The sequence below is a fragment of the Frankia umida genome (assembly GCF_023242945.1).
Taxonomy (GTDB): Bacteria; Actinomycetota; Actinomycetes; order Frankiales; family Frankiaceae; genus Frankia; species Frankia umida.
This window is the reverse complement of record NZ_JALKFT010000006.1, coordinates 115,344-173,014: the sequence shown is the minus strand read 5'-3', so window position 1 is coordinate 173,014 and position 57,671 is coordinate 115,344. Positions and strand designations below refer to the sequence as shown.

At 71.7% G+C, this 57,671-nt stretch carries 48 protein-coding genes, 1 tRNA gene and 1 pseudogene (1 of these 50 only partly in view); 28 read left to right on the top strand and 22 right to left on the bottom strand.

Translation table 11 applies throughout. The features are described from left to right. Positions 1-782 precede the first annotated feature (782 nt). The gene (locus MXD59_RS08455) at positions 783-4,631 is read left to right on the top strand and encodes a multifunctional oxoglutarate decarboxylase/oxoglutarate dehydrogenase thiamine pyrophosphate-binding subunit/dihydrolipoyllysine-residue succinyltransferase subunit (RefSeq protein ID WP_248824193.1); all 3,849 of its coding nucleotides are present in this window, start codon (positions 783-785) and stop codon (positions 4,629-4,631) included. A gap of 221 nt (positions 4,632-4,852) precedes the next feature. Then, complete coding sequence (locus MXD59_RS08450) at positions 4,853-5,032, top strand: DUF6104 family protein (RefSeq protein ID WP_163547123.1); 180 nt, start codon at positions 4,853-4,855, stop codon at positions 5,030-5,032. Between the two features lie 40 nt (positions 5,033-5,072). Here MXD59_RS08450 and MXD59_RS08445 read toward each other — a convergent pair whose 3' ends face one another. Beyond that, positions 5,073-6,050, bottom strand: a complete 978-nt coding sequence (locus tag MXD59_RS08445) for a zinc-binding dehydrogenase (RefSeq protein ID WP_248824192.1) — start codon at positions 6,048-6,050, stop codon at positions 5,073-5,075. 239 nt (positions 6,051-6,289) lie between these two features. Between MXD59_RS08445 and MXD59_RS08440 the strand changes: the two genes are divergently transcribed. Further along, entirely contained in the window at positions 6,290-6,634 is a 345-nt protein-coding gene (locus MXD59_RS08440) for a hypothetical protein (protein ID WP_248824191.1), read from the top strand. A 190-nt stretch (positions 6,635-6,824) separates the two neighbouring features. Here the strand turns inward: MXD59_RS08440 and MXD59_RS08435 are convergent, their stop codons facing one another. Further along, positions 6,825-8,054: an NAD(P)-dependent malic enzyme gene (locus tag MXD59_RS08435; RefSeq protein ID WP_308301672.1), complete on the bottom strand. Its 1,230-nt coding sequence runs from the start codon at positions 8,052-8,054 to the stop codon at positions 6,825-6,827. Positions 8,055-9,183: 1,129 nt separating this feature from the next. Between MXD59_RS08435 and rfbC the strand changes: the two genes are divergently transcribed. From rfbC to MXD59_RS08415, 4 genes are all read left to right on the top strand, one after another. After that, on the top strand, positions 9,184-9,879 hold the full coding sequence (gene rfbC / locus MXD59_RS08430) for a dTDP-4-dehydrorhamnose 3,5-epimerase (protein WP_248824190.1): 696 nt from the start codon (positions 9,184-9,186) through the stop codon (positions 9,877-9,879). Beyond that, positions 9,876-10,382 (top strand): GNAT family N-acetyltransferase, encoded by a 507-nt coding sequence (locus tag MXD59_RS08425; RefSeq protein ID WP_248824189.1) that lies wholly within the window; start codon positions 9,876-9,878, stop codon positions 10,380-10,382. Before rfbC ends, MXD59_RS08425 begins: the two co-directional genes overlap by 4 nt. Positions 10,383-10,686: 304 nt before the next feature. Continuing rightward, entirely contained in the window at positions 10,687-11,223 is a 537-nt protein-coding gene (locus MXD59_RS08420; protein WP_248824188.1) for an anti-sigma factor, read from the top strand. Next, positions 11,220-12,473, top strand: a complete 1,254-nt coding sequence (locus MXD59_RS08415; protein WP_248824187.1) for an RNA polymerase sigma factor SigF — start codon at positions 11,220-11,222, stop codon at positions 12,471-12,473. The genes MXD59_RS08420 and MXD59_RS08415 overlap by 4 nt, the downstream gene beginning before the upstream one ends. A 42-nt stretch (positions 12,474-12,515) precedes the next feature. Here MXD59_RS08415 and MXD59_RS08410 read toward each other — a convergent pair whose 3' ends face one another. Then, positions 12,516-13,022, bottom strand: a complete 507-nt coding sequence (locus tag MXD59_RS08410; RefSeq protein ID WP_248824186.1) for a hypothetical protein — start codon at positions 13,020-13,022, stop codon at positions 12,516-12,518. A 142-nt stretch (positions 13,023-13,164) separates the two neighbouring features. Between MXD59_RS08410 and MXD59_RS08405 the strand changes: the two genes are divergently transcribed. After that, entirely contained in the window at positions 13,165-14,169 is a 1,005-nt protein-coding gene (locus MXD59_RS08405; protein WP_248824185.1) for a diacylglycerol/lipid kinase family protein, read from the top strand. An 86-nt stretch (positions 14,170-14,255) separates the two neighbouring features. On the opposite strand, the gene MXD59_RS08400 is transcribed toward MXD59_RS08405, so the two are convergent. After that, on the bottom strand, positions 14,256-15,011 hold the full coding sequence (locus tag MXD59_RS08400) for a glycerophosphodiester phosphodiesterase (protein ID WP_248824184.1): 756 nt from the start codon (positions 15,009-15,011) through the stop codon (positions 14,256-14,258). Between the two features lie 526 nt (positions 15,012-15,537). Between MXD59_RS08400 and MXD59_RS08395 the strand changes: the two genes are divergently transcribed. Further along, positions 15,538-15,786: a WhiB family transcriptional regulator gene (locus MXD59_RS08395; protein WP_163547139.1), complete on the top strand. Its 249-nt coding sequence runs from the start codon at positions 15,538-15,540 to the stop codon at positions 15,784-15,786. 557 nt (positions 15,787-16,343) lie between these two features. Here the strand turns inward: MXD59_RS08395 and MXD59_RS08390 are convergent. Continuing rightward, positions 16,344-17,807, bottom strand: coding sequence for a sensor histidine kinase (locus MXD59_RS08390; protein ID WP_175084378.1), 1,464 nt, complete (start codon positions 17,805-17,807; stop codon positions 16,344-16,346). Positions 17,808-17,907: 100 nt separating this feature from the next. On the opposite strand from MXD59_RS08390, the gene MXD59_RS08385 reads away from it, so the two are divergent. The 3 genes from MXD59_RS08385 (at position 17,908) to bioB (ending at position 21,369) form a co-directional block, all read left to right on the top strand. Further along, the gene (locus MXD59_RS08385) at positions 17,908-19,107 is read left to right on the top strand and encodes an 8-amino-7-oxononanoate synthase (protein ID WP_248824183.1); all 1,200 of its coding nucleotides are present in this window, start codon (positions 17,908-17,910) and stop codon (positions 19,105-19,107) included. Then, positions 19,104-19,820: a dethiobiotin synthase gene (gene bioD / locus MXD59_RS08380; protein WP_248824182.1), complete on the top strand. Its 717-nt coding sequence runs from the start codon at positions 19,104-19,106 to the stop codon at positions 19,818-19,820. The genes MXD59_RS08385 and bioD overlap by 4 nt, the downstream gene beginning before the upstream one ends. Positions 19,821-20,331: 511 nt before the next feature. Beyond that, positions 20,332-21,369 (top strand): biotin synthase BioB, encoded by a 1,038-nt coding sequence (gene bioB / locus MXD59_RS08375; protein ID WP_248824268.1) that lies wholly within the window; start codon positions 20,332-20,334, stop codon positions 21,367-21,369. Positions 21,370-22,133: 764 nt separating this feature from the next. Here bioB and bsaP read toward each other — a convergent pair. Beyond that, on the bottom strand, positions 22,134-22,328 hold the full coding sequence (gene bsaP / locus MXD59_RS27305) for a biotin synthase auxiliary protein BsaP (protein ID WP_251734189.1): 195 nt from the start codon (positions 22,326-22,328) through the stop codon (positions 22,134-22,136). A 308-nt stretch (positions 22,329-22,636) separates the two neighbouring features. Then, positions 22,637-22,867, bottom strand: coding sequence for a biotin/lipoyl-binding carrier protein (locus tag MXD59_RS08370; RefSeq protein ID WP_248814956.1), 231 nt, complete (start codon positions 22,865-22,867; stop codon positions 22,637-22,639). A gap of 235 nt (positions 22,868-23,102) precedes the next feature. Between MXD59_RS08370 and MXD59_RS08365 the strand changes: the two genes are divergently transcribed. Both MXD59_RS08365 and MXD59_RS27300 read left to right on the top strand, forming a co-directional pair. After that, positions 23,103-24,569 carry a DUF5317 domain-containing protein gene (locus MXD59_RS08365; protein ID WP_248824181.1) on the top strand — a complete coding sequence of 489 codons (1,467 nt, stop codon included), beginning with the start codon at positions 23,103-23,105 and terminating at the stop codon, positions 24,567-24,569. A gap of 61 nt (positions 24,570-24,630) precedes the next feature. Further along, on the top strand, positions 24,631-24,705 hold the full coding sequence (locus MXD59_RS27300; protein ID WP_369809780.1) for a 50S ribosomal protein bL37: 75 nt from the start codon (positions 24,631-24,633) through the stop codon (positions 24,703-24,705). A 100-nt stretch (positions 24,706-24,805) separates the two neighbouring features. Here the strand turns inward: MXD59_RS27300 and rsrA are convergent, their stop codons facing one another. The 3 genes from rsrA to MXD59_RS08350 form a co-directional block, all read right to left on the bottom strand. Further along, positions 24,806-25,090: a mycothiol system anti-sigma-R factor gene (rsrA, locus tag MXD59_RS08360; protein WP_163547149.1), complete on the bottom strand. Its 285-nt coding sequence runs from the start codon at positions 25,088-25,090 to the stop codon at positions 24,806-24,808. Continuing rightward, positions 25,087-25,698: a sigma-70 family RNA polymerase sigma factor gene (locus tag MXD59_RS08355; protein WP_163547150.1), complete on the bottom strand. Its 612-nt coding sequence runs from the start codon at positions 25,696-25,698 to the stop codon at positions 25,087-25,089. Before MXD59_RS08355 ends, rsrA begins: the two co-directional genes overlap by 4 nt. Before the next feature lie 325 nt (positions 25,699-26,023). Next, on the bottom strand, positions 26,024-26,641 hold the full coding sequence (locus MXD59_RS08350) for an alpha/beta hydrolase family protein (RefSeq protein WP_372511992.1): 618 nt from the start codon (positions 26,639-26,641) through the stop codon (positions 26,024-26,026). Positions 26,642-26,887: 246 nt separating this feature from the next. Between MXD59_RS08350 and MXD59_RS08345 the strand changes: the two genes are divergently transcribed. The 6 genes from MXD59_RS08345 (at position 26,888) to MXD59_RS08320 (ending at position 32,255) form a co-directional block, all read left to right on the top strand. After that, the gene (locus MXD59_RS08345) at positions 26,888-27,703 is read left to right on the top strand and encodes a class I SAM-dependent methyltransferase (protein ID WP_248824179.1); all 816 of its coding nucleotides are present in this window, start codon (positions 26,888-26,890) and stop codon (positions 27,701-27,703) included. A gap of 146 nt (positions 27,704-27,849) precedes the next feature. Then, positions 27,850-29,190 carry a 3-phosphoshikimate 1-carboxyvinyltransferase gene (gene aroA / locus MXD59_RS08340; RefSeq protein ID WP_248824267.1) on the top strand — a complete coding sequence of 447 codons (1,341 nt, stop codon included), beginning with the start codon at positions 27,850-27,852 and terminating at the stop codon, positions 29,188-29,190. A gap of 50 nt (positions 29,191-29,240) precedes the next feature. Further along, entirely contained in the window at positions 29,241-30,227 is a 987-nt protein-coding gene (gene rsgA / locus MXD59_RS08335) for a ribosome small subunit-dependent GTPase A (RefSeq protein WP_163547156.1), read from the top strand. A 97-nt stretch (positions 30,228-30,324) separates the two neighbouring features. After that, on the top strand, positions 30,325-31,170 hold the full coding sequence (gene hisN / locus MXD59_RS08330; protein WP_372511983.1) for a histidinol-phosphatase: 846 nt from the start codon (positions 30,325-30,327) through the stop codon (positions 31,168-31,170). Between the two features lie 100 nt (positions 31,171-31,270). After that, positions 31,271-32,041, top strand: a complete 771-nt coding sequence (locus tag MXD59_RS08325; RefSeq protein ID WP_248824178.1) for a glycerophosphodiester phosphodiesterase — start codon at positions 31,271-31,273, stop codon at positions 32,039-32,041. Positions 32,042-32,114: 73 nt separating this feature from the next. Next, positions 32,115-32,255: a hypothetical protein gene (locus MXD59_RS08320; protein WP_248824177.1), complete on the top strand. Its 141-nt coding sequence runs from the start codon at positions 32,115-32,117 to the stop codon at positions 32,253-32,255. A 672-nt stretch (positions 32,256-32,927) separates the two neighbouring features. On the opposite strand, the gene MXD59_RS08315 is transcribed toward MXD59_RS08320, so the two are convergent. Both MXD59_RS08315 and MXD59_RS08310 read right to left on the bottom strand, forming a co-directional pair. Further along, complete coding sequence (locus tag MXD59_RS08315) at positions 32,928-34,358, bottom strand: gamma-aminobutyraldehyde dehydrogenase (RefSeq protein WP_248824176.1); 1,431 nt, start codon at positions 34,356-34,358, stop codon at positions 32,928-32,930. Between the two features lie 74 nt (positions 34,359-34,432). After that, entirely contained in the window at positions 34,433-35,902 is a 1,470-nt protein-coding gene (locus tag MXD59_RS08310) for an aspartate aminotransferase family protein (protein ID WP_248824175.1), read from the bottom strand. A 177-nt stretch (positions 35,903-36,079) separates the two neighbouring features. Here MXD59_RS08310 and MXD59_RS08305 point away from each other — a divergent pair. Together MXD59_RS08305 and MXD59_RS08300 are read left to right on the top strand one after the other, a co-directional pair. Further along, positions 36,080-36,565, top strand: a pseudogene (locus MXD59_RS08305) (Lrp/AsnC family transcriptional regulator); the annotation flags it as partial. Between the two features lie 291 nt (positions 36,566-36,856). Then, positions 36,857-37,135 carry a hypothetical protein gene (locus MXD59_RS08300; protein ID WP_163547168.1) on the top strand — a complete coding sequence of 93 codons (279 nt, stop codon included), beginning with the start codon at positions 36,857-36,859 and terminating at the stop codon, positions 37,133-37,135. Positions 37,136-37,491: 356 nt separating this feature from the next. On the opposite strand, the gene MXD59_RS08295 is transcribed toward MXD59_RS08300, so the two are convergent. Together MXD59_RS08295 and MXD59_RS08290 are read right to left on the bottom strand one after the other, a co-directional pair. Next, positions 37,492-37,568: transfer RNA gene (locus MXD59_RS08295), tRNA-Met, on the bottom strand. Positions 37,569-37,884: 316 nt separating this feature from the next. After that, a complete protein-coding gene (locus MXD59_RS08290) occupies positions 37,885-40,932 on the bottom strand; it encodes a UPF0182 family membrane protein (RefSeq protein ID WP_248824173.1) in 3,048 nt (1,015 codons plus the stop codon). A gap of 159 nt (positions 40,933-41,091) precedes the next feature. On the opposite strand from MXD59_RS08290, the gene MXD59_RS08285 reads away from it, so the two are divergent. Further along, positions 41,092-41,598, top strand: a complete 507-nt coding sequence (locus MXD59_RS08285; protein WP_248824172.1) for a PPA1309 family protein — start codon at positions 41,092-41,094, stop codon at positions 41,596-41,598. A gap of 21 nt (positions 41,599-41,619) precedes the next feature. Here the strand turns inward: MXD59_RS08285 and MXD59_RS08280 are convergent, their stop codons facing one another. The 3 genes from MXD59_RS08280 to MXD59_RS08270 all read right to left on the bottom strand — a co-directional run bounded on the left by MXD59_RS08280 (position 41,620) and on the right by MXD59_RS08270 (position 44,090). Beyond that, positions 41,620-42,660, bottom strand: coding sequence for a YlbL family protein (locus MXD59_RS08280; RefSeq protein WP_248824171.1), 1,041 nt, complete (start codon positions 42,658-42,660; stop codon positions 41,620-41,622). A gap of 125 nt (positions 42,661-42,785) precedes the next feature. Continuing rightward, positions 42,786-43,433, bottom strand: coding sequence for a hypothetical protein (locus MXD59_RS08275; protein ID WP_248824170.1), 648 nt, complete (start codon positions 43,431-43,433; stop codon positions 42,786-42,788). A 60-nt stretch (positions 43,434-43,493) separates the two neighbouring features. After that, positions 43,494-44,090 (bottom strand): molybdenum cofactor biosynthesis protein MoaE, encoded by a 597-nt coding sequence (locus MXD59_RS08270; RefSeq protein WP_504858344.1) that lies wholly within the window; start codon positions 44,088-44,090, stop codon positions 43,494-43,496. Positions 44,091-44,210: 120 nt separating this feature from the next. On the opposite strand from MXD59_RS08270, the gene MXD59_RS08265 reads away from it, so the two are divergent. The 3 genes from MXD59_RS08265 to MXD59_RS08255 all read left to right on the top strand — a co-directional run bounded on the left by MXD59_RS08265 (position 44,211) and on the right by MXD59_RS08255 (position 49,318). Next, positions 44,211-45,719, top strand: a complete 1,509-nt coding sequence (locus MXD59_RS08265; protein ID WP_248824169.1) for a zinc-dependent metalloprotease — start codon at positions 44,211-44,213, stop codon at positions 45,717-45,719. Between the two features lie 182 nt (positions 45,720-45,901). Then, complete coding sequence (locus tag MXD59_RS08260; protein ID WP_248824168.1) at positions 45,902-47,302, top strand: ThiF family adenylyltransferase; 1,401 nt, start codon at positions 45,902-45,904, stop codon at positions 47,300-47,302. Between the two features lie 60 nt (positions 47,303-47,362). Then, positions 47,363-49,318 (top strand): AarF/UbiB family protein, encoded by a 1,956-nt coding sequence (locus MXD59_RS08255; protein WP_248824167.1) that lies wholly within the window; start codon positions 47,363-47,365, stop codon positions 49,316-49,318. A gap of 149 nt (positions 49,319-49,467) precedes the next feature. Here the strand turns inward: MXD59_RS08255 and MXD59_RS08250 are convergent, their stop codons facing one another. The 4 genes from MXD59_RS08250 to MXD59_RS08235 form a co-directional block, all read right to left on the bottom strand. Next, positions 49,468-51,138 (bottom strand): alkaline phosphatase family protein, encoded by a 1,671-nt coding sequence (locus MXD59_RS08250; RefSeq protein ID WP_248824166.1) that lies wholly within the window; start codon positions 51,136-51,138, stop codon positions 49,468-49,470. Positions 51,139-51,304: 166 nt separating this feature from the next. Continuing rightward, a complete protein-coding gene (locus tag MXD59_RS08245) occupies positions 51,305-51,592 on the bottom strand; it encodes a WhiB family transcriptional regulator (protein WP_372511981.1) in 288 nt (95 codons plus the stop codon). A 110-nt stretch (positions 51,593-51,702) separates the two neighbouring features. Then, a complete protein-coding gene (locus MXD59_RS08240; protein ID WP_248824165.1) occupies positions 51,703-52,110 on the bottom strand; it encodes a hypothetical protein in 408 nt (135 codons plus the stop codon). Between the two features lie 157 nt (positions 52,111-52,267). After that, on the bottom strand, positions 52,268-54,580 hold the full coding sequence (locus MXD59_RS08235) for an ATP-dependent DNA helicase UvrD2 (protein ID WP_248824164.1): 2,313 nt from the start codon (positions 54,578-54,580) through the stop codon (positions 52,268-52,270). Between the two features lie 94 nt (positions 54,581-54,674). Here MXD59_RS08235 and MXD59_RS08230 point away from each other — a divergent pair, with 94 nt between their 5' ends. Both MXD59_RS08230 and MXD59_RS08225 read left to right on the top strand, forming a co-directional pair. Then, complete coding sequence (locus MXD59_RS08230; RefSeq protein WP_163547188.1) at positions 54,675-54,914, top strand: mycoredoxin; 240 nt, start codon at positions 54,675-54,677, stop codon at positions 54,912-54,914. 113 nt (positions 54,915-55,027) lie between these two features. Beyond that, complete coding sequence (locus MXD59_RS08225) at positions 55,028-56,821, top strand: ANTAR domain-containing protein (RefSeq protein WP_248824163.1); 1,794 nt, start codon at positions 55,028-55,030, stop codon at positions 56,819-56,821. 56 nt (positions 56,822-56,877) lie between these two features. Here MXD59_RS08225 and MXD59_RS08220 read toward each other — a convergent pair whose 3' ends face one another. After that, positions 56,878-57,671 carry the 3' portion of a M16 family metallopeptidase gene (locus MXD59_RS08220; protein ID WP_248824162.1) on the bottom strand. 526 nt of this gene lie beyond the right edge of the window, so the window shows 794 of its 1,320 coding nt (coding positions 527-1,320); its start codon lies off the right edge, out of view; the stop codon is at positions 56,878-56,880.

The following is a 57,671-nucleotide window of genomic DNA, read 5'->3' as shown; positions in this document are numbered from 1 at the left end:
CGGATAGTCGCGCCACCGTGTTCCCACCCGCATGACCTGGTCCGATGACCCGCGACCCGTCCGTCCCGCCTGGCCTGGAGACCGCCCGCCCCCGTTGCTCCGCCCGCTCCGTCCACCCGGGGTTCACCCCGCCCCGTCCGTCGGACATCGCCGTGCGGATCCGAGCACTCGGACCACCGTAGGACATACCGGACAGGGATTCCTCCACAGGCCCGCGTGGAGCTCCACTCCGTCGCGGACGACCTGGGCACCCTCCATGGATCCGAGGCCGGCGTGGTCGGGGTCGAGGCATGCTCGCCGGGCACGGTGATAGCCGGGACAGGCGAGCCCGAATCGGGGATGGCGTCGCGTCTGGAGACGAGCGCACCGCCATGAGCGCGTTTGGTGGTTTCGCGATGACGCTTCGTGGGAGACCATCTCCTCGCGAGGGCGCACGGTCGCGGGTCGGGGTCGAAGCCGGTGCGATCAGGCCTTCACGCGGTAGGGGCGGGGTGGCGGAAGCGGGCTTGTGGAAGCGAGGCACGGAAGCCGGACCGAGAGGGACAGGAAAGGGACGAGATCAGGACGAGATCAGGACGAGATGATGGCCGGATCGGGGCGGACACAGGGCAGGAACCGGGTGGTGTCGGGACGGCGCCGGGTGGGTACCGAGGGTCCGTGTGACCGGACCGGGCAGGTCCGGTCGTACCAGCTCTGGCCGCAGCGGGTAGCCTGAGCAGACGGTGACAGAAGGGCCTTTCGGAGGCCGTGAAGTGAGACCGTGGATAGAGGCGAATGGCCCCGTGACAGCACCGACGGTTCCTGCGTCCGGACCTGACTTCGGACCCAACGAATGGCTGGTCTTCGAGATCTACCAACAGTTTCTCGAAGATCCGGAGAGTGTCTCGCCGGAGTGGCGTGAGTTTCTCTCCGACTATCGCCCGACCGTGCCGCCGACGACTCCCGGCGCCACCGGAGCGCCGGCCGACGTCGCGTCGAACGGGGCACCTTCGGGCGGTGAGTCAGCCCACGACATACCCGCCGCCGCGCCGGCACCCGTGAGCACCGCCGGCCCAGCCGCGGCGCCGGCACCCCCGGCCCCCTCGGCCGTCAGCGCGGCTCCGGCCGTCAGCGCGACCGGGGCGCCGACGGCGCCCGCGGCGCCCGCGGCCGCCGCACCGCGCTCGGAGCCGGCGCCCGCCGCGCGGGCCAAGCCCGCGACGAAGCCGGCCGCACCGGCCGCGGCCGCGAAGCCAGCGGCGTCGTCGGGGTCGGTCAGCACCCCGCTCAAGGGGGCTGCGGCCCGCGTCGTCACCAACATGGAGACGTCGCTGCACGTCCCGACCGCCACGTCGGTCCGGGCGTTCCCGGCGAAGCTGCTCGCGGACAACCGGATCGTGATCAACCGGCACCTGGCCCGCTCGAGCGGTGGCAAGGTGTCGTTCACCCACCTCATCGGCTATGCCATGGTGCGGGCGCTGGCTGACCATCCGGCGATGAACGCGTCGTACGCGGAGGTCGACGGCAAGCCCACGCACGTCCAGCCGGAGCATGTGGGGCTTGGCCTCGCGATCGACCTGGTCACCCCGAAGGGGCGCCAGCTCGTCGTCGCGGCGGTGAAGAACACCGAGACCATGGACTTCCGCGACTTCTGGGTCGCGTATGAGGACCTGGTCCGCCGGGCCCGGGCGAACAAGCTGACGATGGACGACTTCACCGGCGTCACGATCAGCCTGACCAACCCGGGTGGTATCGGAACCGCGCACTCGGTGCCGCGGCTGATGCAGGGGCAGGGCACGATCATCGGCGTGGGTGCCATGGAGTACCCGGCCGAGTTCTCCGGGGCGTCCTCGACGACCCTGGCCCGGCTCGCGATCTCCAAGACAATCACGCTGACCAGCACGTACGACCACCGGATCATCCAGGGCGCGCAGTCGGGTGAGTACCTGCGCCGGATGCACCAGCTGCTGCTCGGCCAGGACGGCTTCTACGACGAGGTCTTCCGCTCGCTGCGGGTCCCGTACGAGCCGGTGCGCTGGGTTCCGGACAAGGCAGTGGTGCACGAGGGCGACCTCGACCACAACGCGCGGGTGCTGGAGCTGATCCACGCCTATCGGGTCCGTGGGCACCTGATGGCCGACACGAACCCGCTCGAGTTCGCCATCCGCAGCCACCCCGACCTGGACATCATCAGCCACGGGCTGACGCTGTGGGACCTCGACCGCGAGTTCGCCGTCGGCGGTTTCGCCGGGCAGCGCACCATGTCGCTGCGCGACGTCATGGGGGTGCTGCGCGACTCGTACTGCCGCCGTGTCGGCATCGAGTACATGCACATCCAGGAGCCGGACGAGCGGGCCTGGATCCAGGCGCGGGTGGAACGCTCCGCCGAACGTCCCGACCCGGCCGAACAGCTCTACGTGCTCGAGCGGCTCGGTGCCGCGGAGGCGTTCGAGTCGTTCCTGCAGACGAAGTACGTCGGCCAGCGGCGGTTCTCCCTCGAGGGCGCCGAGTCGACCATCCCCACCCTCGACGAGGTGCTCGACCGGGCCGCCGACGCCGAGATGGACGAGGTCGTCATCGGCATGGCCCACCGTGGCCGGCTCAACGTGCTCGCGAACATCGTCGGCAAGTCCTACCGGCAGATCTTCGACGAGTTCGAGGGCTACCTCGACCCGCAGACCGCGCACGGCTCCGGTGACGTGAAGTACCACCTGGGTGCCGAGGGCGTCTACCGGGCCCGTTCGGAGCGCACGGTGAACGTCTCGGTGGTGGCGAACCCGTCCCACCTGGAGGCCGTCGACCCCGTCACCGAGGGTGTCGTCCGCGCCAAGCAGGACATCCTCGACAAGGGTGTCGCCGGCTTCACCGTGCTGCCCGTGCTGGTGCACGGCGACGCCGCGTTCGCCGGGCAGGGCGTCGTCGCCGAGACGCTGAACCTCTCCCAGCTGCGCGGGTACCGCACCGGCGGCACCATCCACCTGGTCATCAACAACCAGGTCGGGTTCACCACCTCGCCCGAGTCGAGCCGCTCGTCGGTGTACGCCACCGACGTCGCCCGGATGGTGCAGGCGCCGATCTTCCACGTCAACGGGGACGACCCGGAGGCGTGTGTGCGGGTCGCGGCGCTGGCGTTCGAGTACCGCCAGGCGTTCCACAAGGACGTCGTGATCGACCTGGTCTGCTACCGGCGGCGCGGCCACAACGAGATGGACGAGCCGTCGTTCACCCAGCCGCTGATGTACGACACGATCGCCAGCAAGCGTTCGGTGCGCAAGCTCTACACCGAGGCGCTGATCGGCCGCGGGGACATCACCCGTGATGAGGCCGAGGAGGCGATGAAGTCCTACCGGGCGGAACTGGAGAAGGCGTTCGCGCAGACCCGGGACACCACCCCGTCGGGGAACGCGCCGCAGCCGCGGATCGTCACCACTCCGGAGGAGGCCGCCGCGGCCGCCGCCGTGAGCACCGCGGTGCCACTCGAGGCCGTCAAGTGCATCATCGAAACACAGATCACGCTGCCGGACGGCTTCACCGTGCATCCCCGGCTGCGTCCGCAGATCGAACGGCGCGCGCAGATGGTGGAGACCGGTGCGATCGACTGGGCGCTCGCCGAGACGCTCGCCTTCGGCACCCTGCTGCTGGACGGCCGCTCGGTGCGCCTCACCGGGCAGGACAGCCGGCGCGGCACCTTCGGTCAGCGCCACGCCGTCCTCGTCGACCGCAACAGCGCCGAGGACCACACCCCGCTGCGTACCCTGCGTCACGGTCTGAACGGCACCGAGAACCGTGAGGGTGTCGGCACCTTCTACGTCTACGACTCGCTGCTCAGCGAGTTCGCGGCGATGGGCTTCGAGTACGGCTACGCGGTGGTCCGCTCGGACATGCTGGTGCTGTGGGAGGCGCAGTTCGGCGACTTCGCCAACGGCGCCCAGTCGATCATCGACGAGTTCATCACCGCCGGTGAAGCCAAGTGGGGGCAGCGGTCCTCGCTGGTCCTGCTCCTCCCGCACGGCTACGAGGGCCAGGGGCCGGACCACTCCTCGGCCCGCATCGAACGGTTCCTGTCGCTGTGCGCGGACGGCAACATGACCGTGTCGGCCCCGTCGTCGCCGGCCAGCTACTTCCATCTGCTGCGCCGCCAGACACTGTCGCCGGTGCGCCGTCCCATGGTCGTCTTCACCCCGAAGTCGATGCTGCGGGCCAAGGCCGCCACGTCCACCGTCGAGGACCTCACCGGCGGCAGCTGGCAGCCGGTGATCGACGACCCGACGGTCACCGACCCGACGACGGTGCGTCGAGTTCTGCTCACCGCGGGCAAGGTCTTCTACGACCTGGCCGGGGCGCGGAACAAGCACAGCGACCCCCAGCGGTTCGCCCTGCTGCGCGTCGAACAGCTCTACCCGACCCCCGGTCCGGAGCTGGCCACCGTGCTCGAGCGCTACCCGAACGTCACCGATGTCGTCTGGGTGCAGGAGGAGCCGGCGAACCAGGGCGCCTACCCGCACATGGCGCTCAACCTCGCCGAGTCGCTGCCCCGCAACATCCGGTTGCGTCGGGTCTCCCGGCGGGCCGCGGCCGCCCCCGCGTCCGGCTCGTCCCGGGTGCACGAACGCGAGCAGCAGGCTCTCGTCGAAGCCGCCCTCGACGACTGACCCACCGCACACCCGCACGGCACGCACGGCCAGACGGTCGCCGTCCGCTCTCCCCCCGGGAGTGGACGGCGACCGCTCGGCTCTGTGCCCACCGCCACCAGCCCGACGGCCACTGTCTGCTCGGACGGGTCACCGTCCAGCCTGCTGGTGGTCGTCTCCTCGATGGCCGTAGCCTGGTCGGATGGTCAACCGCGTGGCGGGCCAACCGGATGGGAGCACGGATGTACTTCACCGATCGCGGTCTTGAGGAACTGGTCGACCGCCGCGGCGAGGAGACCGTCACCTACGAGGGTCTCGCCGACGCGATGCGGGCGTTCGTCGACGTCCACCCGCAGTTCGAGGAGGCCGTGGAGCGCCTGGCCACCTGGCTCGCCCGCCCCGACGACGACGCCGACCTCTGACCGCGGGCCGGCCCCTGACCGGGGACCTCTCCCCGTCCCGTCAGGGAGTCAGGACGAGTTTGCCGAACACGTCGCCGGCGGCCAGCCGGGCGAAGGCATCCCGGGCCCGCGCCAGCGGCCAGACCTGTTGGACGGGCGGACGGATACCGGTGCGCACCAGCAGCGCCAGCAGATCGACCAGCTCGTCGCGGCTGCCCATCGTGGAGCCGACCACCGACAGCTGCTGGAAGAACACCCGGTTGAGTTCGGCCGGCGGGTTCGGCCCGCTGGTCGCCCCGGAGACGACGATCCGCCCGCCGGGACGCAGCGCACGCAGCGAATGCCCCCAGGTGGCCGCGCCGACGGTCTCGAGCACCGCGTCCACGCGGCGCGGCAGCCGCGCCCCGGACTCGAACACCGCGTCCGCACCGAGCGCCGCCGCCCGCTCCCGCTTCCCGGCGTCCCGTGAGGTGACGAAAACGGTGTGCCCCACGGCCTTGGCGATGAGCACCGCCGCCGTCGACACGCCGCCGCCCGCGCCCTGCACCAGCAGCGTTCCACCGCCCTCAGCCGGCAGCCCCGCCCGCGACACCACCATCCGGTACGCGGTGAGCCACGCCGTCGGCAGGCACGCCGCCTCCTCGAAGGACAGCTCCGGCGGTTTGAGCACCAGGTTGCGCCGCGGCACCGCGACCGCTTCGGCGAGCGTGCCAGGATGCAGCTCGGACAGCAGCGTCCGCCGCGGGTCAAGCGTCTCGTCCCCACCGCCCGCCGCCGGATCGCCGATCACCGCGTGGACGACGACGTCCTCCCCCTCGGGGGTCACGCCGGCGGCATCACAGCCAAGAATCATCGGAAGCCGGTCGGCCGCAAGCCCCACCCCACGAAGGCTGAAGAGATCGTGATGGTTCAGCGAAGCCGCACGCACCCGCACGCTCACCCAGTCCGCCGGCAGGTCCCCCGGATCCGGCTGTTGCCCCACGGACAACGCCGCGAGCGGATCCTCGGGGTCGAGCCGGACTGCGGCGGCGGCAAGCACATCCAGAATCTACGACCGCCACGTCCCCGGCGCGAGCTCCTCCCCCTGGACGCAGGCGAGCTTCTCCCCTTGGACGCGGGCGAACCATCCCCCGTGGATGCGCGCGAACCGTCCACATCGGACGCGCCGCCGAACATGGACAATCCGCCCCGGCGCACGCACCTGACCCGCCGGTGTGTTGAACTCATCGCCGTGCCCACGACCAACGCCGACCCCGCGCACCATCCGGCGGTCAGCCCGTGGTGACCCACAGCGATGACCCGCGTCCCTCCACCGCGGAGTCCACCCCACTCGCCGACCTCGGTACCGGTCCCGTCGGCGACCCTGACGCCAGCCCCGGCGGCGAAGGTGACCTGGCCGGCGCCGGCCGCGGGCGGCGTGGCGGACGGCGCCGGTTGGGCTGGCGGCGGCATCGGGTGGCACCCGCCCCGGAGGCGCCGGTCACGGTCATGGTCGACGGGACCGCGGTCATCACCGTGGCGGCGGCCGACTTCGTCTGCTGCTCCTACCAGGGATGCGGCACGCTGCGCCCACTCGCCGAGGCGGTCGAGCACCGTCCCTGCCCCGGTTGCGGCCGGGTCTGACCGTCCGCCGCCCATTCCGCTCCTCGCCGCCCCCGCGGCGGATCCGACGGGATGTCCCGGGACGGCGGACGGCCGCGGGAACTGGGGCGGATGCCCGGCAGGTCCCGCGGCCGTCGAATGCCCTGTCGCCCCTTTCGGGCGACCTGGCTGAAGAGCGGAAAAGAAGGGGATCGGGGAGAAACGGAAGGGACTAGCGGCGGGCGACGCCGTCCGCGCGAGCGGCGGCGGCCACGGCTGCGGCCACAGCCGGACCCACCCGGGCGTCGAACACGCTCGGGATGATGTGGTCCTCGCTCAGCTCGCCGTCGATCACGGCGGCGAGCGCGTCGGCGGCGGCGAGCTTCATGCCCTCCGTGACCCGGCTGGCCCGCACGTCCAACGCGCCCCGGAAGATGCCGGGGAAGGCGAGCACGTTGTTGATCTGGTTCGGGTAGTCGCTACGGCCGGTCGCGACGATCCGGGCGTACTTGTGGGCGAGCTCCGGGTCGATCTCCGGGTCCGGGTTCGCCATCGCGAAGATGATCGCCTCGGGGGCCATGGTGGCGACGGCCGATTCGGGCACCTTGCCGGAGGACAGGCCGAGGAACACGTCGGCGCCGCCCAGCGCGTCGTTGATCGAGCCGGTCAGGCCGGCACGGTTGGTCTCGGCCGCGAGCGCCGCCTTGACCGAGGTGAGGTTGTCCCGACCCGGGTAGATGATCCCGCGGCTGTCACCGACGGCGATGTCGCCGATGCCGGCGGCCAGCAGGATACGGGTGACGGCGACGCCAGCCGCGCCCGCACCGGACACCACGGCACGCAGGTCGCCGAGGGTGCGCCCGGTCAGCTTCGCGGCGTTCTCCAGGGCGGCGAGGGCCACGATGGCGGTGCCGTGCTGGTCGTCGTGGAAGACGGGGATGTCGACGCGCTCCTGCAACAGCCGCTCGATGGCGAAGCAGCGGGGCGCGGAGATGTCCTCGAGGTTGATGCCGCCGAAACTGGGGGCCAGCCGCACCACGGTGTCGACGATCTGCTCGACGTCGGTGCAGTCCAGCGCGATCGGCACGGCGTCAACCCCACCGAACTGCTTGAACAGCGCAGCCTTGCCCTCCATCACCGGCAGGGACGCGGCCGGGCCGATGTCACCGAGACCGAGCACGGCGGTGCCGTCGGTCACCACCGCGACGGTGTTGGCCCGCCAGGTGTACTCGTCCGCGAGGGCGGGAGCCTCGGCGATCGCGGTGCAGACCCGCGCCACGCCGGGGGTGTAGGCGAGTGAGAGGTCCTCGCGGTTGTCCAGCGGCACGGTGAGGGCGATCCCGATCTTTCCGCCGCGGTGCAGCGCGAAGGCGGGGTCGTCGTCGGACGGCCGGGGGCTGACCGCGGCGAGATCCGCCGGGGCGCTGGTGGGAAGAGTCGAGTGGTCAGTGGTTGCGGTCACGGAGGCTGCTCCTCGGACAAGCCGGCGGTGGACCCGCTGGGGCGGTCGTGGTCCCTTTACCGGGGCCGCGGCTACAGGTCGCCCGCCCTGGCTGCGTGCGTCGTCCACGCAGAAGGCGAGCCTGAGTCGTCCCACCTCATGATGTGAGACAGGACAGGGACCGGGGGGTGGCCCGGGGGTAGGTCCAATATGGCACGCGGACCGCCGCCGTACGCGTGGACGCATCGCTGGGCAGGCTGCCAGCGAGGCCGTGGCGAGGGTGTTCGGACCGGTGCCGGCACAGCGGGCGTCGATACACACGCTGTCGACGCTGGCGGGGCTTTCGACACGGGATGGACGGCCAGCAGACGCACATCGCAGGACAGCCGACGCACATCGGCGAGGCACGGCACTCCCATGTCTCCCACCCGAAGCAACGGTGACGCGGTCGGAAATCATCCGGGAGACCCGGATGCCAGCCAGGTCAACGCCGCCAGAAGCCGGGAATCATTGGTGCATATCGGCGCCCCTCTGCATAGCTAGAGGATAGCTGTCGGGGTCTCCGGAAGCCCGTGATCGCCGCTCGCCGAATGCTCATCGGTGGCCCGCGGATCAGCCCGCGGGCTGATCCGCGGGCCACCGATCCGACCATCCACCCCGATATTCACGCAGATCAGCGGCATGATCGCGGAATCGGGGCGGGCGGGAGTCCGGTGCGGACCCCGGTGGCCGCGCGCCGCGAGGTCTTCACCACGGCGCAAAGAACAATCGACCAGCCGGAATCCGGATGTTCGCGTGCGCGACGCCCGGGTCGCCCGCCCGTTCCAGCCGGGCGACCCGAAGTACCAGCCCAGAGCGTGGATGACGACGCCGGACGAAACCGGGACAGCCGGCCATGACCCGGCCGCGACCGGGCGATGACCGCGCCGTGGCGCGTAGCCGGGCCGGTGCCGGCCCCACACCTACGAGCGCCGACGCCCGCCGGGGCGACGCGGACCGGGCCAGGCACGACACGCAGCGTCGCGGCCGGCGCCGGCATCCCACCAGCCGAGCCAGCCGTGCGCAAGCGCCACACCTGGCCGCCAACGCGTCCGGGCGGTGCGGTGCGGCCTGCGGGGACACGTCCGAGCGAACCGGTACCGTCCCAGTGGTGGAGATCAGCGAACTATCGGTCCCCGACGCCTGGGTGTTCACCCCGCGTCAGCACTCCGACAGCCGCGGGACCTTCCTGGAGTGGTTCCGCTCCGATGCGCTGACCGAGGCGGTCGGGCATCCGCTGGCGCTGTCGCAGGCCAACCACAGCGTCAGCCGCAGCGGGACGTTGCGTGGCGTGCACTACGCACAGGTACCACCGGGTCAGGCGAAGTACGTGACCTGTATGCGCGGCCAGGTACTCGACTGCGTCGTGGACATCCGCACCGGTTCGCCGACCTTCGGCGCTTTCGACGCCGTCCTGCTCGACGATGTGGACCGCCGTGGGCTGTACGTCGCCGAGGGACTGGGGCATGCGTTCATAGCCCTCACCGACGACGCGGCGATCAGCTATCTGTGTTCGGCGCCGTACACCCCGGGCCGGGAGCATGGCATTCATCCCCTTGACCCGGATCTCGACCTCCCCTGGCCAGCCGAGATCACACCCCTGCTCTCGGAGAAGGACGCAGCGGCGCCCACGCTGCGCGAGGCCGAAGCCGCGGGCCTGCTGCCGACCTACGCCGAGTGCCAGGAGTTCTACGCCCTGCTGCGGTCCGGCCACGCACTCGGCGCAGCCAGCGCGTCGAGGGGCACCGGGGCCGGAGCCTCGGGTGCGGGCGCCACGGCGGGCGCGGGTGCCGGCGGCGCTCGTTGATCCGGGCGGCGCGGCCGGCGGACGTCCCCGCCATCCTGGCGCTGGTGCGCGCCCTCGCAGCCTACGAACGGGAGCCGGACGCGGTCGCGATGACCGTGGACGACCTGCACCAGGCCCTGTTCGGCCCCACCCCGAGCGCCTCCTGCCTGGTCGCCACGGCGGACATCACCGCGGACAGCACGGCGGGCGGTCCGTCCGCGCCGGTGGTGGGGTTCGCGATCTGGCATCAGACGTTCTCCACCTGGACCGGGCAGGCCGGCATGTACCTGGTGGACCTGTTCGTGCGGCCGGAGCACCGACGCGGCGGCCACGGCCGTGGCCTGCTCGCGGCGCTCGCCGAGATCTGCGTGCGACGGGGACTGCGGCGTCTGGAGTGGGCCGTGCTCGACTGGAACACCCCGGCGCAGGAGTTCTACCGCTCGCTGGCCGCCGGCCCGATGAACGGCTGGACGACGTGGCGCCTCGACGGCGACGCCCTGCGCGCCCTGGCCATTCCCACCTGATCCGTCCGTTCACGGGCGGATGCGACCCTCCCCGTTCGGGCCCACCCGGGTTGGGGTGGACGAACCTTTCGATCACCCGACCTGCGGCACCCCCCGACGGCTGGGTACGGTGGAGGCGATGGCCAACGCTGGCCGCCGACGCGGGTACCCGGTACGGACATGAGGGACATCACGACCGTCCGGGTGGCGATTTACCGCGTCGGCTGGCGGGAAGACCATCACCCGCACCATGACTGATCACCCGGCTTCGGCCACCGCGAGGACAGCACTCCTCGCTCTACGCAGGCTCTTTGGGGGTAGGAACGTGGATCCGACGCCTTCGTCCGGCGGCGCGGAGATCTCCGACACCATCGACGGCCCCACCGCCCACTCCGGCGGCCTGCGCGACGTCGTCGCGCTGACGCTGCCCGCGGCCAGCGCATATCTGACGGTGCTTCGCACGGCGACGGCGTCGCTCGCGGCCCGGCTCGACTTCACCCTCGACGACATCGAGGACCTGCGGATCGCCGTCGACGAGGCGTGCGCGCTGCTTCTCGTCTCGGCGGTGCCAGGCTCGTCGCTGGACTGCACGTTCACGCTGTCGCCGGGTGTCATGCACGTGCTGGTCACGGTCGAGAGCCTCGACCGTGAGCCGCCATCGGAGGACACCTTTGCCTGGACGGTGCTCAAGGCCCTCGCCGGCGACGTCGAGACCTTCACCGGTCCCGGCTCGAAGGTGAGCATCACGCTGCAGAAGCGTCAAGGGGTCCGGGCTGATCTCGGTGAGCCGCCCGCCGGGCACGTCCGCGGTTCCGGCGCGGCCAATGCGACTCCACTGAGTGACGCAGTAGGTACGCCATGACATCAACCGGGAGAACTCCAACTCCACCCCGGACGGCACCCAACCAGGCCGGGCCCACCGACCCGGTCGCCTCACTCAGCCAGCGGGCGGGCACGGTCGACGAGCATCCCGACGCTCCGCTGCGCGCCGGACTGCCCACCGCCGCCACCAGCGGCCACGGCGGTACCAGCCATGACGGTGCCGGCCATGACGGTGCCGACCATGACGGTGCCAGCCATGACGGTGCCAGCCACAGCGTTGCCGGCCATGACAGTGGCACCGCTGTGGGTGCCACGGCCCAGGCCGCGGGCCCCGACAGCGCGCTCGGGCACCCAGCCACCATCGGTGGTCAGGCCAGCGGCAGCGGCACGACCACCGGCGCGCCGACCAGCGGCGGCGCTACCGACGCCGCCGTCACCGACAGCGACCCGTCGGCCGGCGGCAACGCCGACAGCACCGGCGCTGCGGCGCCGAGCGAGACCGCGAGCGCCACCACCACCGAGCGGACCCACTCGCCCGACCGTGCGCTCGCCCGGGCGCTGTTCGTCCGGCTCGCCTCACTGCCCGAGGGCGACGCCGAGCGGGCCGCTCTGCGCGACCAGCTCGTGCGGATGCACCTGCCACTGGTCGAGTACCTCGCCCGCCGGTTCCGTAACCGCGGCGAGCCACTCGACGACCTCGTCCAGGTCGCCACCATCGGTCTGATCAAGTCGGTGGACCGGTTCGACCCCGAGCGCGGCGTGGAGTTCTCCACCTACGCCACACCCACGATCGTCGGCGAGATCAAGCGGCACTTCCGGGACAAGGGCTGGGCGATCCGCGTGCCCCGCCGGCTGCAGGAGCTCAAGCTCTCGCTGACCAAGGCCACCTCGGAGCTGTCACAGACCCTCGGCCGCTCACCGACGGTGAGCGAGATCGCGCGGCATCTGCAGATGACCGAGGAAGAGGTGCTCGAGGGCCTGGAGTCGGCCAACGCCTACTCCGCGGTCTCCCTCGACGCACCGGACTCCGGCGACGACGAGGCGCCCGCCGTGGCGGACACCCTCGGCGTCCAGGACGAGTCGCTCGAGGGGGTCGAGTACCGCGAGTCCCTCAAGCCGCTGCTGGAGAAGCTCCCACCACGGGAGAAACGGATCCTGCTGCTGCGGTTCTTCGGCAACATGACCCAGTCGCAGATCGCCACCGAGCTCGGCATCTCCCAGATGCACGTCTCCCGGCTGCTCGCCCGCACCCTGGCCCAGCTACGCCGCGGCCTGCTCGAGGACAGCTGAGTCACCAGCCGATCCCCGAGCCCGAGCCGCTTCCGCCCGCGTTCACGGGCGCCGCTGCCCGGGCCGCGGCGGAAGATCATCCGCCCGCGGCGGGGTGCCGCTGGGGTCATCCTGCTCGGACGGCCCGAACCCGGCCGCGGCGAGCAGCGCGACCACGATCACCAGCGGAACGACGATCAGCGCCACACCATAGGTGTATTCGCCGGCCTGGATGAGACCCCAGCCGACCGGTAGACACAGCAGCTGCACGACGAGGGTCGGGGAGCGAAACGACCCGCTGCGGCGCAGCACTCCGACGGCCAGCGCGGCGACCCCGGCGCCGCCGAGCAGCGCCAGCAGGCCGCCCATCTCCGCCCGGGTGACATCGTCGATACCCGAACCGAACCCCCGCAGGACCTGCAGTACGCCCAGCGCCAGCAGCGTGAGCGCCTCCAGGGCGAGCAGCAGACTCGCGATTCGCGCCGGCACCGGAGCGCTCCGTGCCGCCGCGCGCAGTCCATCCAGATGACCCAGGGCGGGACGCCGCTGCCCGTCGCTGCTCGAACCCATACTGCGACACTATGCCGTAGGTCGCCCGCACCGGTCGCCGCGCCGGTGGCCTGTTCGGGGTGGCGCACGTCCGGGAAGTTCCGTCGATGTGAGAGTTTTCCCAGCCGACGCCTGACCTGGGTGGACGGACTACGGTAGAGGCATGCGAGGGCTGCTGGTCGTCAACCCCGTCGCGACCACCACAACCGAACGTGTTCGGGATGTCCTCGCTGCCGCGCTCGCCGCGGATCTCGCTCTGGACATCATCCCCACCAAGGGCCGGGGCCACGGGGTGGAACTTGGGGCGCGGGCGGTCGAACTCGGCGTTGATGTGGTGATCGCCCTGGGTGGCGACGGTACCGTCAACGAGATCGTCAACGGTCTGCTGCAGAACGGCCCGGTGGCCGACGGCCCGGCCTTCGCGGTCGTCCCCGGCGGGAGCACCAATGTGTTCGTCCGCGCGCTCGGCTACTCCTCGTCCCCGGTCGAGGCGACCGGCGAGCTGCTGAACGCCCTGCGGGAGGGCCGTAGCCGGCGGATCAGCATCGGTCACGCCGAGTTCGGCGAACAGAGCCGCTGGTTCAGCTTCTGCTTCGGAGTCGGGCTCGACGCGCGCGTGGTGGAGCGGGTCGAGGCCAAGCGCAGCGGTGGCCGCCGCAACAGTTCCGGTCTGTTCCTGCGCGCGGCCGCTGCCCAGCTGCTCAGCGGTGCCGGCCGCCGCGCCCCCGTCCTCGAGTTGGAGACGACACCCGCCCACTCCCCCGGCTCCGCCGCCCGCCGTCAGGCGCAGGCCGACGAGAGTGCGGCGACCGCCGAGGCCGACGACCGGGACGCGCGGATCACCCTCGGGCTGGTCTGCAACACCCGCCCGTGGACCTACCTCGAGCAGCGACCCGTCCTCGCCTGCCCGCAGGCCTCGTTCGACACCGGCCTGGATCTGCTCGCGTTGCGCCGGGTCCGCACGTCCGCGGTGCTGCGCACCGGGCGGCAGATGCTCGCCGAGGGCCGCGGACCGCACGGGCGCAACGTGGTGAGCCAACACGACAGGGCGACGATCCACTTCCGCTCGGACGAGCCGGCGCCCATCCAGATGGACGGCGAGTACCTGGGCGAAAGCAGCGACATCCGCCTCACCCATCATCCGCGGGCCCTGCGCGTCATCGCCTGACCCTCCCCACCAGGCGGATCCCTCCCACCAGGCTCATCAGCCCCACCAGGCTCATCAGCCCCGCCGGCCGCGGGCCGAGAGCGGAACTACTCGGTCAGGGCCGCGCGCACCCCCACCGGATCGTCACAGATCGCCCCGGACACCCCGGCGTCGTGCAGCGCGCGGGCCTCGGTGGGACCGGTCACCGTCCACACCACCAGCCGGATGCCGGCCGCGCGGGCCCGGGCGACCGCCGCCGGGCCGTGTGAGCCGCCCGAGCCAAGCACCGCGCTGGTGTGTGCGTGCAGTTCGGCGTGGCCGGCGGACTGGACGTAGGTGAGCCCGCCGCCCACCGACATCCGCGGCATGGTGAGAAACGCCGTGGTGACGGCGAGCTCGGCATCCCGGACGGCCTCGATCGCGAACCAGTCGAACGAGGAGACGGTGATGCCGCCCCTGCCGGCGTCGAGGTCGGCCGGGCCCGGGCGGGCACCGGTGTGACCGCGGGCGCGCAGCACGTCGACGAGGGCGCGCGCGGTGCGTTCGCGGGGGGCGTCGAAGTCCGGCTGGCCGGGCTGGTTCTTGATCTCGCAGATCAGGCGCCCGCGGCCCGCCCAGGCGTCGAGGACCTCGTCGAGCAACGGGATGCCATGGGCCCGCAGAGCCGCGGTCGACTGGCGGATGACCGCGCGACCCACCGGACGCGACAGCCGGGCGTCATGCACACAGACCAGGTCGCCGTCGGCGCTGCGGCGAACATCGACCTCGACGCCGTCGACACCGGCCCGCAGCGCGGCGTCCACGGCCTCGACCGTGTTCTCCGGACCTGGAACCCTACTACCTCGATGACCGAGTACCTCCATGGGCCCAACCCTGCCATCCGCGCCCAGGACGTGTGTCGCGGCAGGCTGGACACCCGGCGCCGGTCGCCCCTCAGGGTCCCCCACATGCACCGGGCGGACGGCCGATGCCGAGATGGCATTTTCCGCCCGCTCCAGGGCCTCTCAGTGGCCCTCTCCGGCCCGCCCAGAGCGCCCCTGACGCCGCGACAACCCCTGGCAACCAGTACTTATGTCCCGACTGCATGCTGGGGAGAAGTGTCGCCGTGCGTGGCCCATCTGTGTCCCTGCCGGACAAGTGCAGGCCAGGGAGGGTGTGAAGACGCTTGCAGGTTCTTGCGCCCCTGCCCGTTCCGGTGGGAGGGTGGCGAATGTCCGTGGTGGATGCACGTGCACCTGGACTTACCGACCGCCAGGAACCCGCTCTACGGCTCGCCGTCGGGCCGAGCAGACATCCTGCTCGTCCGAATTTCATCCGCGGCACAACCGTAGCGGCTCGCAAAGCGTCTCATGTGCAGTGTGGCCCGAGACGAGAGAGGGAGTTGGACGCATGGACTGGCGCCACAGAGCGCTCTGCCGTGACGAGGATCCCGAGCTCTTCTTCCCGATCGGTACTACCGGTCCGGCGGAACGCCAGGTCGAAGAGGCAAAGGCCGTCTGCGCGCGGTGTGCAGTCACTAGTGACTGTCTGAACTGGGCAATGGACACCGGGCAGGACTCCGGAGTCTGGGGTGGACTGAGCGAGGATGAGCGCCGAGCGCTCAAGCGCCAGGTCCGCCTTCGGGTTCGGACTGCCTGACCGCACCATCCCCGGTGGCCCTGTGCCACGGAACGGGGTGCACCATCCACCCGCGTCGGATCCCCGACATCCGCCCGCGGCGACCTCTGAGCGTCGGAACGCATCGGTTTCATACCGACCGACCCCAGCGGCTCCCGCATGACGTCAGGCCACGTGGCGCGCCCCCGCGCCGACGAGACTGGCAGCAACATCGGCCGTTCTGTCCACGCGTCCGCCGCAGTGATGCGGCGCGACGCGGGCGGAGCGGCCGTATCGCTTTGTGCCCCTGTTACTCCCGCTGATGTTCCACCCGCCGGTGCCGTAACCGCCGGTGCTGTGCTCGCCGGTGCTGTGCTCGCCGGTGCCAGGCCACTCGCCGACGCCGGACTGTGGGCCAGCTCTGGCTGGTTCACCGAGCGCGCCCCGGTGGAGCGGGAACGCCGGGGTACACCGCGCGAAGCGGAGCCTGTGACGAAGGCCACGGCCACGGCTCCCGCGCGTAGGCATGGCATAGCGCCACACCGACCGCGAACGAGGGACACGGCTTGGGGATACCCGCCATTCGCACCCCCAAACACTCAACTTTCAGAAAGTGGGATCGACAGCAACGCCTCGGTGCCGCACTTCGGCCCCGCCTGGAGCCGGATGGTGCCGTGCATCTCACCGAGCACCAGCTGGCGCACGATCTGCAACCCCAGCCGGGGCGAGTGCTCGAGCTGGAAGTCATCCGGCAGGCCGGCGCCGTCATCGGCGACGACGACATCGAGCCGACCGGTCGAGCGCTGCACGCGGATCTCGATCGAACCCGCCGATCCATCGAACGCATGTTCTACAGCATTCTGCAGAAGCTCCGAGAGCACAAGGGCCAGCGGCGTGGCGAGCTCGCCGGGAAGGTGCCCGAACGAACCGGAGCGGCGGGTGTTCGCCCGCGCCCCGGTGGACGCCAGGTCCACCGTCACCGAGGTGATCTGGTCGGCGATCTCGTCGAAGGGGACGCTCTCTCCCAGGCTCTGCGACAGCGTCTCGTGCACGACCGCGATCGAGGTCACCCGCCGCACCGACTCGCGCAGCGCCGCTCGGGCCTCATCCACCTTCGTCCGACGCATCTGCAGGCGTAGCAGCGCGGCCACGGTCTGCAGGTTGTTCTTGACCCTGTGATGGATCTCACGGATCGTCGCGTCCTTGCTGAGCAGCATCGCCTCGCGTCGACGCAGTTCCGAGACGTCCCGCACGAGGACCAGCACCTCCCGGGTCGCCCCGGGGAACAGCGGGATCGCACGCAGCAGCACCACCGTGCTGCCGACCGCCGCCTCGACCTCGACCGGCCGACGCCGTCCGATCGCATGCCACACCGCGGGGGTCGTCGCCGGCAGGTTCAGCGCCCGGTGCACCGTGCGCAGATCCTCACCGGTGACGTTGCCGGTGTACCCGAGGCGGCGATAGGCCGACAGCGCGTTGGGACTGGCGAAGATGACCTTGCCGGCACCGTCGAGACGCATCATCCCGTCGCCCACCCGCGGCGACTCCGGCAGCTCCGCCGAACTGCCCCGGAACGGGAACGCGCCTTCGGCGATCATGAGCGCCAGGTTGTTGGCACCTTGCAGGTAGGACGATTCCAGGTCGCTCGGCGTGCGCGGATTGACCAGGTTGGTGTCCCGGGCGAGCACCGCGATGATCTCGTTGCCGTGGCGCACCGGGATCGCCTCGGTACGCACCGGCACCCCGCCGTCCCACTCCGGCTCGCCCTCGCGGGCGATGCGGTTCTCCCGCCAGGCGTTCTGCACCACCCAGCGGTTGATGACGACGCTGCCGACCTCGTCGTTGTGGTAGGCGGTCGGCCCGGTCGTCGGCCGCACCTGGGCCACCACCAGAAACTCGGTACCGCTGGTGTGACCACCACGACCCGAGGCCGAACCTGAACGGACGGGCACGAGCAGCAGCAGATCGGCGAACGACAGGTCGGCGAGCAACGCCCAGTCCGCGACGAGCGCGGCCAGGTGGTCGATGTCGTCGTCGCTGAGGTCCGTGCTCGCGCGCAGCATGTCGGCGAGGGTTCCCACGGGCTGCACACTGCCAGACCGGTGAGTGTTGTGAGCTGGCGGGCACCCACATGCACCCCGGACGCGCCGTACGCTCGCCGTCGTGACCCTCGACGAAGCACCCGCGCAGGCCGGGCCGCTGGCTCCGTCACAGGCCGGGCCGCTGGCCTGGCTGGCCGACCACGCCGAGGCCCGCCGGGCCGCCGGGCTGCGCCGCGAACTCCGTCCGCGTACCGCCGGGCGGCCCGCGTCCGACGCCGTGCGGGTGGATCTGGCCGGCAACGACTACCTCGGTCTTGGCCGACACCCCGCCGTCGTGGCGGCCGCGGTCCGCGCAGTACGTGACTGGGGCGCGGGTTCCACCGGAAGTCGCCTGGTCACCGGGTCAACCACGCTGCACACCGACCTGGAGCAGGCCCTGGCCGCGCACATGGGATTCGCGGCGGCGCTGGTGTTCTCCTCCGGCTACACCGCCAACCTCGGCGTTCTGACCGCCCTCGCCGGCCCCGGCGACCTCATCGTGTCGGACGCGCTCAACCACGCCTCGATCGTGGACGCCTGCCGGCTGTCCCGAGCCCAGGTGGTGATCACCCCGCACGGTGAGACGGCAGCCGTCGCCGCGGCGCTGGGAGCCGGCGGCTGGCGACGGGCGATCGTCGTCACCGAGTCGGTGTTCTCCGCCGACGGTGACGCCGCCGACCTGCTCGCCCTGCACGACACCGCCCGGGCCCACGGCGCGCTGCTGGTTGTCGACGAGGCGCACGGCCTGGGAGTCGTCGGCCCGGGCGGCGGTGGCGCGGTGCACGCCGCCGGGCTCGCCGCGGAGCCGGACGTGGTGGCCACCGCGACCCTGTCCAAGGCGCTCGGCGGCCTCGGCGGTGCCGTACTGGGTTCCACGGCGCTGCGCGACCATCTCGTCGACACCGCCCGGTCCTTCATCTTCGACACCGGACTCGCCCCGGCGAACGTCGGCGCGGCACTGGCCGCACTCGACCAGCTGCGGGCCCAACCGGAACTGGCCGAGACGGTCCGGGCACACGCGCGTCACCTCGCCGAGCTCACCGGCGCGCCGACCCCGGCCGGGGCGGTCGTCTCGGTGATCCTCGGTGAACCCGAGACGGCGCTGGCCGCCGCCGCGGCCTGCCGGGCCAGCGGCGTCGCCGTGGGCTGCTTCCGTCCGCCCACCGTCCCCGCCGGCACCAGCCGGCTACGCGTGGCGGCCCGAGCCGACCTCACCGCGACCGACCTGGCCCAGGTCCGCGAGGCCTTCGCCGCCGCCGGCATCCTCGCGCGGGTCCCATGAGCGTCCTGGTCGTCACCGGCACCGGCACCGAGATCGGCAAGACCGTCGTCACCGCCGCCGTCGCCGCCCTCGCGTCCGACCGGGGCCGCTCGGTCGCCGTGGTCAAACCCGCGCAGACCGGCCTCCCACCCGGTGCACCCGGCGACGTGGACCTCGTCGCCGCGCTCAGCGGCGTCCGCGACGTCCACGAGGGAGCCCGTTACCCGGACCCGCTCGCACCGGCGACCGCCGCCCGCCGGGCGGGACTGCCCGCTGTCGACCTCGGCGACGTCCGCGCCCATCTCGACAAGCTCGCCGCCCACCGCGACCTGGTGCTCGTCGAGGGTGCCGGCGGTCTGCTGGTGCGTTTCGACGAGCACGGCAGCACCGTCGCAGACCTCGCCCAGCAGCTGCGCGCGCCGGTGCTCGTCGTCGTGTCGGCCGGGCTCGGTACGCTCAACACCACGGCGCTGACCCTCGAGGCACTTGCCCACCGCGGGCTCGAACTCGCCGGTGTGGTGGTCGGCTCCTGGCCGGCCGACCCCGATCTGGCCTGCCGCGGCAACCTGGCCGACCTCGCGAGTCTCGCCGGCCGTCCGGTGGCCGGTGCGATCCCGGCCGGCGCCGGCCTGCTGACCCCAGCCGACTTCCTCGCCACCGCCCGCCGCTCACTGGAACCGTCACTCGGCGGCACCTTCCGCGCACAGGACTTCCAGAACAGTCACCCAATGTGATGTACAGCACGTGTCGAGTGCTGAACGTGCGCGATGTCGCGTCCAAAAGGGGAACACCATCGCGCCCGGGGCTCGACAATGGTGGCGCCCACACCCACCATCCGGGCACGGCCACACCCGCCCGCCCGGACCCGACTACCGAGCAGCCGACCATATCCGCCGTAGACCTCGCCAGGAGGCCACCGTGACCGCACCCGTGACCGCGTATCCCGCCCCCAAGGTGGTGGAGACCCCGCTGGAGCCGGCCGACGCCACGCTGGACGACGCTGCGCCGAGCGAGTCCGTGCTGGACGAGTCCGCCCTGGGCGAGTCCGTACTCGCCAAGACCGTGCTGGGCGAGACCGCCCTCGACGAGACCGCGCTCGACAAGACCGTCCTGGGCGAGGCCGCGCTCGACAAGACCGTGCTGGGCGAGGCCGCGCTCGACGAGGCCGTGCTGGGCGAAGGTGTGCTGGGCGAAGGTGTGCTGGGCGAAGGCGTCCCGGATGATGCCGCGCTCATTGACGGCGCGCTGGACGAGAACGCGACCGGCGGACCCGCGACGGCCCGCACCGATCCGGCGACGATCCTCGCCCACGCGCGCCGTGAGGTGCTCGAGGGCGGGCGCGGCCTGGACGAGGCAAGCGTGCTCGCGGTCCTGCAACTGCCGGACGAGTCACTCACCGAACTGCTGGCGCTCGCCCACGAGGTGCGGATGCGCTGGTGCGGACCGGAGATCGAGGTCGAGGGCATCATCAGCCTGAAGACCGGCGGCTGCCCGGAGGACTGCCACTTCTGCTCGCAGTCCGGCAAGTTCGACTCGCCGGTACGTTCGGCCTGGCTGGACGTCCCGTCGCTGGTCGACGCCGCACGCCAGACCGCCGCCACCGGAGCGACGGAGTTCTGCATCGTGGCGGCCGTGCGCGGTCCCGACGAGCGGCTGATGTCGCAGGTCCGTGAGGGTGTGGCCGCGATCCAGGCCGCAGTGGAGATCAACGTCGCCTGCTCGCTGGGCATGCTCACCCAGGCCCAGGTGGACGAGCTCGCCGCGATGGGTGTCCACCGCTACAACCACAACCTCGAGACCGCCCAGTCGCACTTCACCAAGGTCGTCACCACGCACTCCTGGGAGGAGCGCTGGGAGACCTGCGAGATGGTCCGCGCCGCCGGCATGGAACTGTGCTGCGGGGCGATCCTCGGCGTCGGCGAGTCCCTCGAGCAGCGCGCGGAACTCGCCGCCCAGCTCGCCCGTCTGGAGCCGGACGAGGTCCCCCTGAACTTCCTCAACCCACGCCCCGGTACTCCCTTCGGCGACTACCCGCCGGTCAAGCCGCGGGACGCCCTGCGCGCCATCGCCGCCTTCCGCCTGGCGCTGCCCCGCACCATCCTGCGCTACTCGGGCGGCCGGGAGATCACCCTCGGCGACCTCGAGGCACAGGGCATGCTCGGTGGCATCAACGCCGTCATCGTCGGCAACTACCTGACGACCCTCGGCCGCCCCGCTGAGGCCGACCTGAAGATGCTGGCCGACCTCAGCATGCCGATCAAGTCCCTCCAGTCCACCCTCTGATCACGACCGTCCCCATTGCCATCACCGTCAGCGACGCCATCACCATCACCATCACCATCACCGCCACCGCGACACCGCCACCGACACCGCGTCGCCGGCACCACGGCACCGGCAGCGCGGCACCGCCAACGGCATTCCAGGCGTCCGATATATGACGAAATGTGCTTTTCCACGGTGCGGCGGTGCGCTTCGACCCCGCGAATCGCGGCCAGGTGGCGGCCACATTCAGCACATGCCGAGGGTTGTTCAAGGATTTCGGCCTCCCCAGCCGAATAGCCCTCGGCATGTGGCCGAATAACCCTCGGCATCCGGCCCAGGACCGGCGCGCCGACCGCGGCTGACTGCGGACGGTCGCTAAAGGTTTCGGCCGGTCACCAATGGTCGGGGCGGAGAGGGCATGGCGGGGAAGGCGAGCTCCTTCGCAGTCGCGATGCTCCCCTAAGCGCATGGACGGACACCCTGGGCGACAGAGGCATTAGGCGACGGGGAGTCTGGACGACGGGAATGCGGAGGTATCGCCGCCGTGATTCCGTACACCCGTGCGGGTCCACGTTGAGGCGTGTGCGACGACCTCTCGGCGTCCGCGCCGAACCCAGGACCTGCGATCCCGCGCATGCGGACGGGATGATGTCAGCCCCTGGCACCGACCCGGGACGCCCATCTTCCGGCGCGAACAGCGGACGTCGACATCCCCGCGCGAACGGGAGACATCGACCTTGTGGCACGGACGGGAGACGTCGGCATCCCGGCGCGGGTGGGGGGCGTCAGGCGTTGGTGGCTGTCATGAGGCCGTGCTCGGCGCAGCGGGCCGACCAGCCGCCAGGGGTGACCTGCACGACCATACGGCGGCGGCAGATTCGGCAGTAGCGCGGTGGCTCCAGCTCGCGGGCCCGCGCACACGCCTCATGGTTCCCCACACCAGCTAGCTGACCACAACGGTCACAGAACGAGGCGTCCATGAACATCAGCTTAAGGCATGGCACACAGGTGTCACCCCGGGTACCCGACCGGCGGCAGCGTACCCCGCATCAGCGAGGACCGGCGGACGGTGACGAGGGCCTGTAAGGGCCCCACGACGACGACAGTCGGACCAGCAGGCGCCAACGATGCTCGGGGGCCGACGGACGTCCACACGCGCCGACACGCGCCGACGGGCGCCGACACGCGCAGACGAGCGCCGACACGCGCAGACGAGCGCCGACACGCGCAGACGAGCGCCGACACGCGCAGACGGACGTAGGTGAAGATCAGCGGACGCCGGCGAAGATCAGCCGGCGGCGACGGGCTCGACGACGGCGATCAGGTCGCCGTCCTGGACGACGTCGCCCTCGGAGACTGCAATGCGGGCCACGGTGCCGCCGTCCTCGCTGATCACGGGGATCTCCATCTTCATGGAGTCGAGGATGACCAGGGCGTCTCCGGCCGCCACTGCGTCTCCCTCGCCGACGACGACCTTCCACACGTTGGCAACCATCTCCGCGCGGACCTCTTCGGTCATCGACGCCCCCTTCAACGGCGGTAGGCCACGGGCCGGGCGGCCGCGACCCCGCGGGTCATGGAGCCCACCAACGGTGAGCCCGCGAGAAGCGTAGTGCCCGCAGCCATCCGGACCAATGCCAATCGCCGACCAGGGACGTCCGTCCAGCGGTGGATCGGGGCGCGAACAGCAACGACGCGCGCGACTCGCCCGCCCGGTGTTGGGAACGAATACCGCAAACCCGCAGACTACGCATGTGCTCGTACTTGTCGTGCTGACTCTGGTGATCGGGTTGGGCGTGGGACTCGCCCGCGGTGGAACGCTCAGCGCCCTCGCCCGCGTCCATGTCCAACAGCCGTTGTTGTTCGCCGCGTTGATCCTGGCAGTCGCGGTCGGCGGGCTCGTACCGGCGTTGCACAGCGTGGCCTGGATCGTGGCCGCTGTGCTCGCGGCGCTGTTCGCCGGGATGAACAACCGCCTGCCAGGCCTTGGCCTGCTGGTCGCCGGCATCATCGCCAACGCCGCCGTGATCACGGCCAATGGTGGGCAGATGCCGGTTTCGCTGTGGCAGGCCCAGCATGCCGGGGTGCCGGCGAACGACATCCTGCGCTCGGCCTTCCACACTCCCGCTGACGGCGACACCAGCCTACGGCTGCTCAGCGACATCATCCCCTTCGCGTTGCCGGGGGCGCCCGCGGTCCTGAGCATCGGGGACGTGCTGATCGCGGCCGCGCTCGGCGTGTTCGGCGCGGTGACCCCGGTCCGTGCGTGGCGGACGCTGCAGGCGCGGCGCAACGCCGCCCTCGCCGGTGCCCTGCCCGCCGCCTACGGCGGACCGCCTCGGCCTGGTACCCGGCGCAGCGCGAGCGGCGTCCCGACCTACGACGACCTGGCCGACCCGCAGCTGGCCGACATGCAGCTGGCCGACATGGACCCGACCACGGACGACTCCTGGGAGTACGTCAAGATCACTAACCAGCATCGCACCAGCACCGACGGCTCAGACGATCCTGACGAGCTCGACGCGCGCGATGAGCTCGACGGCCAGGACGACCTCGGCGACCTCGGCGGTCAGAGTGGTCAGGGCGAACCTCAGGACCTGGGCGGTCGTGCGTATCGGGGCGTTCCGCCGGGCCCCGCGGAACCCGCCGACGATCCCGCGTTCGATGATCGTGGTGGCGGTCCGCTCGACGGCTGGCTCGATGACGATCCCCATGCGGGTCGCGCGGCATCGGACCACGCGGCATCGGCCGGCGCGGACGCGGACCTCACAGCCCCAGACCGCACCGGCCTCGACCCCACTGGCCTCGATCGCACCAGCCTCGACCCCACTGGCCCGGATGGTCCCGATGCTCGCGACGCCGATACCCGTGTGACGGGTCCAGGCGGCACGGGTCCGCGGCGGGCGGGCTCGGGTGGCACGGGTCCGCGGCGGGCGGGCTCGGGTGGCACGGGTCCGCGGGGGGCGGCTTCGGGTGGCGCTGGGCTGGGCGGGGACGGCATGGGCGGCGACGGGTACGACCCGTACGACATCTCCGTCTTCCGCGCGTCCGAGGAGCGGGCGTCCGGCGGTCGTGGGGCGAAGGGCGGCGGGAGCGAGGCCGGCGGGCACCGTCTGCGGCCCTCCGACGCCGGGGTGAGCGAGACTGACCCGTCCGGCCTGGATGACCCGTGGGGCGATGGGCACACGCCGCGCCAACCGGGGGCCACGGCACGCGGCTGACCCGACGGCCGCGTGGGCTGGCACGATGACTGCTGTATCCAGTGAAGGGAAGGAGGACGTCATGGCGAAGAAGAAGCGCAAGCGGCGCGCACGGGCCAAGCACAAGGCCAACCACGGCAAGCGCCCGAACACCTGATCAGATCGGCGGGTCGTGCTTGTGGGCGCGGCCCGCCGCTGGGCGGCGTGAGCGCCGCCGGATGGCCGGGTACCGTCACACGGCTACCCGGCCCGCACGGCTATTCGGCGCGGAACTCACCGGCGTCGACGTCGACACGGGCCGCCCGCAGCCGGGCGAGCACGCTCGTTCGCAGGGTCTCCGGCGCCCGTTCCCCGCCGCACTTGCGGGCGACGAGCATCTTGACCTCACGTTCGAGGCCGAACTCGCGCAGGCACGGGGAGCACTCGTCGAGGTGGGAGCGGATCAGGTTGTGCTGGCCGCCGTCGCACTCCCCGTCGAGGTAGAGGAACACGGCGTCGAGCACCTTTCGGCAGTCGATCTCGTGTTCACCGCCGCAGCTCACGACGCACCACCTTCAACGTCGGTGGAGCCCGCGGGGACCAGCCCACGGTCGGCCGCGTACTGCTCGAGCGACTTGCGCAGACCCCGGCGACCGCGATGCAGCCGGGACATGACCGTCCCGATCGGCGTGCCCATGATCTCCGCGATCTCCTTGTAGGAGAAACCCTCGACATCGGCCAGGTAGACCGCCATCCGGAAGTCCTCCGGGAGGGCCTGCAGCGCATCCTTGATGTCGCTGTCGGGCAGATGCTCGAGTGCTTCGGTCTCGGCGCTCTTGAGGCCGACGGAGGTGTGCGACTCCGCCTCGGCGAGCTGCCAGTCCTCGACCTGCTCGGTCGGGCTCTGCAGCGGCTGGCGCTGCCGACGGCGGTAGGTGTTGATGAAGGTGTTCGTCAGGATCCGGTAGAGCCAGGCCTTGAGGTTCGTTCCGGCCTGGAACTGGTGAAAGGCCGCGAACGCCTTCACGAAGGTCTCCTGAACGAGATCCTCCGCGTCGGCCGGGTTGCGGGTCATCCGCAACGCGGCGGCATACATCTGGTCGAGGTACGGGAGAGCGTCGCGCTCGAAGCGCGCACCCCGCTCCTCGGTGGTCTCGTCGACCAGGATCATCCCCTCACCGTCGTCTGCACCGACAGCGGGCCCGGCGACCGCGGACCCGGCCTGTGGCGCGGCGAGCCGTCCGGAAACGGATCGCCTTCCCGCCGAGGACGATACCCCGGGCACCGCACGATCGCGCGGTGATGTGGGCCGTGATATCCGCCCAGGTGACGCCTGCTCACGGGCCGGCTGCTCGGACGGCCGCCCGTGCGATGCCTGCTGTTGCAGGGCGCTCGCTGGAGTCATGTGACCTCCGCTACCTCGTCTGGCCTCCTGGTCAACCGGACCCGGCTCTGGATGATTCCCGCCCCGACGTCCGACCCGGGCCGGTACCGGGTCATATCCGGGCGGGGAGCGAGACGTCCAGCGGGCCGAGCGGGCCGAGCGGGCCGAGCAGGTCGAGCAGGTAGGCGGCGCCCACATGGGCGGCTTCGGCGACGGCCTCCTCGGGCGCCCGCCCGTCACGGACTCGGGTCCGAAACGAGTGGTCGCCGCCCCGGACGAGGTGCAGGCGACGTTCCCGGGACGCGTCCGGCTCGGGCCGACCGAAGGGATCACGTTCGCCCTGGACCACCAGCACCGGCAGCCCGACCTCGTCCAGTTCGTGCTGACGGGACGGCTTCGGCTCGCCGGCCGCCGTCCGACCCGGCGGGCACAGCGGGAAGCCGAGCGCGAGCACGCCCCGGGCTCCCAGCGGTCCTGCGACCCGCATCGCCACCCGCGATCCCATCGACACCCCCGCCAGTGCGAACGGCCGCCCCGTGTCGGCGACATGCGCGCCCACCGCGGTCAGCGCGACGGCGTCCAGTCGGGCCGCCCGGTCGGGTGCCCGCCGGCCGGCCACCCGGTAGGGCATCTCCAGCCGTCCGATCCGCGCGCCACCCGCGGCCAGGGCCGTGGCCAGCGCGTTGAACAGGGGTGTGTCCACACCGCTACCGGCACCATGCAGAAACACGACCGTCGGGCCGTCGCCGGGAACCAGACGCAGCCGCCCACCGTCGACTGCTGTGTGGACCTCTGTCGCACCCTCCCGCCCAGCCCCCGCCGCCGGTCCGGATTCGGTCGTCACGGCGGCCGGGACGCATTGCCGGGACGCAACGGGGAAAGACCCCGCGTGGTCCGGCTCGGAATCTGTCAGACTTCCACCGTGACTTTGTGACTTGCCTCTCATCAATGCCCCTTGAAGGGTGGGAAAAGCTCCATGCTGCCTGGCCCCGCCGCGGACGCGGGATCGTCTCGAGGACGAGCGCAATCCCTGGTCTGCGAGGCTCCGACGGACAGTGACGACCCGTACTGGGCGTTCTACGAGGAGGTCGCGGCCGCCCAGCTGCGGGAGTGGTTGCCCACGCGGCCGGGGCGGGTGCTCGACGTCTCCGGGCCGCGGGCCAGGTTCGCCCGGCAGATGGTCGGGGCCGGCCATCAGGTGGTCCGGGTGGTCACCGACGCTGTCCCCACCGATCTGCGTGAGCGCGGCGGTGCCACACCCGGCGCGGGGGGTGGTGGGGCGCTGTGTCCGGTCGTGGGCGACGCCCGGTCGCTGGACTGGTTTCACGCCGGCTCGTTCGACGCGGTGCTCGCCGAGGCGCGGGCACTGTCGTTCTGCCTGGCCACCGAGACCACTCTCGAGCAGATCCACCGGATGCTGCGCCCGGGCGGCCAGCTGCTGCTGTGCGTCGACTCGCTGCTGCTGGGGCTGGCCCGGCTGGCCGAGCAGCACCGGTGGGCGGAACTGTCCGACGTACCCCGTGCGGATGTCGTGCTGGTACCCGCCGACGACGGCACGATAACCCGGTGTTTCTGGCCCGAGGAGCTGCGCGCGCTGCTGTCCAGCGCCGGCTTCGAGGTCGACTGGATCCGACCCCGGACAGTGCTGTCCGCCGAGGCCGTCACCCGGGCGCTCGCCGAGGACGTCTCCTGCTTCCCCACCCTGGTCCGGACCGAGGTGGAGCTCTCCGCCGAACGTGAGGGCGAGTCCATCGGCATCCATCTGATCGCCTCCGCCCGCCGCCCCCGGTGACGTCCGGCGGACGGGCCCGGGGCGTCCGCGGCGGCACCGGCGCGGCCTGAGGTCAAGGTGACCGGCCGGTGAACGGGCTGTGGGCCGGCGGGGCGGGGGGAGAGGCGGTGGCCCGGATCGGGCCGTTCATCCGGCATGCTGGCAGGGTGAGCATCCTGACCGGTACCGAGCACGCCGATACCCAGTCCGATCCGTGGCCAGCACCGACGGCGGCGCGGCCGGTGGTGGCCGTCGTACCGGTGCCGGGCGCCAAGTCCGGCACCAACCGGGCGCTGGTACTGGCGGCGCTGGCCAGCGGCGAGTCCCGACTGCGGGGGGCGCTGCGTTCGCGCGACACCCTGCTCATGGCCGGTGTGCTGCGGGCGCTCGGCGCCGAGGTCGACACCGACGGGGTGGACTGGACGGTCCGCCCGGCCCGGTCGACGCGGCTGGCCGCGGGCGCGCGGGCCGACTGCGGCAACGCCGGCACGGTCGCCCGCTTCACCCCGGCGCTGGCCACCCTGCGCGAAGGCGACATCGTGTTCGACGGGGACACCCGGATGCGCGACCGCCCGCTGACTCCCCTGCTCGGGGCACTGCGGCGGCTGGGCGCCGACATCGACTCCGACCGGATGCCCTTCACCGTCCACGGTCACGGGGGGCTGCCTGGCGGTGAGGTGGAGGTCGACGCGTCCAACTCGAGCCAGCTCATCTCCGGTCTCCTGCTCGCCGGTCCGCGTTACGACGCCGGGGTCACGGTCGTGCACCACGGCTCCCGGCTGCCGTCCGGCCCGTACCTGGACATGACGGTGGCGGACCTGCGCGCGGCCGGCGCCACGGTGGACGTCGACCCGCCCGCGGCCGGCGGCACCCGGCGCTTTCGGGTGGCGCCGGGTGAGCTCCTGGCCGGTGAGAAGGTGATCGAGCCGGATCTCAACAGCGCGACCGCGTTCCTCGCCGCCGCGGTCGCCACCGGCGGGCGGGTCGTGGTGCCCAGCTGGCCGGATGTCACCGAACAGCCCGGACGGATGCTGCCCGCGTTGCTCGCGGCCATGGGCGCCTCCACCGAGCGCACCGAACGGGGCCTGGCGGTCACCGGTGGTGGCACCATCCACGGCATCGATGTCGACCTGAGCGACTTCGGCGAGGCCGCGCCGGTGCTGACCGCGCTCGCCGCGCTGGCGAGCTCGCCGTCCCGGCTGCGCGGCATCGGTCACCTGCGGCTGCACGAGACCGACCGGCTCGCCGCGCTCGCCGAAGAACTGGGCCGTCTAGGCGCCCGGATCACCGTGACCGACGACGGGCTGGCGATCGACCCGGCGCCCCTGCACGGTGGACGGCTCGACCCGCGCTCCGACCACCGGCTCGCGATGGCCTACGCGGTCGTCGGGCTGGTGGTGCCCGGGGTCGAGGTCGATGACATCGCCACCACCGGCAAGACCGTTCCCGACTTCCCCCGGATGTGGTCGGCGATGCTGGCCGACCAGTCCGACCAGGCCGACCGGTGACCCGAGGTCGGGCCCTGACGCGGGTCGGCTCGGTCTAGCGGGTCGCGGCGATGCCCCGAGAGCTCGACGAGGACGACGTCCGCATCCGTCCCGGTCGGGGATCACGTCCCCGCACCCGGCAGCGGCCCGACCATGCCGAGGCCGTGCCGGCGGTCGTGGTCGGTGTCGACCGCGGCCGGTACTCCTGCCGGCCGCAGCCGTGGCCCGACCGGCTGGTCGCGGCGGTGCGCGGTGGGTCGATGCGCCGCACGTCCGTCGTCGTCGGCGACCAGGTCGCCCTGGTCGGGGACCTGTCTGGCACCGACGGGGTGCTCGCCCGCCTGGTCCGTCGGGAGGAGCGCACCAGCGTGCTGCGGCGCACCCCGGACGACACCGACCCGGCCGAACGGCCGATCGTGGCGAACGCCGACATCCTGGTGATCGTCTGTGCCGTCACCGATCCGGTGCCCCGGCCGGGCCTGATCGACCGATGTCTGGTCGCCGCCTATGACGGCGGTCTGGCGCCGGTGCTGTGCCTGACCAAGGCGGACCTCGCCGACCCCGAAACGATCACCGAGCTGTACCGGCCGCTTGGCTTCCCGGTCGTGGCCACCCGGCCCGACCAGGACCTCACGGACCTGCACAGTCTGCTGACGCAACGGGTCAGCGTGCTGTTCGGGCACAGCGGGGTGGGCAAGTCCAGCCTGGTCAACCGGCTGGTGCCGGCCGCCGACCGGGCGATCGGCGAGGTCAACGCGGTCACCGGACGTGGCCGGCACACCTCCTCGGCGGCCGTGGCACTGCGGTTGCCGGCCGGCGGCATGGTGATCGACACGCCGGGGATACGGTCGTTCGGGCTGGGCGCGGTGTCGCCGGCGCGGGTGCTGTCGGCCTTCTCCGATCTGGCCGCCGCGGCCGCGTACTGCCAGCCGGGATGTGAACATCTCGCGCCGTCGGCGGACTGCGCGCTGGACTCCGCCGTCACCGGGGGCGGTGCCGACGCCGCGCGGCTGGCGAGCCTGCGCAGACTGCTCGCGGCACGCGCGACACCGCTCTGACCGCGCCGATCGGAGATTCGTCACACTCGTGGGTCACACGGGTTCCGGGCGCCCTTCGCAGCGACGCGTGACCGGGCTCGACTCGTAGTCTCGCAGGGTGACCCCGCCTAACCCCACCTCCGTGGGTTCCGAGTCCCCCGAGGTTCCCGACGCCGTCACCGTCACCGTCGCCGACGATCTCGCGCTTGCGCTGAGCCTCGCGGACGCCGCCGACCGGCTCACCCTGTCCCGCTTCCAGGCCGTCGACCTGCACGTCGAGTCAAAGCCGGACAACACCCCCGTTTCCGACGCGGACACCGCCGTCGAAGCCATGATCCGCGAGCGGCTCGCCGTCGCCCGGCCCGGTGACGCCGTCCTCGGTGAGGAGGAGGGCCTGGTCGGCGGCGACTCCCGACGGCGCTGGATCCTCGACCCGGTCGACGGCACCAAGAACTTCGTGCGGGGCGTTCCGGTCTGGGGCACGCTGCTCGGCCTCGAGGTGGACGGCGAGATGGTCGTTGGTGTGGCCAGCGCGCCGGCGATGAGCCGGCGCTGGTGGGGGGCCCGGGGCACCGGCGCGTTCACCCGCGACGCCACCGGCGACACCCGCGCGTTGCGGGTGTCCTCGGTGACCCAGCTCAGCGATGCCTTCCTGTCGTTCGCCTCGATCGAGGGCTGGCGGACCGCCCGTCGCCTCGAGGAGTTCCTCGACCTGGCCGACCAGGTCTGGCGCACCCGCGCCTACGGCGACTTCTGGTCGCACATGATGGTGGCCGAGGGTGCGGTCGACCTTGCCTGCGAGCCGGAGGTGTCGCTGTGGGACATGGCCGCCCTACAGGTGATCGTCGAGGAGGCCGGTGGTCGGTTCACCGACCTGACCGGAACACGCGGCCCGGGGCACGGCACGGTCCTGACGACCAACGGCCTGCTGCACGAGTCGGCGCTGCGCTCGTTCAACCGCTGACCACCTGGCGTCACCCGCCGGGACCACCCACCCGCCCCGGCACAACCCTCACCCGCACCCACGACCACGGCCATGGCAGCTCGACCGGCTGGGCCTGCTGATGATCGGCTTCGCACATCGTGGGTCGCCCGCCCCGCACCAGCGGGAGAACGCCATGCCGGCGTTTCGCCGGGCGCTGGCCGGCGGGGCGGGTGGCCTGGAGTCCGATGTCTGGCTGACCGCCGACGGCGTGCCCGTCCTGCACCACGACGGGGCGCTCGGGCCGCCGGGGCGGCGGCGGCCGATCGCCACCCTGGCGGCCCGGCAACTGCCGGGATGGTTGCCGACGCTGGCCGCGTTCTACCACGAACTCGGCGCGTCGTTCGGGTTGTCCTTCGAGCTCAGTCTGGACCTGAAGGGCCCGGACACTGGTTTCGCGCCCAAAGCCGATTCCGTCATCGCCGTCGCCCGCGCGGCCGGCGGCAGCGCGGCGGTGGGCCACCTGTGGCTGTGTGGCCATCTCACGCAGCTCGCCGACTACCGGGCCCACGACCCGGACGTCCGGCTGGTCAACTCCGCCTCGCTCGAAGCCGTCCGGGCCGGCGGGGGCCCCGAGGCCTACGCCGAGCGGCTCCGCGCCGCCGGCATCGCCGCGCTCAACCTGCGCACCCGGGAATGGACCCCCCGCACCGCTGGCATCGTCGCGGTGCTCCACGAGCGGGGCCTAGCCGCCTTCGGCTGGGACGCCCAGCGCACGGCCACCCTGCGCCGGCTGGCCGGATACCGGCTCGACGCCGTCTACAGCGACCATCTGGACCGGCTGGTGCGGGTGACCGGCCGACGACCCGGTACTCCCCCGACCGACGATGCTCGACCGCCCTCGCCCGCCTGAGCGCCGGGACGGCCACCTGGGCGCTGTGACAGCCATCCGGGCCCGTGACGCGCGGAACCGCCACACCGGCACAATGAGCCAGCTGGCCAACGGCGCTGTCGACATCAGAGCGGCCATCGAGGACGGCAAGGCCACGCAAAGCTTGATGCGCAGCGTGACCGACTACATGACCGACGATAAACCTGTGCGTTGTGTTGACTTCGGCGAGGTATAGCCGCCGACGATCGGCGAGCGCAACGAGGTTAGCCGCCCGGTGGGACGAACCGGCCGATTGGCCGCCGAGCGCGATTAACGCGCAACCCACTGCGGATGAGCCCCGGACTCGCTACGGACACTTTCCTGACACCGCGATGGCGTATGACTCCGCTCAGTCCTCCTCCGTGGCCTCGCCAACCTCGGCGACCTGCAGCATCTGCTCCGGAAACCCGGTGCGTTCCGCTACTCGCTCGACCGAGTAACCCTGCCTCACCAGGTCACGAGCCTGTTCCAAGGTCCAGCCCCGCCCGGGGTCAACCCGGCGAACGACCACTTCACTCGCCTGGCGCCGTTCCTGCGGCCAGCTGAGTCGTGCACGGCGTGCCAAGAGTCGACCTCCGCGATTTGACGACTTTGGTGTTACGTCACCAAGGATAGGCCATATTGACAGCGGCCTGCCCACCTGAACTCCATGATAGTAGCTGGCGACCTGTTAATGCAGACCAGCTCCGAAGAGCGCACATCACACGAAGTCCAGCCCGCCCGAACAGGCCCCCACGCCCGAACAGCGCCCCTTGGCCGAAGGGAACCAGGAACTGTACCGAACCAGCAGCCACTTCCGCGGTGTCTCTGCCGGACGAAGGCCAGTCCGCCAGTACCTCCGGGCGGGCGGACTCCCATGCCATCCGGATCAGAACTCGATGTTGCTCATCACATGCTTGATCCTGGTGTAGTCCTCAAGTCCATAGACCGACAGATCCTTGCCGTAGCCACTACGTCCGAAGCCGCCATGTGGCATCTCCGCAACCAGCGGCAGGTGGGTGTTGATCCACACACAACCGAAATCCAGCCGCCGCGCGACCCGCATCGCCCGGCCGTGATCGCGGGTCCACACACTCGAGGCAAGGCCATAGTCGACCCCGTTGGCCCAGGCCACCGCCGCGTCCTCGGTGTCGAAACGCTGCATGGTGATGACGGGCCCGAACACCTCCCGCTGACTGAGCTCGTCGTCCTGGCGTAGCCCCGCGACGACGGTGGGCGGGTAGAAGAAGCCGGGTCGACGCAGGGACGCCCCGCCGGTGAGCACCTCGGCATGTGCGGGCGCCCGCTCGACGATGCCGCTGACCCGGGCGAGCTGGTCGGCGCTGTTGAGTGGCCCGTAGTCGATGCCCGGCTCGTCCGGTGCGCCCGTGGTGGTGTTCTGGGCGGCCTTGGCCAGGGCCGCGGCGAGCGCGTCGTACACACCGTCGGCGGCGAGTACCCGGGTCGCGGCCGTGCAGTCCTGACCGGCGTTGAAGTAGGCCGCCGCGGCGATCTCGGTGGCCACCTCGCTCGGATCGACGTCCTCGAAGACGATGACCGGCGCCTTGCCGCCGAGTTCCAGGTGCACCCGCTTGAGCGTGTCGGCCGCCGCCCGCGCCACCGCCATCCCCGCCTGCACACTGCCCGTGATCGACACCATCGCCGGCCCGGGATGGGCGACCAGGGCCCGTCCGGTGTCGCGGTCCCCGCACACGACGTTGAGCACGCCGGGCGGGAGGAACTCCGCGGCGATCCGGGCCAGCAGCAGACTGGACGCCGGCGTCGTCTCGGCCGGTTTGAGCACGACCGTGTTGCCCGCGGCGATCGCCGGGGCGATCTTCCACACGGCCATCATCAGCGGATAGTTCCAGGGCGTGACCTGCGCGCACACCCCCACCGGCTCGCGGCGCACGAAACTTGTGTGCCCGGCCAGGTACTCGCCGCCCGCGCGGCCCTCCAACGTGCGGGCGGCCCCGGCGAAGAAGCGGATCTGGTCGGCGCTCGGCCCGACCTCCTCGCTGCGGGTGAGCGCCAGTGGCTTACCGGTGTTGGCGCTCTCCACCGCGGCGATCTCGTCCGCCCGCTCCTCCACCGCGTCCGCGAGCCGCAGCAGGGCCCGGGCGCGCTGCGCCGCGGGGGTGTCGCGCCACGACGGGAACGCCGCCGTGGCCGCCTCGACGGCCGCGGTCACGTCGAGCGGTCCCGAGCGGGGCGCGTGGGCCACCGTCCGACCCGTCGCCGGGTCCACGATCGGGGTCGTCGTGCCCTCGGCCGAGGGCACGGCGGCCCCGTTGATCAGGTTGGTCAGGGTCGCGTCCATGCCTTCTCCCTCACTCGGTCAGCACCGTCGGTTGGTCAAGCACCCGCGTACGCGGGCGGGCACCTCTGTGGCGTTCAGCCGGCGGCGACGAGGTCCTGGGCGAGCTGGTCGAGTCCGTCCAGGTAGCGGTCGACATCGGCGTCGGTGTGCTGCACCGACAGGGTCCACTCCTCCTCGCGCCCCGGCGCCATCAGCACACCGCGGTTGGCGTGGTAGAGCCAGGCGAGATCGGGTAGCTCCGCCACCTGGTGCGCCATGAAGGACGTGTAGTCGCGGATCGGCGCATCCGTGATGTTCACGCAGCCCTTGGAACTGATGCCGACCGTGTAGCCGGGAATGCCGTACCGGGCCAGAATGGTGTCGCAGCCACCGATCAGCCGGTCGTTGAGACGATCAAGATGATCGTAGGCGGCGGGCGTCAGCACCTCCAGCAGGCTCGCCCGTGCGGCGGCCATGGTCAGCGGGTTGCCGTTGAACGTGCCCACCTGCTTCACCCGGTCGGACGCGACCACTTCCATGATCTCCGCGGTGGCGCCGATGGCCCCGGACGGCAGCCCGCCGCCGAGCGCCTTGGCCAAGGTCACCATGTCCGGGCGGACCCCGAAACGCTGCGTCGCACCGCCCGGGGCGACGCACAGTCCCGTCTTGACCTCGTCGAAGATCAGCACGATGCCGTGCCTGGCCGTGATCTCCCGGACCGCCTGCAGATAGCCCGGCTCGGGCAGCACCACCCCGAGGTTCATCATCGCCGCTTCCATGATCACGCAGGCTGGTAGTCGACCCTCGGACTCCAGTTCCTCGATGCGGCGTTCCATCGAGGACGCGTCGTTGAACGGCACCGGGACCGTGAGGTCGATGACCGCCTGCGGGATGCCCGCCCCGTAGCCGAGGGAGTTCATGTGCTCGGCCGGGCCGATATCGGCGTACGGCGTGCCGATGGACACCATCACGTAGTCGTGATGACCGTGGTAGGAACCAAAGATCTTGATGATGGTGTCGCGGCCGGTGACGCCGCGGGCGATCCGGATGGCATCCATCGTCGCTTCGGAGCCCGAGTTCACATAACGCCACTGCGGCAGCCCGAACCGGCGAGCCAGCTCCTCGCTGACCACGATGGAGTCCTCCGTCGGCATCGCGAAGTGGCTGCCCAGACCGATCCGATCACGGACTGCCCGCACGATCGCCGGATGGGCGTGCCCCTGGACCATCGATCCGTAGCCGTTGTGGAAGTCGGCGTACTCCGTACCGTCCACGTCCCACACCCGCGAACCGACCCCATGGGTGAGGTAGATCGGCCACGGATCACGGACCTGGTAGGACGACGGCACCCCGGACGTCATCGATCGCACCGCCCGTTCGTGCATCCGCCGCGAGCCGGGTGTGCCGGCCCGCAACCGGACCTCCTCACGCTCGGTGAGTTCCTCGGCCCGAGCCCGCAGCGCCCCCACCTCCCGCTGCCCCTGCTCTCGCCGCGGCTGCCCGTCACGATCCGCTTCCCCCGCCGTGCGCCCCGACCACCGCCCGGGCACGATCGTCTCTGCCATCGTCCACGCCCCCTCACGAAGCCGACCCACCGCTCCGACAGTTAGCTTGACCACTGAAAGCGTAGCCCGCATCCCGAATCAACGACGGAATCCGTCGGGAAAGTCGGATTTTGGAATCGCATCCCCATGGACTCGTCGGTAGCCATACGATGACGGCACATGCGGGAGCCAAGGAGGATGCCGGTGCGGGCGCGACGGGCCCCTGGCCAGCGGTCCGGCTCGGACGGGCTGTTGGACGACGTCAATCGGGCCATCATCGAGCAGCTGCAGGCCGACGGGCGGCGCTCCTACGCGGCCATGGCCGGTGTCGTCGGTCTGTCCGAGGCCGCCGTACGCCAGCGCGTCCAGCGGCTGCTGGAGGCCGGGGTGATGCAGATCGTGGCGGTCACCGATCCGCTGCAGGTCGGCTTCCACCGCGAGGCGATGGTCGGGGTCCGGGTCAGTGGCGACGCACGGGTCGCCGCCGAGCAGATCGCCGAGCTGCCCGAGGTCGACTACGTGGTCCTCACCGCCGGCTCGTTCGACCTGTTGGTCGAGCTCGTCGCCGAGGACGACGAGCATCTGCTGGACGCGATCAACAGCAGCATCCGGGCCATGCCGCAGGTCATCGCCACCGAGACCTTCGTCTACCTCCGCCTGGTGAAGCAGACCTACACCTGGGGCACGCACACCGCCAGCCGCGCCCCGGTCGACCCCGCACGTTCCCCCCTCGGCGACCACCACCCTGGCCGCGGCGAGAACCCTGGCCGCGGCGAGAACCCCGATCGCGGGCGGGAACACCAGCGCGACGGCGGGTGAGACCGCCATCCGGCGGGAACGGACGGCCTGCCACCCTTGAACGGGCAGCGGAGTCACACAAAGGACACCACATCAAGGCAACGACAAAGCGTCAACAGGAGTCAAACAGGCACAGTGGAATCCCACTGGCTCCGGTTCGGACATAATGGGGTAACCATGGCGCTGGTCCACCATGACCCGCAGGACGGCATTCTGACGACCCGCATCGGCCAGGCCGAGATCACCGTGCGGCCCGAGCCGCCGGCAGCCGCCGGCAGCACCGCCGTGATCCTGCTCCGGGTCGACGCTCCCATGCTGGACACCCTTGCCGCCGCCTACCTGGGCCCTGACGAGGCTCGCAGCCTCGCCCAGTCCCTCGTCCGCGCCGCCGAAGCCGTGCAACCATCCTCACCCTGGCGCGCTCCCCGCCCCCATCCGCAGGCTCACCCCCGCTGACCGGCACGTTGTCGGCGGCCCTGCGGCCGAGCGGCCGCACCGGCGGGTAGGTCGCGTCGTCCTGCGTCCCGCAGGACGACCAACCACCTCCCGAGCCGCGGGCTCCCGCCAGTCACCGGAATGCCCTGGCCACGCGCCCGAACGTGGTGCGCGGCCGCCACCGCGTCATCCCGCCACCGGGCACCGCTTCTCAGAGCCGCCCCAACCTCAGCCGGCCTGAAGAGCCTGACGGCCATCGCGTACGAACCGCGACCTGCCCGCACCGACCCATCCACAGAGCCGACGCTGGCGGCCCGCGGCCGTCTCCATCCCGAAAACAAAATAAGACCCGGATTTTCATCCGGGTCTTATTTCGGTGGTAGCGGGGGCAGGATTTGAACCTGCGACCTCTGGGTTATGAGCCCAGCGAGCTACCGAGCTGCTCCACCCCGCGTCGGTGTGAGTTCACCATACATGTTCGCCACCGGGGGGTGTCAAATCGATGGCGTACCGATTTCGAATTTTCTCGTATCGATCTTCCCTCGCCCGTCCGCACCGCGACCACTCGCCGCCCTGGACGTCCACCATGATCGCCTACGCCGGGTCGACCACGCCCGCGAGACCCGGGCCCGGCGTCCACCTTCCCTGGCACCCACACAGCCACCGCCCTCGACCCCGCACGGACCACGACTCCCCTGGCGTGCACCTGTCGCCGCCAGACGGTCTCGTCCTGTGGAGGGCGAGACCGTCGGAGCTCCACGGGGATCGGGTTAGCCGCTCGCGGCGGGCGGGCTGGAGGGGCGGGGTGAGACGACGACGGCGGAGGCGGGCGCGGAGGGGGAGGGGGAGCGTGCGGTGGAGGACGGGGACGGGGAGACCGGCGCCGTGGACGCGGGCGGGGCGAGGGTGCGCAGGCGGGCGAGAGCGGCCGCGAGGTCGGACTGGGACTGGCCGTAGGCGGTGAAGTCGGGTGGGTTCTTGCCCAGGGCGGTCTGGCCCGACTGGTAGGCGCGGTCGGCATCGTTGATCGCGTCCTGCAGTGCGGTGCCACCGCCGGCGGCTGAACCACCGGTGGCACCGGCGCTCGCGCCACCGGCGCCGGCGCCGGCGCCATTCTGATCACCGTTGGTGACGCTGTCGGCGCCGGAGCCGGCTCCGGCGGCGGCGGCGCCCGCCCCGGATCCGAAGACCTTGTCGAGGGCCTCGCCCAGGGAGGTGCCGAAGCCGATGCGTTCGCCGTACGCGGCGGCGACCCCCTGCAACGTCGGGTAGCCGGTACTGCCGCGGGCCTGGACGTAGTACGGCTCGACGTAGAGCAGACCACCGGCGACGGGCAGGGTCAGCAGGTTGCCCTCGATGGTCTGGGAGCCGGCGCCACGCCACAGGGTGAGCTTGTTGACGACGTCGGCGTTGGACTCGATGGCGCTCTGCACCTGCACGGGGCCGCTGATGGTGTCCCCGGAGGGGAGCTTGAGCAGGGTGAACTGGCCGTAGGTACCGGGATCACTGGAGACGGCCATGTAGGCGGCGAGTTTGGAGGAGCGCGCCGAGATCAGGGGGGAGGTGAGGTTGTAGGTCGGCTTCGTCCGTCCGGGGAGCTGGCTGTAGACGTAGAACGGGGGCTGCGGCTGGTCGCTGCCGTCCGGTGAGTCGGAGACCTGCCAGAAGTCCACCTGGGAGTAGAAGTCCTGGGCGACCTGGGCGGGGGTGCGACCCGGCGTGTCGGCGACGTGGTACTGGCCGATCAGGTCGCGCTGCACCTTGAAGAGGTCCTCGGGGTAGCGCAGGTGCTCCATCAGCGACGGGGAGATGGCCTTCTTCGGCTGCACCGTGTCGGGGAACGCCTTCATCCAGGTGCGCAGCACCGGGTCCTTCTCGTCCCAGGCGTACAGCGTGACGGTGCCGTCGTAGGCGTCGACGGTGGCCTTCACCGAGTTGCGGATGTAGTTGACCTGGTCCGGGGGCTGCTGCGCGCGGTTGCCGCTCTGCGCGGTGACCGCGTCCGCGGTGACGTCGCCGAGGGTGCGTCGGGCCGAGTACGGGTAGCCGTCCGAGGTGGTGTAGCCGTCGAGGATCCAGGTGATCTTGCCGTTGACGACGGCCGGGTAGGGGTCGCCGTCCAGGGTGAGCCAGGGCGCGGCCTTGCTGACCCGGTCGCGCGGGTTGCGCTCGTAGAGGATGCGCGAGTTCCTGGTGATGTCCCCGGAGAGCAGCAGGTTCTTCTCACCGAACCGCAGGGCGAACAGCCCCTGGCGGAAGGTGGAGCCGATGGAGACTCCGCCGTCACCGTTGTAGGTCGTCGTCGCCTGGGTGTTGCCGGGGCCGGGACCGTCGATCTCCACCTGGCGGGTGCCGACGACCGAGTACTTCGGTGACATCTCGCCGAAGTAGATCCGGTCCTGGGTGACGCCGAAGTCGCCTTCCTGGGGCAGGTTGCGCTCACCCTGCTCGAAGGCGGGCCGGCCGTTGTCGACGGTGGTCGACGGCGCGGCGACGAAACCCTTGCCGTGGGTGTAGGTCAGATGGTCGTTGATCCAGTTGCGCTGCTCGGTGCCGAGACCGGCCTGGTTCAGTTCCCGGACGGAGACGACGTAGTCACCGGTGACGTCCTTGCCGTCGTCGCCGCGGACGGTGTAGCGGTCGACGTCCAGGGTCTTCGGGAAGGTGTAGTAGCCGCGGATCTGCTGGAGCTGCTGGAACGTGCGGGACACCTTGCTCGGGTCGAGCAGCCGGGTGTTCGGGATCGTGCCGGTGTCGGCGGCGACCTTGGCGGCGGTGACGTCGGTGCGGGCCGCGTACGGTTCGGAGCGCACCTTGTCGATGCCGTAGGCGTCCCGGGTCGCGGTGATGTTGCGTTCGATGTAGGGCGTCTCCCGGGTGGCCTCGTTCGGCCGGACCTGGAACTGCTGGACGAAGGTCGGGTAGATGCCGCCGATCACCGCCGAGGACAGTGCCAGGATGCCGACGCCGACCAGCGGCAGCGTCCAGCCGCGCTGGAAGATGTTGTAGATGAACAGCACCGCGCAGGCCAGCGAGATGAACAGCAGGATGAGCTTGGCCGGCAGCACCGCGTGCACGTCGGTGTACGACGCTCCGGTGGCCACGCCGCGGGAGGAGAAGACCGAGCCGAACCGGTCCAGCCAGTAGGCCCAGGCCTTGAGCAGCGCCACCAGCCCCAGCAGGACCGAGATGTGCGCCTTGGCGGCCGGTGTCACCCGCTCCCGGGGCGTCTGCAGCTGGATTCCCCCGAACAGGTAGTGCGTCAGGATCGTCACCAGCAGCGAGAGCAGGACCGCGGTCAGCAGGAAGCCCAGCAGGAACCGCTGGAACGGGTAGGTGAAGGTGTAGTAGCTGATGTCCCGGTGGAACTGCGGGTCGGTCTCGCCGAACTTCACGCCGTTCACCCACAGCAGCCAGGTGCGCCAGTGCCCGGATGCGGACAGTCCCGCGGCCAGGCCGAACAGCGCCGCCACCGCGACCAGGGCCAGCTTCATGTACGGCTCGACGGCCGAGCGGTACCGCTCGAGGTTCTGCTGTTCGGTCGACAGCGGCCGCACCGGGGGGCGCAGCCTGTAGGCCAGTACGATGTTGGTCCCGATCACAACGGCCATCACCACGCCGAAGAGCGCGAACAACAGAATCCGGGTGTAGATGACGGTGGTGAAGACCTTGCTGAAGTTCACCGAGCGGTAGAACAGCAGATCGGTGTAGAACCGCGTGAAGACCGTGACGAACGCGATCAGCACGGCCAGGACCAGCGCCACCGGGACAATCACCTTGGCGCGGGTCAGCACCGGGCGGGGGCTGGTCGAGGCCACAGTTCCTCCGTGCGGTCAGGGCGGTCGGCCCGCGGTCGTTGTTCGTACGTCGTCGTCGTCAGGTGGTACGGCCTTCGTCCGACACGTCTGACGAAGCGTGAAGCACCCTGTACCGCAACCTACGCCAGCGGCTGCGGGCAGATCGGAGAGGATGGGTCGGTGAGCAGCCCGAACATCACGGAGTTGACCTCCGTCGTACTCGAGGTCGAGCGACACGTCGCCGACTCGGGGTGGGACCAACCCAGCCAGGTCTACGCCCTCGCGGACACCGGTGACCTGCTGGCCCGCGAACCAGCCCTGGCCCCCCACATCGGCGACTCGCCGCCCGGGTCGCTGACTCCGGTCGAGCAGGAGCCGCTGCCGGCGGGCCGTCTCGACGAGGTGCTGGCGGGCATCGGATGGCCCCCGGAGGTGCTGGGCTGCGTTCTGGTCACCGAACTGGTCGTCCTGCCGCCCAGCGCCGAGCAGGAGGCGCCGTACTCCGACGAGGAGATCGAGTACTGGGCCGCCAACCATCCCGAACGCCAGGACGTCCGGCTCGCCGTCGGGGTGACCCGCAGCGGCCTGCACGCCTCCTGCCTGCGGGTACGGGGCGACGACGAACTCGTGGTCGATCCTGACCTCGCCGACAACCTGATCGACGGGCTGCTCGCGACCTTCCAGTGAACGCCCGGCCGTCCCGTCCGCTCAGCAGGACGGGACGGTCGCGGCCGGGTTGGTCCGCAGGGCCTCGACCGAGCTCAGGGCGTCGGCCAGGGTGTTCACCCTGACCAGGCGGGGTGCCTTGCCCCGCTCGACGGCCTTGGCGTCCGTGCAGTTGGCCGCCGGCACGAGGAAGATCGTCGCACCGGACTCCCGGGCGCCGAGGACCTTCTGCTGGATGCCGCCGATCGGGCCGACCACACCCTTCTCGTCGATGGTCCCGGTGCCCGCGATGATCTTGCCGCCGGTGAGCTCTCCGGGTGTGAGCAGATCCACGATGCCCATCGCGAACATCAGGCCGGCGCTGGGACCACCCACGTCCGACAGGCGGATGCTGACCGTCAACGGATAGGTGTTCTTGAGGCTGGTCGTGACGCCGATGATGGCGCGGTTCGGATCGTCGGGCGACGGCCGGGTGACGATCGTCGTGGACTCGTCCTTGCCGGCACGGTGATAACTGATGGTCACCGATGCTCCGGGACGGACCTTGCCGATCTCGGTGCGCAGTTGCTCCTGGCTGGTCACCGAGACCCCGTTGACCTTGGTGAGCACGTCGGCGGTGGCGAGTTTGTCGGCCGCCGGGGAGCCGTCCGGTACGGAACCGACCGTGACCGCCGCGCCGGTGGGTTCGATCTTCAGCTGCGCGAGGGCCGCGGCGGTCGCCTGGTCCTGGGAGTCCAGCATGGCCTGGGTGTTCTCCTGCTGGACCTGCTGCTCGGAGGAGCCGCGGGGCCGGATCAGCTCGGTGGGCACCACCGCCTGGTCGGAGTCGAGCCAGTCGTGCAGGGCACTGACCAGGTTGAGCCGGGGCGTCTCCTCGACGGTGGTCAGTTCCAGCCGGCCGGACGTCGGGTAGGTGCGGCGCCCCTCGATGGTGATCAGCCGCGTGCCGTCCACCGCGCCGAGGGTGTCGGTCACCGGCCCGGGTGCGAGTGTGACGAAGGGGACCGGCAGCCACAGGCCGACCACCAGCAACACCAGCGCCAAAACCGAGGTGACCACCAGTGTTTGGGTGCGCCGGACCATTCCCGCAGTCTATGTACCCACCCGCGCCGCGGGACCAGCCGTCCACCGCCGGCACCCGCTGGGCATACGAGACGGCGCCCGCCGCAACGAGATGCGACGGGCGCCGACGTGCGGGCCGAGGGGCCCTACTCGGAGCCCTCCGGGCGAGGCCGCGGCCGCTTCTGCAGATCGTCGAGGACGATCGGCCCGGTGACCGGGCTCAGCAGATAGGTGTCGTCGACGTCGAGGGAGTCGACATCGAGGGGATCGATATCGAGGGAGTCGACATCGAGGGAGTCGACGTCGAACGGGTCGTCGTTGAATCGGGCCGGCAGGCTGGTGTCGTACCCATCTCGCCCGCGCGGATCTCGGTCGGGCAGGTCGACCTCACCCAGGCGATGATCGCGCGGATCGGAATCCGCCAGGCCGTGGTCGGACCAGTCACCAGCCAACCAGTCCCGATCGGACCAGCCGAACTCGGACCAGTCCCGATCCGACCAGAACCGGTCATCTGGACCGTAGCCGTCCCGCGAGTGCGGGATGCGTTCGTCGGGATCGGGCCGGTAGGAGCGGCCGCCGCCCTCCGGTGCGAACGGGAAGGCGTCGCCGCCCACCGCACCACGACGGTCGGAGGTGGAGGACGCGGGGGGAATCGGGCGGGCGAGCGCGGCCATGCTGCGCCGGTAGCCCGCAATAGTGATCATGGCTTCGGAGGAACGGTCGGGTCGGCTACGCATGGCAACCCACACGAGCGCCACGACGAGGGCGACAGGGGGGATCAGCAGGAACCACATGGGAAGCCTCGACGTCGAGACGAACAAGAAGGTGACTAATTTCTATCGTAGGTGCCCCGCTCAGCAGGCGCCTACCCATTCCACCGCGCCATCGGCAAAAATCTGGTGTTTCCAAATGGGAACCTGCGACTTGATGTCATCGATCAGACGACGACAGGCGGCAAATGCCTCGCCGCGATGGGCCGCGCCCACGGCCACCACGACCGCGACGTCCCCCACGTGGAGGTGCCCGGTTCGGTGGGTCACCGCGACCGCGTGGGCCCCCGCCCGCGCCGCGACGTCCGCCGCGACCCGCGCCAGCTCCACCTCCGCTCGCGGATGCGCCTCGTAAGCAAGGTCGGTCACCGGGCGGCCGTGATCGTTATCCCTTACCACGCCCACGAACAGCGCGATCCCGCCAACTTCGGGCAGCATCACGGCCGAGACGCACTCGTCGATCGACAACGTAGCGTCACGAACCTCGGCCAGGGTGACCCGAGCGGGGTTGCCCACCGGCCCGCCCCCGGCACCGCCAGCAGCCGCGTCGCCGGTGGGCGAGAAGGTCATGAGGGTGGAGGCGCCGTCGGCGGTGGGTTCGCTGCCGGTCGCGCCGGTGGGATCGGTCACGGGGGCGATGTCGTCGGGCCCGTCCGTTGTCGCAACGCTGGTCGGCTCCACATCTCGACCCTAACCGTGCCTCGCGGCGGCCGTTCCGCCCAGCCGGCAGAAAACGCATTACCGTGGGTTCATGCCCGAACCACACACGCGACGTCTCGCTTCCCGATCAGGCCACGTCCGATGAGTGGCGACCTTCCGTTCGGCTTCGGCCCCACCGGTGGTGGTGGCGGCGAGGAGCCCCGCTCCCCCTTCGGCAGTGGAGCGCCGTTCTTCGCCGAGCTGGAGCGGCTGCTGTCCTGGCAGGGCGGCCCGGTCAACTGGGAGCTGGCGCGCCAGATCGCGGTCCGCTCACTGGGTGACGGTGCCTCCGTCGTCCCCGTCGGCGAACAGCATCAGGTCGCGGAGGCGCTGCGGATCGCCGATGTCTGGCTCGACCCGGTCACCGCGCTGCCCTCCGGGGCCACGAGCGCGGCCGGCTGGTCGCGGGTGGAATGGGTCGAGAAGACCCTGCCGGTATGGCGCACCCTGTGTGATCCGATCGCGACCAAGGTCGTCGAGGCGATGCGGACCGGCATCTCCAGTGGGCTGAGCCAGCTGGGCGGGGGTGGCATCGAGCTGCCCGAGGAGCTGCGCGGCGCGCTGCCACCGGGGGTCGATCTCAGTGCGCTGATGGGCGCCGGTGGACCGGTCATGAGCATGATGAACCAGGTCGGCGGCATGCTGTTCGGCGCGCAGGTCGGCCAGGCGATCGGGACGCTGGCCGCCGAGGTCGTCTCCTCCACCGAGGTGGGACTGCCGCTGGGGCCGGCCGGGATGGCCGCCCTCGTACCCGCCGGTGTCGCCGACTTCGGCGCTGGCCTGGAGATCCCGGCGGACGAGGTGCGCATCTACCTGGCGCTGCGGGAATCGGCCTCCAGTCGACTGTTCGCGCATGTGCCGTGGCTGCGGGCGCACGTCCTGGGCGCGGTCGAGGAGTACGCCCGCGGCATCGCGGTCGACACCGAGGCCGTCGGCCGGGTGATGCGGATGGTCGATCCGAGTGCGCTGATGAACCCCGAGCGGCTGTCCGAGGCCCTCGGGGAGGACGTGTTCAACGACGCGACCACACCCGAGCAGCAGGCGGCGCTCGCCCGCCTCGAGCTCATCCTCGCGCTGATCGAGGGCTGGGTCGACCATGTCACCGATGCCGCGGCGACCGGGCATCTGCCGGGATCGGCCGCGTTGCGGGAGATGGTCCGCCGCCGCCGGGCCGAGGGAGGCCCGGGCGAGCAGACCTTCGCGACGCTGGTCGGGCTGTCGCTTCGGCCCCGCAAGCTGCGGGAGGCGGCGGCCCTGTGGGCGGCGTTGGCGCAGGCTCGTGGCCGGGACGGGCGCGACGCGGTCTGGGAGCATCCGGACCTGCTGCCCACCTCGGACGATCTGGGTTCACCCGACGGCTTCGTGCACACGACGAGTTCCGGTGTGCTCGACGACCCCATCGCCGAGATCGAGAAGCTGCGCGACACGCCACCGGCTGAAAGCGGCCTCAGCAAGGGTTCGGCTGGTCGGGGACCAAGCGGCACCGGCCCGGCTGGTGACGGCCCGGGCGCCACGACCACGGATGGCACGGCCACCGATGGCACGGACGCGGGGGACGAAGGCCCGAGTGCGCAGGGTCCGGGTGGCGATCGGCCGGACGGCACCGGCTGATCGCTCGTCCGTTCGTCCGGACGGGCCGGCGGTTGTCCACAGGCTCGGATCGCTCGTCCACAGCGGTCGGCGGGCTCTCGCCCAGGACCGGATCCGCGTGACACGGTGGTCCTCCCGGCCCACGGGCCGGATTCCGAACTGTGTCCGGCGGCCTCGGCCGCCGGTGGACCCGTGGGGGATCCATGCGCCCGATCCTCAAGCCTGGCCTACGTCGGCTCTGGCACAACGGCTCGACCTTGCAGCTCGGCATCGATCCGACTCGGGCCGTGGTCGTCACCGGTCTCCAGCCGGCGCACACGGCCCTGCTCGACACGCTCGACGGCCGCCGCACCTGGGAGCAGGTGCGTGCCGACGGCGGCCCGGCCGGTCAGGATCTGCTTGATCTGCTCGCCGAGGCCGGCATGCTGACCGACGCGACCCTCACGTCGTCGCTGATGGCTCCCGACCCACAGGCGGCCGCACGGCTCGCTGAGGCCCTGGGGGTACCGGGCAGCGCCGTGGAGCCAGCCGTCGCCGCCCGGGGCGGACGAGCCCGGCTGCTTCCGGATCTGGCCGCGCTGTCCCTGCGTTGGGCCGATCCGGCTCGCCCGCTGGCGGTGCTGCGGGCCCGGCAGGCCGCCCAGGTGCTGGTCCAGGGAGCCGGGCGGGTCGGTGCGCAGATCGCCGCCCTGCTGGGTGCGGCCGGCATCGGCCGCATCGTGATCGATGATCCCGGGGTGGTTTCCGCCGCCGACGTCGCGCCCGGTGGGCTGCGGCTGGCCGATGTGGGCCGCTCCCGGGCTCTCGCGGCGGGTGCGGCGCTGACCCGGATCGGCCATGGTTCCCCCGGGCAGCAGCCGTCGGCGGCACCGTCCCGGCCGGCGCGCGCTTCCACTCGGCCCGGTCGGCCCGATCAGGTGCCGGTGGTCGGCGACTCCGGGCCACCGGTGCCCGCGGCCTTCGAAGCGGATCTGGTGGTGCTCGCCCCGATCGGCCCGCCGCTGCTCGCCCCGGATCTCGCGCTCGACCTGGAACACCGCGGTCACGCCCATCTGCTGGCCGGGGTACGTGAGACCAGCGGAATCGTCGGGCCGCTCGTCGTGCCCACGGTGACGGCCTGCCTGCACTGCCAGCATCTGCACCGCCACGACCGGGATCCCGACTGGCCGCGGCTCGCCCTCCAGCTGATCCGGCCGCGGACCAACGGCGACGACCCCTGCGACGTGACCCTCGCGAGTCTGGTCGCGGCGCTCACCGCGATGCAGGCCCTGGACTATCTCGACGCGTCCGCTCCCCTCCCCCGGCCCGGCCACGCCGAGCGGCAGCCTTCGGCCGCGCACCGCATCGCTGAGACGAAAGCCATAGTGCTGCGCGGCGAGACCCCCCTGCCGGCGACGGCGAACGGATCTCTGGAGTTCGCCGTGCCCGGCTGGCAGGTCGCCCGCCGCAGCTGGCCGGTGCACCCCAACTGTCCCTGTCGGACAGCCCGTCGCGCCGCCCGGGCCGCGCCGCCGGGGGTGCCCCGGGCGGGCACGGTCCCGCCCCGTCCCGGTGGCCGCGGCGACCCGCCGACACACCGGGCTGGGCCAGCCGAAGCTGGATAACACCCAACAGTTCGTCACGCGACCCTCCCGTAACACGGCGGGAGGGGGCACGATGGAGCTGTGTCCGACATCCCGCGGCGGGCCGTGGTCCGCACCGCGAAACTGGCCGCGCTCCCCTTGGGGATCGCCGGCCGCGCCACGATAGGCGCCGGTCGACGCCTGGGCGGTCGCCCCGCCGAGGTCGTCGCCTCTGAGCTGCAGCAACGCACCGCCGCACAGATCTTCCGCGTGCTCGGTGAGCTCAAGGGCGGCGCGATGAAACTCGGCCAGGCGATGTCCGTCTTCGAGGCCGCGCTGCCCGACGAGGTGGCCGCGCCCTACCGGGCGGCACTGACCAAACTGCAGGAGGCGGCCCCGCCACTACCCACCGCGGTGATGCGGCGGGTGCTCGAGGAGGAACTGGGCCCCGAGTGGCGGTCGCTGTTCGCCGAGTTCGACGACACGCCGGTCGCGGCGGCGAGCATCGGTCAGGTCCACCGGGCGGTGTGGGCGGACGGCCGGCCGGTCGCCGTCAAGGTGCAGTACCCGGGAGCCGGCCCCGCGCTGCTCGCCGACCTGACCCAGCTTGGTCGGGCCGCCCGTCTGTTCAGCTCGATCGTTCCCGGCCTGGACGTCAAACCCCTCATCGAGGAGCTCAAGGCCCGCGTCGCCGAGGAACTCGACTACCGGCTGGAGGCCGCCTGGCAGGCCGCCTTCGCCGAGGCCTACGCCGGCGACCCCGACATCGCGGTCCCCCGTCCCATCGCCGGCGCCGACCGGGTGATCGTCAGCGAGTGGATCGACGGAACGCCACTGTCCACCATCATCAGCGAGGGCACATCCGAACAGCGGGACCAGGCCGGGATGCTGCTGGTCCGGTTCCTCTACTCGTGTCCGGCCCGGGCCGGGTTGCTGCATGCCGACCCGCATCCGGGCAACTTCCGACTGCTGGCGGACGGGCGCCTGGGCGTCCTCGACTTCGGCGCGGTCAACCGCCTGCCCGGCGGGCTGCCCGAGCCGGTGGGCCGCCTCGCCCGCCAGACACTGGCCGGGGACTCGGCGGCGGTCGCCGACGGGCTGCGCGCGGAGGGTTTCATCCCGGCGGCGGCCGAGATCGAAGCCGCGGATCTGCTCGACTATCTGGCCCCGATGCTGGCCCCGATCGCCGTGGACGAGTTCACCTTCACCCGTGGCTGGCTGCGGGGTGAGGCCACCCGGATCAGCGACTGGCGTTCGGCCGCGGCCCAACTCGGCCGCCAGCTCAACCTCCCCCCGTCGTACCTGCTCATCCACCGCGTGACGCTCGGCGCCATCGGTGTGCTCTGCCAGTTGGGCAGCACCGGCGACTTCCGCGCCGAGATGGCACGCTGGCAGCCCGGTTTCGCCGAGCCCGGCACGCCGGCCGCCCGCGCCGCCGCGCATGCCAACCGCCCCGACCGTCCCCTGCCCGTGCTGCGGGTCCGGGAGGAGGCGGGCGTCATCCACGCGCTCGCCGGTCCGGTCGTCCTCGGGACCCCCCGTTCCCGCCGTGGCCGGCGCCGAGCGACCCTGGCCGAGGCGCCCACGCCCCCCGCCACGGGAAAAGCCGGCGCGACCGGCACCGGGCGGGCAGCCCGGACCAGGGCGACCACCCGGTCGAAGCCCACCCCGAAACCGCGAGTCGCCCCCGCGCCGGCCGCTACCGATCCGGCGGTCCCCGAGTCGTCCGCTACCGATGGCCCGACGTCCAGCACCAGGCCGACCGCCGCCGGCGCGCCGACGTCTGGTTCCCAGCCCAAGCCGTCCTCGGCCACACGGCCCGCGGCCGGGGCGAAGTCCGCCGTCCAGCCGAAGCCGAAAGCCGCCGCCAGGTCGCGACCACCCGCCCGGACGAAGATCACCGACCAGCGCAAGGCAAGCGATCAGCCCGGCCCGGTCGATCAGCCCGGACCAGCCGACCGAACTGGCGCAGGCGACCGGGCCGGAGCGGTCGATCAGCCGACGGCCGCCAGCGAGGTGGTGCCAGCGCCCAGGCCCGACCCCGACGACGGGCGGTAGCTCGAGGCCGCGAGGCGACGCTCGCGACCTGTCGGTGGAAGCCGCCTGGCGGATCGCCGAAGATCTTTCTTGATGACCTTCCGTCCTCCGGAGACTGCCGGGGACGCAGGGGTGGAAGGACGGAGGCGAGGCGTGCAGGGGTGGCGAAGCTACTCGCCGGAGGGAAGATCGCCAAGGTAGACGAAGCCGTAGCCCTCGTCGCGGAAGCGCACGCCGGCGGCCCGCAGGGCATCGCCCCAGTCGCCGCGGCAGTCCGGATCGGCGGCTTCCGAACCGTGGTCGGCGGTCAGCAGGAACGCGGTGTCGGCCAGCAGACCCCGCTCGGCCAGCAGGTCGAGGAAGACACCCAGCCGTGCGTCCGCGTCCCGCAGGGCAGCCCTGGACTCGGGCGAATAGGGGCCGCCACCGTGGTGGCCGGTGTCGGTGACGGTGGTGTTCCACCACATGACATCGGGCGGGACGGCGTCCGCGGCCCACAGCTGTAGGACCTGGGTGAGGCCGAGCGCGTCGACCCGGCTGGACCACGCGTAGTCGGGATCCCGGTTCGCCCATTCGGCGTCGCTGTGCGGATCGCCCTCGACGGGGGGCAGGTAGTCGCCCATGTCACCGGCGCCACTGGCGGAACCGGCCGCGCGGACCAGGCCGAACGTCGAGTAGTGCGCGCCCCGGTCGACCGGCTCGTTCACGCAGGCGGTCACCGCCGCCGGACGTGCCCGGAGCACGGCCTCGAAGAGCGTCTCGACGCCGTCGCGGAGCTGCTCACAGGCCGCGTGCCAGGTCTTCACATCGTTGACGATCACCTGGCGGCCGACGGCGCGGTCGAAGTAGACGTTGTGCAGGATGCCGTGACGGCCGGGGCCGACGCCGGTGAGCGCGGAGGTGTGGTTGGTCAGCGTCACGCTGGGGAACTCGGCGATGGCACCGCCGGTCAGCGCCGTGCCTTCGGCGAGCAGCCGGGCGACGTTCGGCAGTACGCCGGTGCCGGCCAGATGCAGCAGATCGTTGCAGTTGGCGCCGTCCCACAGCAGACCGACGACGTGGCGCGCGACACCGGCGGTGACGATGTCGGTCAGCGCCGTACCCTCGGCCCCGGGCAGGCTCGCCGAGGCGAGAACGGCGAGGGTCGGGGCGATGTCGATGACCCGGGCCACGCCCTCACGCAGGCCGCGCGCCCGCACACCCGCACCGGAGAGCAGCAGGGGGGCGCGGGACTGGCCGGCGTCCAGCGAGCCGTGTTCACCGAGATGGCCGCCGCGCTCCGGCCAGTAGTGGCCCGGGGTGTGCACGACGATCAGGTCGGGTGAGCGGGTGGCGTCGCCGAACGCGGACAGCAGCCGCCGGCCGGCGAACGGATAGGCGTTGCGTTCGTTCGGCGGGGACGGGTCGGCCAGGGCGTTCGCCAGGGGCACGCCGTGCAGCGGATCCTGCGAGAACAACGGGTCACGCCCGGAGCGCACCTCCCAGGGCCCGTCCGGCGTGGCGGTGGGCACACGGGCCGACCCGGCCGCGTTCGCGACATACAGCCACGGCGCGTCGACCCAGGCGACCAGGTCGACGATCGCGGCGAGTTCCGGCGCGGTGAGTGCGGCGACCGCCCGACCCAGCTCGCCGGACCCGTCGGCGCGGGATGCCGCGCGGTGCGCCGGGACGCCCGGGGATCGCGGCCCGACGGCGCGGTCGGGTTCGGGTTCGGCGGCGAGCCCGGCGCCCGCCGCCGCGAGCGACGGCTCGGCCAGGGCCAATGGTTCGGCCAGGGACGTCGACTCGGGGGTGGATGGGGCTCCGGTCGACAGCGGGTAGACGCGATCGCGACTGGGCACGGGGAAACCCTATCCGGGTGCCCCCGTCATGCGAGGAAATCCACAGCCAACACCAGCGGGCGGAACACCGACTGCTCGGTGTTCCGCCCGCACCCAGGTGGCTTGGCCGCGGCCGCTGGCAGCCACGGCCATGTTCAGGCCCCGACCCGCCGAGGCGATGGCCCGTTCAGGCCGCGACCTCCTCGGGGCGGACCTTGCGTGGCCGGCCGCGGGGGCGCTTGCGCGGGACGACGGTGCCGGTCACCACCAGCTCGCCACCCCACACCCCCCACGGCTCGCCCCGATCGAGGGCCGCGGCCAGGCAGGCCGCCCGGACCGGGCAGGTGTGGCAGACGGCCTTCGCGGTCTCCACGTCCGCCGGGGACTCCGCGAAGAACATTTCGGGATCGACGTCCCAGCAGGGCAGAACGAGCCGATCCTGCTCGATCCGGGCGACGATCATGTGATCGAACACCGGGGTGTCACCTCCGACACGGTTGGGCTTCGAGCGGATGGAAGGAAGCGAAACGACAAAGAGCCGCGATCCCCATCGGGATCGCGGCTCTCGTGTCAGCTCCGGAGCGCTTACTCCGGATGCGGATCGAGGACGTGTCCCGATGTGAGGTGACGGTTCGTGGGCAGCTGGCCAGCGGTGTTCCCGGTGACCTGGCGATGCTTCGTGAGCAGCGCAGCGGTGCCCGACAGCGGTGCGACGGGTGCCTGCTGGGCGGCGAACACAGCCGTGGCGCTCGGCCGGGCCGCGCCTGATGTGGCCGCCAACACCATCGGGGTGATGGACATGCCGAGAACCCGACCGCGGACACCCGCCGGCACGCCGGCATCGGCCATGCCGATGGTCGACAGGGCGGTATAGAGGGCGCGCGCGAGCGCCGGACCAGCGCCGATCTCCGTGCTCTGGAGGCAGGCCGCGGACAGCGGGCGCTGCTGACGGATGACCTCGCTGCTCACTCTGTTCGCCAGAATGTTCACCATTGCGAGATCACCTCGATTCTCCGGAGGGCCGGTGGCGCATGGCAGCCAGTCGGCGTCTGTGGGGCGTCGGTGTAACCGTAGAAGGCCTTCGCGAGAACCTCAACGTATTTTCTGTGTCGCGAGTATGACACGTTGCGTCACAAGGGTTGAGCCGTGCTCACGGCGTGGCGCGGTCGGCCACCAGGGCGAGCACCGCCGCGCCGTACCGGTCGAGCTTGGCCTGGCCGATCCCGGGGATCCTGACCAGTTCGGCGACCGTGCCGGGGCGGCATTCGGCGATCGCGCGCAGGGCCGCGTCGGTGAGGATGACGAACACCGGCATGCGGGCCTCCTTCGCGGTGGCGGCCCGCCAGACCCGCAGGCGTTCGTACAGCGCGGCATCCACGTCACCGGGGCACTGGGCGCACCGCCCGACCCGCGCCGACGCGCCGGTCAGCGACTGACCGCAGACCCGGCAGCGCACCGCGGAACGCCCCCTGGTCCGGGTCCGAGCCGCGTCCCCCGGTCCCCCGGAGCCGGGCGCCCCGCCCATCCCGTCTGATCCCGGCGACCGCTCCCCACCCGGGTCGGCCGAGGCGTCCCGTCCGGTGGCTCCCCCGCCGCCCCGGGAGCCACTCGAGCCAGCGGCGCCACCGAAGCCACGGCGTGCGGGGCGTAGCTCGTCCAGGAAACGGGATGGGCGGCGGACCCGGCTGGCTCCCTGGGTGCGCGCCAGCGACCATGACAGGACCAGCTGGGTGCGGGCACGGGTGATCCCGACGTAGAGCAGCCGGCGCTCCTCCTCGATCTGCTCGGCGGAGCGGGCGTGCACCAGCGGCAGGGTGCCCTCGGTGAGGCCGACGAGGAAGACCGCGTCCCATTCGAGGCCCTTCGCGGCGTGCAGGGTGGACAGCGTCACCCCCTCGACGGTCGGCAGATGCTCGTGGGTGGCGCGATCGGCGAGTTCGTCGACGAAATCGCCGAGGCCGGCGGCGGGATCGCGGGCCGCGAGATCCTCGGCGAGCCGGTGCAGCGCGGCGAGGTTCTCCCAGCGCTCCCGTTCGGCGCCGGTGCCCACGGCGGCGGTGTGCGGGTACCACTGCAGCGCACCGAGGACGTCCGCCACGGCGTCGGCGAGGCCAAGCGGACGGTCGGTGTCGGCGGAGCGGACGGCGGCCCGCAGCAGTCCGGTCGCCTTGCGGACCTCCGGCCGGGCGAAGAACTTCTCCCCGCCGCGCAGCAGACAGGCGATGCCGGCCGCGCCGAGGGCCGACTCGTAGGCCTCCGACTGCGCGTTCGTCCGGTACAGCACGGCGATCTGGCTGGCCGGCAGGCCACGGGCGATCAGGGTCCGGATGCGGCTGGTGACGGCGGTGGCCTCGTCGGCCTCCGTGTCGCACTCGAGCCACACCGGCGCGGGCCCGGCGGGCGCGGCGGCGACGAGCGCGGCCCGGGGCCCCGCCCCCACCAGCCGGTTGGCCAGGGCCACCACCTGGGGTGTCGACCGGTAGTCGCGCACCAGTCGGACCACCGTCGCCTGCGGATGACGGCGGGGGAACTCGAGCAGGTAACGCGGTGAGGCCCCGGCGAACGAGTAGATCGTCTGATGGGGATCGCCGACGACACACAGGCTGTCGCGGTCACCGAGCCAGGCGTCGAGCACCCGCTGCTGGAGCATGTTGACGTCCTGGTACTCGTCGACGACGAAGTGCCGGTAGCGGGAGCGGATCTCGCCCGCGACGAAGCCGTGCTCCTCGATCATGGCGGCGGTGAGCAGCAGCAGATCCTCGAGGTCGAGGACCCCGGCCTCCCGTTTGGTCTCCTCGTAGGCGCCGTAGAGCCGACCGATCGTCGCGGCGGTCATCGTCGTCTCGCGGCCAGCCGCCGCGGCCAGGCGCGCGTAGTCCTCGGGTGTGACGAGCGAGACCTTGGCCCATTCGACCTCGGCGGTCAGGTCGCGCAGTTCCGTGCGGTCGGTGCGCAGGCCCAGCCGGGCCGCGGCCCGGGCCATCGTCGGGATCCTGCTCGACTCGAGCCTGGGCAGCGGACCCCCGGCCACCGTCGGCCAGAAGTACTGCAACTGGCGCAGTGCGGACGAATGGAACGTCCGCGCCTGCACCCCCGGCACACCCATCGCCCGCAGCCGGCCGCGCAGCTCACCTGCGGCCCGGGTGGTGAAGCTGACCGCGAGGATCTGATCGGGCGCAACCCCGCGATCCGCGACCATGTGCGCGATTCTGTGGGTGATCGTGCGCGTCTTGCCCGTACCGGCCCCGGCCAGAATGCAGACCGGGCCGAGCGGGGCGGCCGCGGCGGCCCGCTGCTCCGGATCCAGCGCGGCCAGCAGATCGTGGCCGGCGGCCGGGCCCGCCGCGCCGATCTCACGGGACGCGGCGACGGGCGTCGCACCGGGCGGGCCGGCGGGTGCGGCGGCGGCTGGCACCCGGGGCGCGGCGGTGGGCGCGGGCGGCGGAGCGGTGGGTCCGGACATCCCTCGACACGGTAGTACCGGTCTGGCGCGGGAAGGGACGGCGCCGCCACACTGTTGGAGCATCTGTTGTGTCCCAGTGACTTGGAGGCCATTCGTGCTCACGATCTACACGACTTCCTGGTGCGGCTACTGCGTTCGGCTGAAGAGCCAACTGGACCGCGCCGGCGTGGAGTACAAGACCGTGGATATCGAGAACGACCCGACAGCAGAGCAACGTGTCCGCGATGCGAACAACGGGAACGCGACCGTGCCGACTGTGCTCTTTCCCGATGGCACTGTGATGACGAACCCGAGCATCCGCCAGGTCACCGAGAAGGTCACTTCTGCCGCATAACGGATACGTAGAGCAACGACATCCCGGGAGTTCTTACCTTCCCACCGCACACGCGGCCGGCACGTGGGACGGTGTCCGTCACTGCCCGTGAAGTTTGTGGGAGAGTTCGGCCTGTGTCGTCAGCACCTTCAGAACAGGCGTGGAGCACCGTCGATGCCGCGCTACGGGCGGTTCATGCCCGCGACCAGATGGAGACAGCCTGTTTCGTCGTGGTTTCTGCGACGACCGTGGGCTATCTCCGGCTGGCGGGATCCTTCGCCGGTCTCGAGGTGGGAACCCACTATCCCCGCGCCGACAGTGTCATCGCCCGCATGCTCGACGGTGCCCCCGCGGCGGCGTCCGGGGTTGGTCCCGGGCATCCCGCGGCCGACACCGCGGAGCATCGTCTGTTGGGGGTGCGCAGCTATCTCGCGACGCCGGTCCTGCGTCCAGATGGCCGACTGCTCGGTGTTCTCGTCAGCCTGGACCATGGCGAGGTGCCTGTGACCACAGAGAATCGTGCCCAGGTACGTGGGATCGCCGACGAACTGGCGGCCTCCGGTCACGTACCGGTGTCCGTTGGCTCGGCGTCCGATGCCGACGGCCCCGTGGCCGCGATGTCGGCGGCGGCCACGGACCTGTCCGACGCGGTCGCGGTGGCCCCAACGGGCGATCCAGCCGAGTCGGGGGCCCCCACGCGGGTGTCCCTGACCACGGATCTCCCACCCGAATCCGTCGCCCCGCCCACAGGCGTCCCACGCACCGACGTCCCACATACAGACGCCCCACCTGCGGACGTCCCGCAACCGCACGCTGACGTCCCCCATACCGACGCCCCGCCTGTCGACGCCCAGCAACCGCACGCTGACGTCCCGCACACCGAGCGGACGCACGCCGAGGCGACGACGACTGGCGGCGGGCCCGCGGTGGGTGTGCCCTCCGGTGCCGGGGCGGCGACCTCCGCCGGGCGGGGGGCACCCGTCGCCGGCGCCGCACATCCACGACCGGGCCGGATGCCGACGCCGCAGACCATCGCGCGGGCGGTGCGCCCCGGTGGGCCGGCTCGGACCACGCCGCCGCGTCCGGTCCAGCCAGCGGCTGGGGCCGGATCGGCCGGCTCGTCGAGTGCTGGACGGGGGACGAACGCGGCTGCCACGGCCGCGGCCACGACGGCCGCGGCCCGCCGCCCGGAGGCGGACATGCGGCTGCGGCGGACCTCGGCCGGCTGGGTGGTCGAAGGCCCGGGACCGGAGGTACGTCCGGTCGGCGATCTGCTGTCCGCGATGGTTCTGGCCGACCTGCTCGCCGAGGACCTCGCCCCGCCCGGGCGGCCACGCCGCGCCGAGCGGGATCTCGGTGAGATCGAGCAGCTACGGCTGTCCGTCGTCCAGCTTGAACATGCGCTGGCCTCCCGCGTGATCGTCGAGCAGGCGATCGGGGTGTTGGCGGAACGTAATCAGATTCGCCCGCGCGAGGCGTTCGAACGGCTGCGGCGCACGGCCCGCGGCATGGGCCGCCGGGTCCATGACCTGGCCCGCCAGGTCGTCGACTCGGTCGGTGACCCACGGGTCGCCCTGCCCGGGGAACTCGGTGGACGCGGCAACGCCGGCGGTCCTGGCAGCCCGGGCGATCCCGGCGGCCGGGGCGGCACTGGTGGGCCAAGCGGTACCGGTGGCCCAAGGGGTGCTGGTGGCCCGGGGGGTGCTGGTGGCCCGGGGGGTGCTGGCAGCGGCGGTCCGGGGGCGCCTGCCGGCGGTCCGGGCGGCGTGTCAGGCGGCACCCCCGCGGCTGGCCCGGCCGGCGCCGCGACGCCCCGCGGGCCGGATCGGGCCGGCTCCGGCGGGAGCGCTGCGGTCACGGGGGGGTCCGGTGCGGCCGGGGTCGCACCTCGACCGGCTCCGCCGAGGTCCCCGTCCGAGCGTCACTGACGCGGACCGGCGGGCGCCACTGACACGGCCAGCGGCGTGCGGTGGTGGGCGCGGCGTCAGGCCGGTGCGATCGGGGCCAGGTCGCCCACGGCGCGGGTGATCCGCTCGCGGTCACCGACAAGGACCGTCACCAGACGTGTCGGTGCCAGCAGGTCAGCCGCCGCCGCCTGAAGGTCCTCGAGGGTGACCTCGGCCAGGGCCCGCGGATGGTCACGCAGGTACTCGACCCCGAGGTCCGCACCGGCCAGCGCCGACAGGGTGGAGGCAAGGCCCGAGGCGGTGGCGCTGCCCAGTGCCAGGGTGCCGACGGCGTACTGACGTGCCGCGTCCAGTTCCCGCTGGCTGGGCGCCAGCAGCGCGATCCGGCCGAGTTCGTACCAGAGTTCGAGCAGCGCCGGGCCGGTGACTTCGGTGGCGACGTCCGCGGCGATCGTCAGTCGGGACCCGGCCAGGTAGTGGTCGATGGAGCTGCGCGGGGAGTAGGTGTAGCCCTTGTCCTCGCGGATGTTGTCGACCAGCCGGGAGCTGAAGTAGCCACCGAAGATCGTGTTGGCGAGCCGTTGGGCTGGCGCCCCGGGTGCTGACCGTGGCAACGCGGCGCCACCGAGGCGGATGTTCGTCTGCACCGCACCCGGCCGATCGACGATCAGGATCGGACCCGGTTCGATCACGGGCAGCGGCGGGGCCGGCGCCGAGAGCTCGCCCGCCCAGCCGCCGAGAGCCGAGGTCACCGCGGCGAAGGCCCGTTCGGCGGCGATGTCGCCGACCAGGGTGAGGATGGCGCCGGCCGGGACCACCCGGCGAGCGTGCAGGGACCGCACGTCGTCCGCGCGCACGGCGGCGACCACCG

Coding starts and splice junctions, on each gene's coding strand:
- MXD59_RS08450 (WP_163547123.1), top strand. CDS start 4,853: ATGTACTTCACCGATCGCGGTCTTGAGGAACTGGTCGACCGCCGCGGC.
- MXD59_RS08415 (WP_248824187.1), top strand. CDS start 11,220: ATGACATCAACCGGGAGAACTCCAACTCCACCCCGGACGGCACCCAAC.
- MXD59_RS08410 (WP_248824186.1), bottom strand. CDS start 13,022: ATGGGTTCGAGCAGCGACGGGCAGCGGCGTCCCGCCCTGGGTCATCTG.
- MXD59_RS08405 (WP_248824185.1), top strand. CDS start 13,165: ATGCGAGGGCTGCTGGTCGTCAACCCCGTCGCGACCACCACAACCGAA.
- MXD59_RS08400 (WP_248824184.1), bottom strand. CDS start 15,011: ATGGAGGTACTCGGTCATCGAGGTAGTAGGGTTCCAGGTCCGGAGAAC.
- MXD59_RS08395 (WP_163547139.1), top strand. CDS start 15,538: ATGGACTGGCGCCACAGAGCGCTCTGCCGTGACGAGGATCCCGAGCTC.
- MXD59_RS08390 (WP_175084378.1), bottom strand. CDS start 17,807: ATGCTGCGCGCGAGCACGGACCTCAGCGACGACGACATCGACCACCTG.
- bioD (WP_248824182.1), top strand. CDS start 19,104: ATGAGCGTCCTGGTCGTCACCGGCACCGGCACCGAGATCGGCAAGACC.
- bsaP (WP_251734189.1), bottom strand. CDS start 22,328: ATGGACGCCTCGTTCTGTGACCGTTGTGGTCAGCTAGCTGGTGTGGGG.
- MXD59_RS08370 (WP_248814956.1), bottom strand. CDS start 22,867: ATGACCGAAGAGGTCCGCGCGGAGATGGTTGCCAACGTGTGGAAGGTC.
- MXD59_RS08355 (WP_163547150.1), bottom strand. CDS start 25,698: ATGATCCTGGTCGACGAGACCACCGAGGAGCGGGGTGCGCGCTTCGAG.
- MXD59_RS08345 (WP_248824179.1), top strand. CDS start 26,888: ATGCTGCCTGGCCCCGCCGCGGACGCGGGATCGTCTCGAGGACGAGCG.
- rsgA (WP_163547156.1), top strand. CDS start 29,241: ATGCCCCGAGAGCTCGACGAGGACGACGTCCGCATCCGTCCCGGTCGG.
- MXD59_RS08325 (WP_248824178.1), top strand. CDS start 31,271: ATGATCGGCTTCGCACATCGTGGGTCGCCCGCCCCGCACCAGCGGGAG.
- MXD59_RS08320 (WP_248824177.1), top strand. CDS start 32,115: ATGAGCCAGCTGGCCAACGGCGCTGTCGACATCAGAGCGGCCATCGAG.
- MXD59_RS08315 (WP_248824176.1), bottom strand. CDS start 34,358: ATGGACGCGACCCTGACCAACCTGATCAACGGGGCCGCCGTGCCCTCG.
- MXD59_RS08310 (WP_248824175.1), bottom strand. CDS start 35,902: ATGGCAGAGACGATCGTGCCCGGGCGGTGGTCGGGGCGCACGGCGGGG.
- MXD59_RS08300 (WP_163547168.1), top strand. CDS start 36,857: ATGGCGCTGGTCCACCATGACCCGCAGGACGGCATTCTGACGACCCGC.
- MXD59_RS08280 (WP_248824171.1), bottom strand. CDS start 42,660: ATGGTCCGGCGCACCCAAACACTGGTGGTCACCTCGGTTTTGGCGCTG.
- MXD59_RS08275 (WP_248824170.1), bottom strand. CDS start 43,433: ATGTGGTTCCTGCTGATCCCCCCTGTCGCCCTCGTCGTGGCGCTCGTG.
- MXD59_RS08265 (WP_248824169.1), top strand. CDS start 44,211: ATGAGTGGCGACCTTCCGTTCGGCTTCGGCCCCACCGGTGGTGGTGGC.
- MXD59_RS08260 (WP_248824168.1), top strand. CDS start 45,902: ATGCGCCCGATCCTCAAGCCTGGCCTACGTCGGCTCTGGCACAACGGC.
- MXD59_RS08240 (WP_248824165.1), bottom strand. CDS start 52,110: ATGGTGAACATTCTGGCGAACAGAGTGAGCAGCGAGGTCATCCGTCAG.
- MXD59_RS08235 (WP_248824164.1), bottom strand. CDS start 54,580: ATGTCCGGACCCACCGCTCCGCCGCCCGCGCCCACCGCCGCGCCCCGG.